Annotated in this window: 44 protein-coding genes and 1 pseudogene (1 of these 45 running past the window's edge); 9 read left to right on the top strand and 36 right to left on the bottom strand. The window is 41.1% G+C overall.

The annotated features are described in order from the left end of the window. Positions 1 to 5,369, bottom strand: the 5' portion of a protein-coding gene (locus tag HWQ36_RS29180) for an ATP-binding sensor histidine kinase (RefSeq protein ID WP_292709352.1). 325 nt of this gene lie to the left of the window's left edge; 5,369 of the gene's 5,694 nt are visible here — the first part of the coding sequence; its start codon is at positions 5,367 to 5,369; the stop codon falls past the left edge of the window. A gap of 240 nt (positions 5,370 to 5,609) precedes the next feature. After that, positions 5,610 to 5,783 carry a hypothetical protein gene (locus HWQ36_RS29175; protein WP_292709350.1) on the bottom strand — a complete coding sequence of 58 codons (174 nt, stop codon included), beginning with the start codon at positions 5,781 to 5,783 and terminating at the stop codon, positions 5,610 to 5,612. A gap of 558 nt (positions 5,784 to 6,341) precedes the next feature. Between HWQ36_RS29175 and HWQ36_RS29170 the strand changes: the two genes are divergently transcribed. Further along, positions 6,342 to 7,364, top strand: a complete 1,023-nt coding sequence (locus tag HWQ36_RS29170) for a molybdopterin-dependent oxidoreductase (RefSeq protein WP_292709348.1) — start codon at positions 6,342 to 6,344, stop codon at positions 7,362 to 7,364. Positions 7,365 to 7,735: 371 nt separating this feature from the next. Here the strand turns inward: HWQ36_RS29170 and HWQ36_RS29165 are convergent, their stop codons facing one another. The 27 genes and pseudogenes from HWQ36_RS29165 to HWQ36_RS29035 form a co-directional block, all read right to left on the bottom strand. After that, on the bottom strand, positions 7,736 to 8,479 hold the full coding sequence (locus HWQ36_RS29165; protein WP_292709346.1) for a hypothetical protein: 744 nt from the start codon (positions 8,477 to 8,479) through the stop codon (positions 7,736 to 7,738). An 897-nt stretch (positions 8,480 to 9,376) separates the two neighbouring features. After that, complete coding sequence (locus HWQ36_RS29160) at positions 9,377 to 10,705, bottom strand: DUF4910 domain-containing protein (RefSeq protein ID WP_292709344.1); 1,329 nt, start codon at positions 10,703 to 10,705, stop codon at positions 9,377 to 9,379. After that, the gene (gene rfbC / locus HWQ36_RS29155) at positions 10,692 to 11,270 is read right to left on the bottom strand and encodes a dTDP-4-dehydrorhamnose 3,5-epimerase (RefSeq protein ID WP_292709342.1); all 579 of its coding nucleotides are present in this window, start codon (positions 11,268 to 11,270) and stop codon (positions 10,692 to 10,694) included. The genes HWQ36_RS29160 and rfbC overlap by 14 nt, the downstream gene beginning before the upstream one ends. A gap of 38 nt (positions 11,271 to 11,308) precedes the next feature. After that, on the bottom strand, positions 11,309 to 11,962 hold the full coding sequence (locus HWQ36_RS29150; RefSeq protein WP_292709340.1) for a PIG-L deacetylase family protein: 654 nt from the start codon (positions 11,960 to 11,962) through the stop codon (positions 11,309 to 11,311). Continuing rightward, positions 11,959 to 12,756 (bottom strand): sugar phosphate nucleotidyltransferase, encoded by a 798-nt coding sequence (locus tag HWQ36_RS29145; protein WP_292709338.1) that lies wholly within the window; start codon positions 12,754 to 12,756, stop codon positions 11,959 to 11,961. The genes HWQ36_RS29150 and HWQ36_RS29145 overlap by 4 nt, the downstream gene beginning before the upstream one ends. Before the next feature lie 41 nt (positions 12,757 to 12,797). After that, positions 12,798 to 14,048 (bottom strand): class I SAM-dependent methyltransferase, encoded by a 1,251-nt coding sequence (locus HWQ36_RS29140; RefSeq protein ID WP_292709336.1) that lies wholly within the window; start codon positions 14,046 to 14,048, stop codon positions 12,798 to 12,800. 32 nt (positions 14,049 to 14,080) lie between these two features. Further along, positions 14,081 to 15,109, bottom strand: a complete 1,029-nt coding sequence (locus tag HWQ36_RS29135; RefSeq protein ID WP_292709334.1) for an NAD(P)-dependent oxidoreductase — start codon at positions 15,107 to 15,109, stop codon at positions 14,081 to 14,083. Positions 15,110 to 15,112: 3 nt separating this feature from the next. Beyond that, positions 15,113 to 16,666, bottom strand: a complete 1,554-nt coding sequence (locus HWQ36_RS29130; RefSeq protein ID WP_292709332.1) for a tetratricopeptide repeat protein — start codon at positions 16,664 to 16,666, stop codon at positions 15,113 to 15,115. A gap of 86 nt (positions 16,667 to 16,752) precedes the next feature. Further along, a complete protein-coding gene (locus tag HWQ36_RS29125) occupies positions 16,753 to 18,759 on the bottom strand; it encodes a tetratricopeptide repeat protein (protein WP_292709331.1) in 2,007 nt (668 codons plus the stop codon). Between the two features lie 291 nt (positions 18,760 to 19,050). Further along, positions 19,051 to 20,292: a calcium-binding protein gene (locus HWQ36_RS29120; protein WP_292709330.1), complete on the bottom strand. Its 1,242-nt coding sequence runs from the start codon at positions 20,290 to 20,292 to the stop codon at positions 19,051 to 19,053. A gap of 275 nt (positions 20,293 to 20,567) precedes the next feature. Continuing rightward, positions 20,568 to 21,836, bottom strand: coding sequence for a M10 family metallopeptidase C-terminal domain-containing protein (locus tag HWQ36_RS29115; protein ID WP_292709328.1), 1,269 nt, complete (start codon positions 21,834 to 21,836; stop codon positions 20,568 to 20,570). A gap of 328 nt (positions 21,837 to 22,164) precedes the next feature. Next, positions 22,165 to 22,317: a hypothetical protein gene (locus HWQ36_RS29110; RefSeq protein WP_292709326.1), complete on the bottom strand. Its 153-nt coding sequence runs from the start codon at positions 22,315 to 22,317 to the stop codon at positions 22,165 to 22,167. A 6-nt stretch (positions 22,318 to 22,323) separates the two neighbouring features. Beyond that, entirely contained in the window at positions 22,324 to 23,586 is a 1,263-nt protein-coding gene (locus HWQ36_RS29105; protein WP_292709324.1) for a nif11-class peptide radical SAM maturase 3, read from the bottom strand. 167 nt (positions 23,587 to 23,753) lie between these two features. After that, positions 23,754 to 24,203: a Nif11-like leader peptide family natural product precursor gene (locus tag HWQ36_RS29100; protein WP_292709322.1), complete on the bottom strand. Its 450-nt coding sequence runs from the start codon at positions 24,201 to 24,203 to the stop codon at positions 23,754 to 23,756. Positions 24,204 to 24,373: 170 nt separating this feature from the next. Further along, positions 24,374 to 24,823 carry a nitrogen fixation protein gene (locus HWQ36_RS29095; RefSeq protein ID WP_292709320.1) on the bottom strand — a complete coding sequence of 150 codons (450 nt, stop codon included), beginning with the start codon at positions 24,821 to 24,823 and terminating at the stop codon, positions 24,374 to 24,376. Between the two features lie 43 nt (positions 24,824 to 24,866). Beyond that, the gene (locus HWQ36_RS29090) at positions 24,867 to 25,151 is read right to left on the bottom strand and encodes a hypothetical protein (RefSeq protein ID WP_292709318.1); all 285 of its coding nucleotides are present in this window, start codon (positions 25,149 to 25,151) and stop codon (positions 24,867 to 24,869) included. A 181-nt stretch (positions 25,152 to 25,332) separates the two neighbouring features. Beyond that, on the bottom strand, positions 25,333 to 26,454 hold the full coding sequence (locus HWQ36_RS29085) for a calcium-binding protein (RefSeq protein ID WP_292709316.1): 1,122 nt from the start codon (positions 26,452 to 26,454) through the stop codon (positions 25,333 to 25,335). 66 nt (positions 26,455 to 26,520) lie between these two features. Further along, positions 26,521 to 29,619 (bottom strand): tetratricopeptide repeat protein, encoded by a 3,099-nt coding sequence (locus tag HWQ36_RS29080; RefSeq protein ID WP_292709314.1) that lies wholly within the window; start codon positions 29,617 to 29,619, stop codon positions 26,521 to 26,523. 436 nt (positions 29,620 to 30,055) lie between these two features. Beyond that, positions 30,056 to 30,346: a hypothetical protein gene (locus tag HWQ36_RS29075; protein WP_292709312.1), complete on the bottom strand. Its 291-nt coding sequence runs from the start codon at positions 30,344 to 30,346 to the stop codon at positions 30,056 to 30,058. A gap of 462 nt (positions 30,347 to 30,808) precedes the next feature. Beyond that, positions 30,809 to 31,588 carry a peptidylprolyl isomerase gene (locus HWQ36_RS29070; RefSeq protein WP_292709310.1) on the bottom strand — a complete coding sequence of 260 codons (780 nt, stop codon included), beginning with the start codon at positions 31,586 to 31,588 and terminating at the stop codon, positions 30,809 to 30,811. A gap of 93 nt (positions 31,589 to 31,681) precedes the next feature. Next, positions 31,682 to 33,229: an HlyD family efflux transporter periplasmic adaptor subunit gene (locus HWQ36_RS29065; protein ID WP_292709308.1), complete on the bottom strand. Its 1,548-nt coding sequence runs from the start codon at positions 33,227 to 33,229 to the stop codon at positions 31,682 to 31,684. Between the two features lie 178 nt (positions 33,230 to 33,407). After that, positions 33,408 to 36,464 carry a peptidase domain-containing ABC transporter gene (locus HWQ36_RS29060; protein ID WP_292709306.1) on the bottom strand — a complete coding sequence of 1,019 codons (3,057 nt, stop codon included), beginning with the start codon at positions 36,462 to 36,464 and terminating at the stop codon, positions 33,408 to 33,410. A gap of 356 nt (positions 36,465 to 36,820) precedes the next feature. After that, the gene (locus HWQ36_RS29055) at positions 36,821 to 37,012 is read right to left on the bottom strand and encodes a hypothetical protein (protein WP_292709304.1); all 192 of its coding nucleotides are present in this window, start codon (positions 37,010 to 37,012) and stop codon (positions 36,821 to 36,823) included. A gap of 1,330 nt (positions 37,013 to 38,342) precedes the next feature. Continuing rightward, on the bottom strand, positions 38,343 to 38,513 hold the full coding sequence (locus HWQ36_RS29050; protein ID WP_292709302.1) for a hypothetical protein: 171 nt from the start codon (positions 38,511 to 38,513) through the stop codon (positions 38,343 to 38,345). Between the two features lie 105 nt (positions 38,514 to 38,618). Next, on the bottom strand, positions 38,619 to 41,336 hold the full coding sequence (locus HWQ36_RS29045; protein ID WP_292709300.1) for a CHAT domain-containing protein: 2,718 nt from the start codon (positions 41,334 to 41,336) through the stop codon (positions 38,619 to 38,621). 555 nt (positions 41,337 to 41,891) lie between these two features. Continuing rightward, positions 41,892 to 42,605, bottom strand: coding sequence for a hypothetical protein (locus HWQ36_RS29040; RefSeq protein WP_292709298.1), 714 nt, complete (start codon positions 42,603 to 42,605; stop codon positions 41,892 to 41,894). A gap of 845 nt (positions 42,606 to 43,450) precedes the next feature. Next, positions 43,451 to 43,759 (bottom strand): annotated as a pseudogene (locus tag HWQ36_RS29035) (aldo/keto reductase); the annotation flags it as partial. Positions 43,760 to 43,857: 98 nt separating this feature from the next. Here HWQ36_RS29035 and HWQ36_RS29030 point away from each other — a divergent pair. Beyond that, entirely contained in the window at positions 43,858 to 44,484 is a 627-nt protein-coding gene (locus tag HWQ36_RS29030; RefSeq protein ID WP_292709296.1) for a DUF1802 family protein, read from the top strand. A gap of 406 nt (positions 44,485 to 44,890) precedes the next feature. Next, positions 44,891 to 45,154 carry a hypothetical protein gene (locus tag HWQ36_RS29025; protein ID WP_292709294.1) on the top strand — a complete coding sequence of 88 codons (264 nt, stop codon included), beginning with the start codon at positions 44,891 to 44,893 and terminating at the stop codon, positions 45,152 to 45,154. Between the two features lie 79 nt (positions 45,155 to 45,233). Here the strand turns inward: HWQ36_RS29025 and ggt are convergent, their stop codons facing one another. Next, a complete protein-coding gene (ggt, locus tag HWQ36_RS29020) occupies positions 45,234 to 47,045 on the bottom strand; it encodes a gamma-glutamyltransferase (protein WP_292709292.1) in 1,812 nt (603 codons plus the stop codon). A gap of 101 nt (positions 47,046 to 47,146) precedes the next feature. On the opposite strand from ggt, the gene HWQ36_RS29015 reads away from it, so the two are divergent. Together HWQ36_RS29015 and HWQ36_RS29010 are read left to right on the top strand one after the other, a co-directional pair. Beyond that, positions 47,147 to 47,878 (top strand): phytochelatin synthase family protein, encoded by a 732-nt coding sequence (locus tag HWQ36_RS29015; RefSeq protein ID WP_292709290.1) that lies wholly within the window; start codon positions 47,147 to 47,149, stop codon positions 47,876 to 47,878. 112 nt (positions 47,879 to 47,990) lie between these two features. Next, a complete protein-coding gene (locus HWQ36_RS29010) occupies positions 47,991 to 48,620 on the top strand; it encodes a Uma2 family endonuclease (protein WP_292709288.1) in 630 nt (209 codons plus the stop codon). Positions 48,621 to 49,066: 446 nt separating this feature from the next. Here HWQ36_RS29010 and HWQ36_RS29005 read toward each other — a convergent pair whose 3' ends face one another. From HWQ36_RS29005 to HWQ36_RS28985, 5 genes are all read right to left on the bottom strand, one after another. Then, complete coding sequence (locus tag HWQ36_RS29005; protein ID WP_292709286.1) at positions 49,067 to 49,969, bottom strand: glycine betaine ABC transporter substrate-binding protein; 903 nt, start codon at positions 49,967 to 49,969, stop codon at positions 49,067 to 49,069. Beyond that, entirely contained in the window at positions 49,969 to 50,601 is a 633-nt protein-coding gene (locus HWQ36_RS29000) for an ABC transporter permease (protein WP_163927431.1), read from the bottom strand. Before HWQ36_RS29000 ends, HWQ36_RS29005 begins: the two co-directional genes overlap by 1 nt. After that, entirely contained in the window at positions 50,598 to 51,356 is a 759-nt protein-coding gene (locus HWQ36_RS28995; protein ID WP_292709284.1) for an ATP-binding cassette domain-containing protein, read from the bottom strand. Before HWQ36_RS28995 ends, HWQ36_RS29000 begins: the two co-directional genes overlap by 4 nt. A gap of 242 nt (positions 51,357 to 51,598) precedes the next feature. Further along, positions 51,599 to 51,994, bottom strand: a complete 396-nt coding sequence (locus HWQ36_RS28990) for a hypothetical protein (RefSeq protein ID WP_292709282.1) — start codon at positions 51,992 to 51,994, stop codon at positions 51,599 to 51,601. Between the two features lie 143 nt (positions 51,995 to 52,137). Then, complete coding sequence (locus HWQ36_RS28985; RefSeq protein WP_292709280.1) at positions 52,138 to 52,380, bottom strand: hypothetical protein; 243 nt, start codon at positions 52,378 to 52,380, stop codon at positions 52,138 to 52,140. A gap of 199 nt (positions 52,381 to 52,579) precedes the next feature. On the opposite strand from HWQ36_RS28985, the gene HWQ36_RS28980 reads away from it, so the two are divergent. The 4 genes from HWQ36_RS28980 (at position 52,580) to HWQ36_RS28965 (ending at position 53,896) form a co-directional block, all read left to right on the top strand. Then, a complete protein-coding gene (locus HWQ36_RS28980) occupies positions 52,580 to 52,825 on the top strand; it encodes a hypothetical protein (protein ID WP_292709278.1) in 246 nt (81 codons plus the stop codon). Positions 52,826 to 52,951: 126 nt separating this feature from the next. Continuing rightward, a complete protein-coding gene (locus HWQ36_RS28975) occupies positions 52,952 to 53,245 on the top strand; it encodes a DUF433 domain-containing protein (RefSeq protein ID WP_292709276.1) in 294 nt (97 codons plus the stop codon). Further along, positions 53,242 to 53,610 (top strand): DUF5615 family PIN-like protein, encoded by a 369-nt coding sequence (locus tag HWQ36_RS28970; RefSeq protein ID WP_292709274.1) that lies wholly within the window; start codon positions 53,242 to 53,244, stop codon positions 53,608 to 53,610. The genes HWQ36_RS28975 and HWQ36_RS28970 overlap by 4 nt, the downstream gene beginning before the upstream one ends. Before the next feature lie 85 nt (positions 53,611 to 53,695). Then, positions 53,696 to 53,896: an AbrB/MazE/SpoVT family DNA-binding domain-containing protein gene (locus HWQ36_RS28965; protein WP_292709407.1), complete on the top strand. Its 201-nt coding sequence runs from the start codon at positions 53,696 to 53,698 to the stop codon at positions 53,894 to 53,896. A gap of 26 nt (positions 53,897 to 53,922) precedes the next feature. Here HWQ36_RS28965 and HWQ36_RS28960 read toward each other — a convergent pair whose 3' ends face one another. Then, a complete protein-coding gene (locus HWQ36_RS28960) occupies positions 53,923 to 57,579 on the bottom strand; it encodes an NB-ARC domain-containing protein (RefSeq protein WP_292709272.1) in 3,657 nt (1,218 codons plus the stop codon). Positions 57,580 to 57,671: the final 92 nt, after the last annotated feature.

Raw genomic sequence — 57,671 nt, 5'->3', positions numbered from 1 at the left:
AAGGCATCAATAGCATTGCTCAGAATATTCATAAATACTTGATTGATCTGACTGGCGTAGCAATTAACTTCTGGCAACTGTGCATATTCCTTAATCACATAGATTCCGGGGCGGTGTGCTTTCTCTTCTAGACGGTAGTGTAAAATTAACAGGGTGCTGTCAATGCCTTCATGAAGATTGACACTTTTCATTTCAGCCTCATCTAAACGCGAGAAATTGCGGAGAGAAAGGACTATTTGGCGGATGCGATCTGCCCCCAATTTCATTGATTTCAGCAATTTTTGTAAGTCTGATTTGAGGAAGTTTAAATCTATTACCTCTAGTTCTTCTTGAATCTCAGCAAATGGTTGAGGATAGTAGTGTTGATATCGTTCAAGTAGGTGCAGCAAATTTTGACAATATTCATTGGTATAGGTGAGGTTGCCATAGATAAAGTTAATTGGGTTATTAATTTCATGGGCAACACCTGCTACCATTTGTCCCAATGAAGACATTTTTTCAGTTTGAATCAGTTGACTTTGGGTGTGTTGCAGTTCTTCTAAAGTTTCCGAGAGATGCTGATTTTTCTCATTCAATTCCAAAGTTCTCTGCTCTACCTTTTCCTCTAAGGTGTGGTTGTAATCTTCTAGTTGGGCTTTTGCTACAGCTAGATTGTTATACAACATGGCATTTTGCAGCGAGATGGCAGCTTGTGCTGTGAGTAACCGCAAAACCTCAAGACGGTTTTGCGTAAAGGCTCCAGTTGTCAAACTGTTTTCTAGGTATAGGATGCCAATGAGTTGTCCACGATTGTGAATAGGTGTACATAGCAAGCTTTTGGGTTGCCATAGAATGATGTAGGGATCGTTGACGAAGGTGGTTTCTTGGCGGGCATCATCTAGCACTAGGGTTTCGGAGGTACGCGAGACATAATTCACAACCGCCTTGGGAACATCCTGACTGGCTGAAAGAGGAAGGGAGTGGAGGTTTATTATCCCCAAGTTTTCATGGGTAGGCGTAGGGCGTGGTAGAAATAGCTCTTCTTCAAAGATCGCTTGGCTAGTTTTTTGAGCCACAACTACCCAATTATCCTCTTGAAGCAGCAGAAGCACCGATTTGTCAGCCCCGGCATTTTCGATTACAACCTGCATCAGGGTTGTCAACAGCTTTTCTAACTCAATTTCTCCAGCCAGCGCATGAGAGGCTTTCATCACTGTTGCTAAATCTAATGCTTCAGTTCCACTGCAACTACTGTGGCTGAATCCGATTGTAGTGCTGAGGGTTGAAGAAGTAGTTTCATCCTGCTGAAACACCTTAAGCAATAATTGAGAATATTGGCGTTCCAATTGGTTAACTTTGGCGATCGCTCCCCAACTGAGGTAAGTATAATAGGCATTTTCTAGGTAAATTTGGGCGATACCTTCTTTGTTCCATTCTAAATAAAATCGGGCAGCCAATTCATTAGCTAGGGCTTCTTCCTGAATATATCTATTAGCTTTTGCCTGTGCGATCGCGCGATCGTAACGATCCACTGCCTGGGCCATCTGTCCCAACACTCGGCATTCTTCGGCTTTCACCAGTTCAAATTTGTGCAAATAATTCATGGGTGCGTGATACGCCCATGTCTGCATTTTTTCCTGGTTTTCTGTAACCCGCTCCAGTAATGTTTCTTGGCGAGAGGCCGTAGCTGTAGAATACTCTGCTAAAGCCGTCAAAGAATCATAAAAATAAAATATCGGCACAGTAGCATAGCCCGTTCCTGCAACTAGATATTCTCTGGCTTGAGTGGCTGTTTCCACTGCTTGAGAAAGGTTTTGAAACAGATAACAGAGAATCAATTTGTGAAGGAAGAAATAGTGAAGCCCAGTTAATTCATTGGCTTGAACCAGTTGATTCACAAATTCTGCTTCATTGAGTGCCTCGCCTGTTATAATACATGGGTTCTCAGCCAGCCCTTGCAAATTCAAAACTGTTTGCCAGAAGATACGGCAATAGTTTAGAGCCGTACCTTGCTTAAAATTTTCCAAAACATGACAGTAAGCCCGGATGTCTTGCTCTAACGAGTTCAATTCTCGACCCAAAAAATAGGAATATTGGCAAATGTCTTTGGTATTGAAGCCTACGTAGTATACATTTCCAGTTTCTAGAGCAATCTTGTAACCATCCAGCATTAACTGCAAAGATTTTTGCAGTGGAGACTTCAAATAGGTGATGAAAGCACCCACAACATAAAATACTGTGGGTTTGATGTCGCTAATATTAAATTTGTCAGTTAGTGCCAAGGCAAGGTTGCCAAATCGATCTGCTGTTTCAATATCCTGAATAATTCCACTCAACAGAATGCCATAACAGCCATAACAAAAGGCAGAAAATGGAGCATTGCCATACTCAATGGATGCTTGAACTTGGGACAAGACGAGTAGTGGAAACAGATTAGGATCGGCAATGTAAACGGCTGGAGCAACGTTTGCCACAATTCGGGTGACAGCTAGCTTATCTGCGGCTATCATCACAGGTAAGTCAAGCAATTCTGCAATATCACGACCGTTTATTAGAGTAGCAGTTTTTTGGAGGGCTTGCTGAATGTCTTGTGGGGTGGGTGTTTCTGGGAAAACCACGCCAAACAAACTCATTCCCTGACGGGCGATCGCGATCGCCCCCAGCACATCATTTTTAGCTGTATACGCCTGGATTTTGGTTTCGTAAATGCCGACTTGATCCAGTGGAGTTTTGGCTTGCTGGATGACTGTTCGAGCCAATTGTTCCATCTGTTCATACGCGCCACTAAGATAAGCAGCATCGGCGGCTGATTCGTGCAGCGCTAGAGCCAATTCATACTGACTTTGCCAACAGTCGCTTCTCAATAAACCAATCCCGGTAGTTAAATACTCAATTGCTACCTGGTAAGCTGTGGAAGATTTGGCTTTTTTTCCTGCCAGCAGGTTGAGTTGTGCGAGTCGATCGCGATCGGGTTGAGATGCGATCAGTTCTATGCCAATATTCAATTGATTGACAATTTCAAAAATCAGCAATTCTTGCTCAGTTTCCGGGATATTGCTCAACAAGAGGTAGGGAGCAGGGGGAAAAGGAGCAGAGGTCATTTCCCCCTGCTCCCCTGCTCCCCTGCTCCCCTGCTCCCTGCCCCCCTGCTCCCTGCCCCCCTGCCACTTGCTCAACAGCAATTGACCAATCTTGAGGTGAGTTGCTGGTTTCTGATAGGCTGGAATTAGTGAATAAGCGGCTTGTTGAATGCGATCGTGGAGAAATTTGTAGGTAATAGTTATTGATGTGTTGTCATTTGTCAAATCATCCATGACAACAGACTCATCCTGAAAGAATGTATACCCTTCCCCACTGGGTAAGATTAATTCATCCTTGAGGGCTGGCCACAAATCTGCTGCGGTTTGGGCTGGAGATTTTTCATAGACAAGCGATAGGGTTTCTAAATCAAACTGATTGCCGACACAAGCAGCCAGTTTGAGAACATCCTGAGTCTGCGGTGGTAATTTGTAAAGTTGCAACGCCACAAACTCGACAATATCTTCTGTAAAAGATAGCGCCCGAATTTGAGCCAGATTGCACTGCCAATCTCCTGTTCTGCCGGCAAAAGCAATCAGCCCATCTTCATGCAGCGACTTGAGAAACTGGTTAGTGAAAAATGGATTGCCTTTGGTCTTTTGATACACCAGATTAGCGATCGCAATTGCTTGTTCTGTTGAATATTTGAGGGTATCTGCAATCAGTTGATTTAGGTCGGTTTCGGTAAGGGCAGAAAGAACAATACTACTAACTGTAATCCCTTCTTGACGCATTTCCTCAATGGTCAAGATTAGGGGATGTGCAGAGGAAACCTCATTATCTCGATATGCTCCAATCACTAATAAATAAGAGTTGCTAGCTTCACTCATCAACAGATGCATCAGTTTTAAAGAAGCCGAGTCTGCCCACTGTAAATCATCGAGGAAAATAACCAGGGGATGCTCTTGGGTTGTGAATACTTGAATGAATTTCTGAAACAGCAAATTGAAGCGGCTTTGGACAGCAGTACTCGATAATTTGGGGAGGGAGGGCTGTTTTCCAATGATTCGTTCGAGTTCTGGAATCACCTCAATAATTACTTGACCACTTTCACCCAATGTAGATAAAATTTGAGTCTTCCACTGATCAATTTGAGCATCACTCTCTGTCAGCAGTTGTGCCATTAAGTCCCGAAACGCCTGTACCAACGCAAAAAAGGGAATATTCCGATTAAATTGATCGAATTTGCCCTTGATAAAGTATCCGCGCTGACGGGTGATTGGTTTGTGAACTTCGTTGACAATTGCTGTTTTCCCAATGCCAGAAGAACCTGCCACCAGCATCATTTCAGAAGTTCCCTGGCGCACCCGCTCAAAGGTTGCTAGCAGCATCGCCACTTCTACTTCCCGTCCATAGAGTTTTTCGGGAATCGCAAAGCGATCGCAAACGTCCCTATGCCCTAGCTGAAATGGGATAATATTTCCACTTGACTGCAATTGATCCAAACAAATTTGCAGATCGTGCTTTAGCCCTAATGCACTCTGATAGCGGTCTTCAGCATTCTTCGCCATCAGTTTCATCACGATATCACAAAGAATTTGGGGAATCTCTTCTCTATTCCCTAAAGGTGGTGGTTGTTTCGCTATGTGACAATGCACCAATTCCATCAAATCATCCGATTGAAATGGCAATTGCCCAGTTAAGAGTTCATAGAAAGTGACTCCGAGAGAATAGAAGTCAGTGCGATAATCAATTCCCCGATTCATTCGCCCGGTTTGTTCGGGGGAGAGATAGGCAAGGGTTCCTTCTAAAACAGCCGGGCTAGTTGAAACTTGGTTAACTCTCGGCAGCAGGGAAGCAATACTAAAGTCAATGAGTTTGACCTGCTTTGTGGTAGGATTTATGAGAATATTGGCGGGTTTGATATCCTTGTGGATAATTTCGTGATGGTAGAGATCGGCCAGAATATCGGCAAGTGCGATCGCAATCTGTAAAAACTCAGTCAAAAAATCAGGATGCAGAGATGAGGAATTTTCCTGATTTTCTGTCTCACCGAGTCCTTTCCTTCTAAAAGCACTGTACTCCTTCAAAGAAATTCCGCCAAAGTCTTCTAAAATCAGGGCGGGTCGATTTTGACAACTCTCCAGACTATAGATCCGAACAACCCCAGGAACATTTAAGATTTTTGTAATTATGTATTGATTCCTGAATTGAGCCAACTCAATCACACTGGGATAAGAACTTTTCAGAAGTTTGATCGCAACAGGAGTTTGATCGGACTCTCGCCAACCTCGGTAAACCAGGGTGCGAGTGCTAGTGTAAATTCTTTCACCAATCCCATAGCCGGGAACATCAACTCGATTCTCTACCATAAAACTTGCTACTGGATAACCTGAGTTCAGTTTTCCCTAATTAACTCGAAGTATCACAATTCATGATGTAATTTTCTGAAGGTAGAAAATTGAGAAATCCAGTTGATTTAGCTCAACCGGGTATAGTTCAATGAAGAGGTAGTTTTTGCTACAATACGGTTCGGTTAAGGTTTTTTGATGAAAATTATAGATCGCAAAGACTGATTATTGTAGAGACGGCGATTCATCGCGTCTCTTGTCTTAACCGAACAGTATTGGTTCTTGCTGGGGGCATGAAGAAGAGACAATGGAGACAAGGAAGAGGCGAGAGACTTGTTCAATAATTTCCCCTTGTCTCCCTTGTCCCCCTGCTCCCCCAGCAAGAACTGCCCCCGATACGCTTGGGTTAAGGCTAGCACTCTTTGTCAAAGTCATTTTTTTTACGAACCGCCAAGACGCAGAGAAGCCAGTGCGCCCTTGCGGTTCCCCGACTTGAAGCAACTGGCGCGACACAGAGAGAAGAAAGAAAAGGAAAAAATTGCTTAACTGAACTGTATTGGAACTGCCCCTGCCTCTTTTCAATAGGGGCAATACCCTGTGGGAATTTACGAGAGTTCAACGCCTGTAAAAATACGGTCTACTACATTTGTCCTATCTCTTCATTTTCTTTTTTTGGCGAAGTTATTGATCTACGAAATGGGTATGTTATGACAGTAAACTACAGTCCAGTCTTAGAGGTTGTTTTAAAAGTGTTTAGCTATGATTTTAGGTACTTATATTTATCCCCTGTAACCCCAAATTTTCTTGTGGCATGGGTGTCCGCACCCGTCACATATTCAGGGCGGGCAGGATGCCCACCCCACAAGATGGATAATTTATTTCTTGTCAGTCCCTTGTAGAGACGTTGCAATGCAATGTCTCTACACTAAGATTCATATATCTAATCAGCAATACCAAAAAATGTTGAAAAATTTTTAATAGGAGGTTGCTTAAATGAATGAGTTTAGCAAAACTTTAGAAGACAAGAGTATGAGCTACGTTGGAATGATTGCAAAGTTTCCAGTGGATGTTCACAATCTTAAGTCTTTTATTACTCCTGAAAACCATCTGTTCGTTCTCAGTCATCTGGGAATCCCAGCCATTGACATCAAGCAATGGAAGTTGAAAATTTCGGGATTAGTAGAGCAGAATCTTGAGTTGTCGTATGAGAATTTGCTGAGTCTGGAATATCGTGAATTAACTGTTTTTCACCAATGTTCAGGTAATCCACTTCAACCAAAAGTTCCCACAAGACTCATTAGTAATGTTACATGGGGTGGAGTTTCGCTGAGAGCAATTCTTAATCAATTGCAAGTTAAACCGGAAGCCCGTTATCTCTGGTTTATAGGAGATGATTATGGTGTTTATGAAGGAGTTTCTAGTGATTCATATATTAAAGATATTCCTATCGAAAAAGCATTGGATAATGATGTGCTGCTAGCGTATAAGCTTAACGGTGAGTTTCTGTCAGCAGAGCGGGGTTTTCCGTTGCGGCTGGTGGTTCCAGGTTACTATGGCACGAACTTTGTAAAGTGGCTCTCAGATATTTATGTCACAGATTGGCGATCGCCAGGGCCCTTTACAACAACTTTCTATAACGATAGAGTTGGAGGCGATGATGCAACTTTAAAACCCGTTTGGGAAGTTGCACCGGAGTCTGTAATTGTTTCTCCCTCTCAAAATGAGGTACTATACCTTCAACCTCAGACACATTGGGGCTGGGCCTGGGCTTCCACGGGTATCCAGTCGGTGGATGTCAGTACAGATGGTGGTATCACCTGGCAAACTGCTAAAGTTGAACCACGCCTGCAATATGCCTGGCAACGATTCACGTTTCAATGGACTCCACCAGCGCCAGGAAAATATACCTTGATGAGTCGAGCCACTGACTATGATGGAGCAATTCAACCAATTCAGCAAGAGCGCAATGCTATTTATACAGTAGCTGTCACCGTTGAAATAATTCGTAATTCGTAATTCGTAATTCGTAATTGAGCCTCCGGCACGCTACGCGTTAAGCGAAGCTATGCCGCAGGCTTTACGTAATTCGTAATATCATGTCCGCATAAATAGTTATGCTAACCACAGTCATTAAACCCCTCCCCGCTTGCGGGGAGGGGAGACAAAGCATAGCTTTGGCGGGGGTGGGGTTCTTCAGTTTCATTAAGCAATCAAGCAGACATTATATAATTCGTAATTAAGTTTTGTAATGGAGATTTTAACCCCACCGCAAAACTTGTCGCGCAATATAAGCGAGGGACTTAGACTTCTCAAAATGTTAAAAAAACGACGGTAAAAGGCTTTGACTCTTTTACCGTCGCCGAATGAATGAAAATTGAACAGATAGCTTAGGCAGATGTTAGCGATCGCTCTGGTTGATACACTTTAGAAAAGGGTTCTTGATAAGAATGGGTCTTAATATAGACCAAAAACTCATTGATCAAGTCTGTAAAATACACAAACGCCACATCAATCAATTCAAGTGCTTGTTGACGAATCTCTTCTGGCACCTCAATCTCTTTCATTATTTGCAAAGAAGCAGGAGTATGAAGAGTGTGGGTATTTTCGATATGGTTATGACGCATACCAAAGTAACGGAACTCTGTTTGAGTCATTTCTTGCAGTTGCAAGGCCGCAGACATGGTTGAACGGAAAAAGACATTCGCCGTCACCTCAGATACCTCAATGGCAACTAATCTGATGATGGGATCTGCTCCACGAGTATACCGCTCAAATATAGGAAACATGGAACGGGAAACCTTGGTATGATCGCTCCAAAGGAATCGCACCGCATCACTGAACCGCATAGGATAGTCAATCCCCATCTTCTCCATGTCTTCTAGTAACCATTGCCAGTGAAAATGTTCTTCGTGCGTGTGCAGATTCACCATCTCTTGAATGTAATTAGTCGTTGGCTCATCTCTGAGAACTCGTTTGCACAACTCACTGAACTCCAGTGCCAGTGGAGCAATCACAGGTGCAAAGGCTAGCCTCTGCCGTGGATCAATGGACTCGTCTTTCATATACTCAAAGAACGGCAACTTGGCATATTCCCGGTTCTTCTGCTCAATCAACTCAAGAATTGATTTCATTTCTATGTTCCTAATGATAGACAACGGGTTTGTAACCGACTTGGTTATCCAGTCAGCCATAGCACTGCTTAGGCAAAAACCTGAGAGAGTGCTTATTGAGAAAGTCAGAAAGTTTGTTAGCTTAAGATGCTGCCACAGTGATTGTAATCGCTATCAGAATAAACAATGTACCTCATAAACTGTGGCAGAAAACGTTCTGAAAACTCTCCTCACATTTGTGCAAAAAGCTAACAGAAACTCCAACTAAACTATTTTTCGATGATGCAATAAAGTACATACAAAAGTACTGTTACTTTTACCACCTTTGGTAAGATCGTAACTTTAAAGATTAGTCATTAAAAACCGTAAAATTACGACTTAAATAAATTATTTTTTTGAATTTTATTATTAAAAACTGCTGCAATCTCAGTAGTTGATTTTAATAAAATGTTTTTATAGCTTGACTTTGGGAGGTAAATATGAAAATTATCACTGTAAACTTTTAAGTATAGAACTTTACTTTAAACACCTGTAAAAAAAAGAACGTCAGTAATGGTCGAATTCCCAGTATGATCGTATGGAGAGTATGAAAAAGCAGGGGAGCATACTTCGACTACGCTCAGTAACCGGGGGAGCAAGGGAGCAGGGGGAAAAATCACGCCACTTGCGGGTGAGGTTTCAACCAACGGGGAAAAGGAGCAAGGGAGCTTTCACACGACTTGCGGGTGAGGTTTGTACCTTTAGTTCCCCCTGCCCCCTGCCTCTTATCAACATCACTATGTTTCTGTGGTGAATCAGTTTATTTGAGAATCATAAACGTATGCGATCGCGTATCGCAACCGATAATTATGAAAATTCCCTTACTTTTGGGCTAATGTTATGGCTGCTTGCAAAAGTGTAGTATTTCCCATGCCTTCATTAGCTTTTGAGAGAAGCCAGCAAATCATGTGCAAGTAATGTATCAGCAGCATGTTTAATCACATCAAATGACATTCCCGATCTTTCGGCAATATCTAGTAGAGTATACTGACCATCGGATAAATTCAAAACCCACAAAATCGCCATTTGATTTATCCTACTATTTTGATGACCATTATATAGACCCCTTTTCCCCAACTGTGGCTCACATTTGGGATTTTGATTGTAGTAAATTTTATTATTATTGAGGATATGTAATATTGAGATACATTGTAATAACGACTCTGCAAGATATTGGGGTTGAACAAAACTTAAATCATCTGCTGAGGTATGATATTCGGGAAAACTACCATGAGGCGATCGCATCAAGCAACCTACAGCTAAATTAAATCCAGGTGAGCAGTATTGTCGCTCATCGTAGCCGAATGGGAAGAAATCGATAATTTCGTAATCCTGCTTTAAATTTTTGAGTACGTAAGCAGCGACTTTATCAATTTCAGTGTCACCTCTACGGCTTTTTTTATACGTAAATTTTCCTGAATCGCCTAAACAACTTAATACCAAACCATGCTTAATATTACTGACTTTATCTTCGTTGAGAGCCAACCATGTAATTGAGCCAATGGTTCCTGGAATCCAGAGAAATCGATAGGAATACCTTGGTGTGGTTTGACTTAAATATTTAGCGATAAAAGTAGCGATCGCAATTCCCGAAAGATTATCATTACACAGTGAAGGATGGCAGGCATGGCAAGAAATTAAGACTTCATCAGTAGTTTCTCCTGGAATATAATACTCACCGTAAGTAAGATTGCCTGGTTCCAGAGACGAATCAATAAATACTTCATACTCTTCATCCTTGAGTTCCAAGTATTGATTGTGACTTATGCAGAAGCCCCAAGTTTCTTTATAGTAAGAAGTGTGGTAGGGAATCCAATTAGGATAATCGACAAGTGTAAATATATGTGATTTTAGTTCTTGAAGAGATAACTTTTGATGTTTAGGAATACTATAGTTGACAACATGTAGATTTGAGTTAGCAAAATCTACAATTTTCTTCCCTTGAGAGTTTTTAATGTAAGCATCTTTAATATTCCATTCTTTCGGAACTGTCCAATCAAATACTTCAGTTCCTGTCGGTACTTTGTGTACTGACAAAGGAATATACTCCTGGAGAATTTTCAGAGTTTCTCTAAAACCGCTACCTGTAATACTGCGACAGATAGGATATAGTTTAGTTATCAGTTGATAGATATCTTGACCAATATCACTTGTTGCAAAATTGGTTTGCATATTGTAATCAATTACAGATTGATTATTGTTTGTCATTTAAATTTTTATACCCCCCACTTATCCCAACATTTGTTTGTTCAAATAAAGCCCAAGCCATATCTTTCTCAGCTATTTCGCTTATTGGTAACGGCCATTCAATACCAAAAGCTGGGTCATCATAACGATAGCCAGATGAATATTCTGGGGCATAAAAGTCACCCATTTGATAACTGACTTCGGTTTCGTCAGTGAGTGTTTGGAACCCATGAGCGCAACTATCTGGAATATAAAGAGCAAGGTAATTTTTAGCTGTCAACTCTACCCCAATATGAGATAAATAGCTAGTAGACTCTGGGCGCAAATCGATAATCACATCATAAATTGCTCCCTGAACACAACGCACAAATTTTGTTTCCTGAGAAGGAGGCATTTGATAATGCATACCCCGCAACGTCCCTTTTTTATAGTTAAAAGATAAGTTGCATTGGGCAACATTAGATTTTAAACCACGAGCTTCAAACTCATGAATACAGAAAGTCCGAGCAAAAAATCCTCGCCGATCTCGTTGCAATTCTAAATCAACAATAAATGCCCCTTTGATTTTAGTTTCGGTAAATATCATAAATTTGCAAATGTGAAAAAAGCTAAATTGTTAATTTTTTAAAAAAATATTTTTCGACAATAAAATGCTTCTGCATAGTTACTCGGTGAATTTGATTCCATTCCCCTGATTCTCAAGATGGAACGGAAAGTTTCTTCTGTAAACCATTGCTTATTTTTTTGAGTGGGAAACGCATCCAAAATATATTTAATTTTCCGGCGGCAAATTGCCTCATTTAAATGAACGAAAAAATTAGGAATACCGAAATCGCCATCATATTTGGGAATCTCATATTCCAAAATTAAATGATTTCTAAAAGTATTCCAAGTTAGCTCAGAAATTAATCGGTGATCTTGGTGGCGATCCTCTCGGTAATGAGTGAATATTATATCAGGTGAAAATTCTTGCTTCAACTGTTCAAAGCATTCTTTAACCTCTATGCCTTGAAAAGGTAGAAATCCATCTCTAAAATTTTTAATAATAATTTTCTTTAAAGGGATTTCTGTTAAGAAAGTACTAGCACTCGCCGTTGCTTCCTTTGCTCTTAGCTCGTTGGAACTAAAAACAACCCAATAGATAATTACTTGCTGGTAATTCTCTATCAGCTTTAAGATTGTGCCTCCACAACCAATCTCGATATCATCACAATGAGAACCTAAACAAAGGATTTTGTACTCAGATTTTTCTGGTTTGTTAAAGCTGAGTTGGATCATATATAATTTACTTCTAGACGTTTATCTCTCCAGACTTCCCAAGGTCTTTCGCCTTGACCATACATATCATCCAACTGTTGCTTCTCTTTAAACGTGTCCATTACGCCGAAAAAGCCAGTGTATTTATACGCAAAAAGTTCTTCTTTGGCAATTAGTCTCTGAAAAGGCTCAATGACAAGTTCTTCACCATAATTAATGTAGTTAAAAATCTCTTTTTTAAAGATAAAATATCCTCCATTAATCCAAATATCACGTTGCTTTACATCTTTGATATCACTCACCAAACCATCCTCTTCTACGTCAACTAGGTGAAAACTTTGGCTTGGTCTGACACACAAAAAACTACCTATTTTATCACGCTGATAAAATTGCTGAATATGTGTCGGTAGATGTAAATCTGTCAACCCATCGCTGTAGTTAGCTAAAAATACTTCTTCTCCTTCTAGATACTTTTCTACCGCCTTGAATCTTTGACCAATGTTAGCAGTCAAACCTGTGTCTACAAATGTGATATTCCAATCTTGAATATCACGGTTAAACAACTGAATCTGGCTTCCATTGGAAAGGCTAAAATTATTAGAAAGCCATTCATTGTAATTTAAAAAATAGCTTTTAATTAGGTCAGATTTGTAACCAAGACACAAAATAAAATCTTTATGTCCATAGTGAGCGTAGTATTTCATGACATGCCATAATATCGGTCTATAACCAATATTCACCATTGGTTTAGGAATACTTTCTGAATATTCTCTCATTCTGGTTCCCAAACCGCCACAAAATAAAACTACTTTCATGTCAATTTCCCCCTTTTTGATTATGCAAAAATATCAAATACTTAAGAGTAGACATTAACTTCAGGAATTGGTACTACAAATTGACCTCCCCAATCCCGAATGTAAGCCATTTGTGTCATAATTTCATTTTTCAGATTCCAGGGTAAGATTAGTACGTAATCAGGCTTTGTTTCTGTAATTTTGTCTGGATGAAAAATTGGAATATGAGTCCCTGGTAAAAATAGACCTTGTTTGTAAGGACTACGGTCTACTGTGTAGTCAAGAAAATCTGTGCGGATACCACAATAGTTCAAGAGAGTATTTCCCTTACCTGGCGCACCATAACCGACAATGGATTTTCCCTCTCGTTTAACCTTGCTCAAGAAATCTAGTAACTTGCGTTTGGTTTCTTTAACTTGTTCACCAAAATCAAAATAGTGTTCTAAGCGTGTAAAGCCTTGTGCTTCTTCTCTATATTTCAGTTCTAAGACCTGCTGGGTAATAGGTTTAGAAGAGTCTTCAGTATGACGAGCATAAATTCTCAAAGAACCGCCATGAGTAGTTAATTCTTCTACATCAAAAATAGTCAGTCCGTGGGCGTTAAAAACTTTTTCTACTGTGATGAACGAAAAATAAGAGAAGTGTTCATGATAGATAGTGTCAAATTGATTTTCCGCCATTAACCGCATGAGGTGAGGAAATTCCATCGTTATTACCCCTTGTGGCTTGAGGATAATTTTCATCCCTTTGACAAAATCATTGAGATAGGGCGTATGGGCAAGGACGTTATTTCCTAGTAATAAATCTGCTTGTTTTCCTTGAATAACTTGTTCTTTAGCTGTCTCCTCCCCAAAGAATTTTACAACTGTGGGGATATCTTTTTTCATAGCTACCTCAGCGACATTTGCAGCCGGCTCGATTCCCATTGCGGGGATGCTGTTTGCTACAAAATATTGCAGTAAGTAACCATCGTTGCTAGCAATTTCTACGACTTGACTTTGCTGGTTTAATTGAAAACGATTTGTTATCATTTCAACATAGCTTTTAGCATGTTGTAACCAGCTATCAGAGTAAGAAGAAAAATAGGCGTAGTCACTAAATATATTTTCTGGGCTAATGTATTCTTGAAGTTGTACTAAAAAACATTGTTCGCAAACATAAACATGCAGTGGATAAAAAGGCTCCATTTCATTTCGCTGTTCTGGTTTGCGATAGCTTTCGCAGGGAGGGGACATTCCTAAATCTACGAAGGTATGGTGCAACTCTGTACCACAGAACAAACAATTACCAGTTGTTGGTTTTGTTAAATTCATATATATTTTTTGGAAAAAATCAGATTGATAATTTAAACAGTCCGCCAGAAGAAATCTCGATCAATCTGCTGAGTGCGGATGAGACATTCCAATTGTTTCAGGCGAGTAAATCCTCTAGACTCAAATGTTTCTCTATCCAGATCAATTTGCTGAAAGACATTATAGAGTTGTTGGGCACCATGCTGGACATCCCATTGACATTTGAATCCTGGTAAATTTTGGTTAATTTTATCAAATGAAACTCGATAGCTACGGTTGTCAGGATCGTGTTTACCAAAGCTCAATTGACAATCGGTAAAGACATCTGCAACTATCTGAGCAATTTGTTTGACTTGGTAGTTGCTATTTGTATCACCCACGTTAAAAATTTGGTTGTGAATTAAATCGCGTGGGGCTTCTAAGGTACAGATAATTGCTTTGCAGATATCCAACAGATGCACTAGAGGCCGCCAAGGTGTACCGTCGCTGCTCATCTTGATTTCTTTAATTGTCCATGCCCAACCTGCTAAGTTGTTCAAGACGATATCAAATCGCATTCTGGGCGAGGCTCCATAAGCTGTAGCATTTCGGAGAAAGGTGGGAGAAAAGCCATCATCAGCAAGGAGTTTGACATCTTGTTCGACAAGTGATTTGCATTTAGCATAAGCCGTTTGGGGATTGATAGCAGACTCTTCAGTAACGTAGTCTTCAGTAGCAAAGCCATAGACGCTGCATGATGAAGTATACACAAAGCGTCTGACTCCGGCTGCTTTTGCCAGCTTTGCTAAATTTATTGAGCCTTTGTGGTTGATATCGTAGGTGATATTAGGCGCTAACTGACCTAATGGGTCGTTAGAAAGTTCTGCCAGATGGACTACTGCTTCGACACCTTCTAGGTCTTCTGCTGTGATGTGGCGGATATCTTTGTTGAGGGTTTTGGCTGTTACTTTGGTGCCGTTATATAGCCAACCTACTTTATAAAAGCCAGTATCCAAACCGATAACTTCATGTCCTTGTTGAATTAAGAGGGGTGCTAATAACGAGCCGATATAACCTTCAGTTCCAGTTACAAGTACTTTCATATTTTATTTTGCGATCGCAGTTTGTGAGGGTTGTAATTCAGTAAGAATGCTTTGTTGTAGGGCAACACTTAGGTAATGGTGCGCTTCTACAAGATCAGGCTGAAGGACAATTGCCTGACGATAATAAGCGATCGCAGTCTGCCAGTCACCTATTTTGGAACGGCTCTCTCCCAATTGGCAGTTTAACATCCCATAGTGAATCTGCTGTTCCGGCAAGAGTTTTCCCTGAATATGGAGGGCATTACCCAAATTCACATCGGCTTCAATAAATTTAGGTTTTAGCTCTAAAGCCTTTTCGTAACAGGCGATCGCTTTATCCCACTCACCTTGTTGATAAAAAGTATAGCCCAAATTGTTATATATTGGGGCTGAATCTGGACGCAGTTTCAGTGCTTGGCGATATGCATCTATAGCTGCGGTAAATTGTCCTTGTGATTGCCGTAAATTAGCCAAACTAAACCAGGTTAGTACTGAATTTGGCTGGACTTGTAATGCCCTACTCAGCAACTCCTCAGCCTTCTGATAATTCCCCATTTGTTCAGTCAGAATACCTAATCTGTACAATGCTTCCGGGTGTTCGGGCTGAATATTTAAAACTTGATGGTAAGCTTGTTCAGCTTGAGTAAAGCGATTAGCTTGGTAATGTTGAAGAGCTTGTTGCAGGATTTCAATTACACTATCAACACCTACAACTTCAGGTAAAGATTCAAAATCAAAATAAAGTGAAAAACGTCGATAAGAAATATATTGAAACCCTTTGTTTTTTTGTTTAAATTGCAGAGACAATGGAACTAGTTTTGCTTCTCTTATTTTACTTTCCAAAAATTGGTTAAGGTTCTCTGAATACACGCCATAATTACCCTGTCCGTAATCTTTTTTTAAAAAACGTGTATGCCAGAAAATAAAACCTAGATAATAGTATTCCAGTCCCTGACATCTAACTATAGTAAGTAGGGGATTGTTTGAATTCTTCACAAATATATGATTTGGTGAAACAGTCCAATAGGCTAGGTCTCCATCACCTAGAGCAATATCTTTTAAACTAATGCAATACTGGCTATAATCTGGGTGTTTCCAAAGATTAAGTCCAGAAAAAAATAAAGCAGTATTTTGAAGCGGATTTGTCTTCAGGAAATTATAAATTTTCTTAAGATATTCAGGAATACCAACATGATCTCCATTGATCACGACACATATTTTGTATCGCGTTTGACTAAGGTTAAAGTTAGAGTAAAAAGTAAAAGAATTAATATTATTTACATCTAATTCTAATTGCTCTTTTGTGTTGGGTGAATATACCCGTTGCAAGTAATGAAAAGCTCGAATTTTAGGATAATATTTCCTTTCATATTCTTCAATAATTTCAGGAGAATTATCTGTGCAATCATTAAAAACAATAACTAATTCATCTACGGCATCAATCCAAGTGTCAATCACCTGGGCTAAAAATTCTGCTTCATTATGAATTAGCATCACACCACTAATACCATCTTGTCGGTTTTGTGGCTCAAAGGAAGATTCATTAATTACTGGATGCTCAACTTGGATAATTGCCATAGTTTTTATCCCTCTGTGTTTCAGTGATAATTAGAATGAAGTTTGTTTGTGTTATTTAAAATCAATTATTTCTGGATTGTTTTAACTTAACATTTAGTTGGTTGATTAACTAAAATTTCGGACTTATTCACAATCAAGAGCAATTTTGAGATAATTTCATCCCGCAGCAAACCCACTTCATACTGCTGCAACCAACTAAATAATTTTGCCACTGCTTCAGGGCTACAATCTATTTTCAGACCCTCTTCCAACACTCGCCAAGCTCCAGCCAGATTCCCAGCTTGGAGAGGAATTAAGGCCAATTGTAGACAATAATCAAAATGATAACTCCGGGATTGGGCCGTAATCTCTGCTGAGTATTCAGAGGGAAAATAACTCTCTGAGATTTCAATTGCCCGACGGATGGATATCATTTGCTTGCCAGTGACTAAAAGTTCGCTGGTCACGTTGTTAGGATGTTGGCGGTAACGAGCTAAAATTTCCGGTTCATACCACCAATCATAAACAGTCGCAATGCGTTTATAAACTTCCCAATCACTTGTATAAGTCAATTCGGGATGATACACGCCCAATTGTTCGTGCGCCTCTCGACGAATCACCACCGCAGGCATATTTAATGAATTACTCACTCCAATGTGTTGCAACCAATTTTTAGCAATCCCTCGCTGCTCCCCATACACTTGTTGGCGAAAAATTACTTCTTCTTTCTCGTTAATATTTTGATAACCCGTAAAAGCTGCTCCCACGGAATCTGAACACCTTTCTAGACTCTCTTGCAGCCGGGAATAAAAACCTGAGAGAATATAATCATCGTCGTGAAGTAAATGAACCCACCGACCGCGAGTCAGGGCAATTCCGGCATTCCAATTTCCTGGTAGTCCGAGGTTTTGCGGATTACGGTAGTAGTGAATTATTCCTTTTCCAATACTATTTACCAGTTCAAATACTGGCGTTTTACTAGCATCGTCCATGACGATGATTTCCATCTCCTCTTCTCCCTGCCATTGTGCCAACACACTGGCAAGGCATTCGAGGAGATAATCGATCCGGTTATATACAGTTACTACTACACTCCAGAAAGGACGTTTTACTGTATCATTTGCTATGGTTGTGATAGTAGGAAAACTGTATTTTCCGACAATTACCTCCTTTTGGGGAATTAGGGGTGTGACTGGTACTTGTTGAGGAATTTCAGCATCCTCGCTAGCTGCTGCTTTGGCATAGTGGGGATTAATTAGCTTTAACCCTTGTCGATAAGCCGAAACTGCTTTCTGGTATTGGTTCTGCTGTTGATAAATTTTGCCTAAGCTGAGGTAAGCTTCTCCATGATTGGGATTAAGTTGTAAGAGTTTGTGATAGGATGTGATCGCCTTTTCTAACTCCCCTTGTTCTTGCAGGGCACTGCCCAAGTTATAATGAGCTTCTAGAAGATCTGGCTTTAGTGCGATCGCTTGCTTGTAATAAGCAACAGCAGTTTTCAAATCCCCGGCATTTTTGCGACCACAACCCAATTTATAATTCAATTGGGCGTAATGGGCTTGTTTATCTGAAGGGAGTTTCCCTTGGGTGTGGAGAGCATTTCCTAAGTTTGCATCTGCTTCTGTGCAGTTAGGTTGAAGTTCCAAAGCTTTTTGATAGCAGACAACTGCTTCATCAAACTTACTCTGTTGTTCTAAGGTGTAGCCCAGGTTATTATAAATCGGCGCGGCATCTGGACGTAATGCGATCGCTTGTTTGTAAGCTGACTCTGCTTGTGCTAACTCTCCCTGAACTTGACGCAGATTACCCAAACTAAACCAAGTTTTCACAGAGTTGGGTTGAACTTGTACTCCCTGACTCAGGAATTTTTCAGCTTCTAGAAATTCTCCTGTTTGTTGCGCCAGCATCCCTAAACCATACAATGCCTCAGAAAAGTTTTGTGGCATTTGATATTTGCCTTTCAAGGAGTCTGACTCACCCCCGCATTCTGATTGTATTTGTAATACCTGTTTATACAGCAATTTCGCTTCATCCCATTGACCTAACTTATGCTTCTGAAGCGCCGTTTCAATGAGAGCTTTAATATCATATTCTGAAATATCTTTGTTATTCATAGCTATATTAATTTGATATTAAATTGTAAGTTGATATAAGTAGGTCGGCGCAATTAAAGCTAACTGGTAAAGGCTTTAAGCCTATTTATGTTTCGTAACATCCTTGGATTTTTTCGCGCCAATTTACTTAGTACACTTCAGAATTTTCACAACGGGCACAGGGTAAACTGTACCTAATTCATGAAACACTTACTGTACAAGATTTTTCTTTCATTAAATATGGAAATCTTTGTATCGAAAGTATCTACATACTTTAGATGCGTTTACCCTGTAATTATTCTTAAATAAGCACTAGGTAAACGTTATTGAGTCAGAGCTAATCTGGTTGAAAGTCACACCTGATAATAGTAATGTTCCTTGAGTTTGTCCTGTATTAAAATTGAAGAGAACACCATCATTGGTATCAGTTATGCTACCTTGAGAAAACATCTGATTTAAGCATTGATCGGTATCAATCTTACCCCAGCCATCAAATACAAGCTTATCGATGCCAACCTGAAAGTCTTGAATGACATCAGATTCATATTTTAACAAACTATCGTCACGCTTAAAAACAAATTTGTCATTGCCATCGCCACCAACCAAGAGATCACTACCAGTACCACCAATCAAAACATCATTGCCCGAACCACCATTCATTTTATCATTGCCCTTGCCCCCAAATAGCCAATCATTACCTTGACCCCCTTCGAGGATATCATTACCTTTTCCTCCCTTGAGCGTATCATCACCTAAGCTGCCATAAATTTTGTTATTACCGTAGCCTCCTATTAGGTAATCATTTCCAATCGTGCCGTATTTAACATCTTTACCCAAGTTGTTGATTAAAGTATCTCCTAAAAAGGTAACGGCACTGGCATTAACTTCTACTATCGTTATGTTGCTATTTTTATTAAACCTTTTTTCGTAAGTACCAATAACGTTTTCAGCGATAGAGTCCTGTTTATTATTACCATTAATATCAATAGCGTAATTGCTACTTTCTATAGTGACATTGCGACTACTACCAAGACTCAATTTGCTAATTCCCTTTGAGGAAATTAAGTTACCCCGGATGCCAAAATAATCTATGACTTTAGCTTTATTCGGATTTGTAGTATCTAGTACCAAGAAAGCCGTTTTTGACTTAGCTTGGTTATATTCAGCCCGAGGATTTTCAATTTCTTTAGCTGTCAGTGCTAAATCGGCAGAAAAATCGAAAGAAAAAGTTTGATTAGCGCCAACTGCAAAACTAGCAAGCACTTTTGTTTCACTGCTAGCACTACCACTATAAGTACCATCTAATCCAATGCCAGTGCTGTCAGAAAAAAGTGTTGAAAAAGTTGGGTCACTGTTAAAAAAAGTCGCCCTAGCTTCAGCAAGAGCTAGAGCTACACCATCTTTAACCAATGTGTTTGTCTGAGCATCAGTTGAAATTCCTAAAGCACTTTGACTGTAGTTATAGAAAAGGGCAGATCCTTGAGCATTTGCAAAATTAGGATTAGGATTAGGATTTGTAACAATTTGTTGTAAAAATATAGTTTCTGATGACATAAAAACCTCTTTTTACCTTGTTGTATGGGGTTTCCTGATACAGGATACTACGTTGTTGTATTATAAATATTCAGCTTCATCAAAATTTCACAGTGATGTTCGGTATTACTTAGCTAATCTAGAATTGAAAATCAATAATTCACATTTGCTTTATATAAGCATATGTATAACTTAACAAAAATTACCAAGGTGATAATACGCTTTGGATAAAAAGATTTTAGGTATTGAGAAACCTTGCATTACAATGTCTCTACCAAGGATTTCAGGCTGAACCTTTAGGTAAACTGTATTGATTGAGAGGTGTTAATCAGATTGCTACTCACACCTGAAATTAGTATTGTTTCTTGATTCAAGAAATAATTTAATGTGAAGACAGCACCATCTTTAGTATCCGTTATGTTTGTAATACCTAGCCTTCCCCAGTCATCTAGTACAATCTTATCAATACCAACCTGGAAATCTTGAATAACATCAAAGTCCTTTCTCAAAAAGGTATCGCCATATTTGAAAGTAAATGTATCATTACCATCGCCACCAACCAAGATATCATTACCACTACCACCAATCAGGACATCATTTCCTAAACCGCCATAAAGTGTATCATTTCCCTCGCCACCATCTAGCCAATCATTACCTTGGCCTGCGTCGAGGTTATCATTACCTTTGTTTCCATATAACTTGTCATCCCCCAAGCTGGCATAAAGTTTGTCCGCAGCGTTGGTTCCCGTTAGATTATCCCTCCAAATTGTGCCATAGATAACATCTTTACCCAAGTTGCCAATTAAAGTATCTCCTGCCAATTCAACAGCACTGACATTAATTTCAACTACAGTGATATTGGTATTGCGAGTAAAATTCCGTCGATAAGTCCCAACAGCACTACCATTGAGGAAATCAGTACCATTATCGCCATTAATATCAGAACTTTTATCACGACTGCTAATCGTAACATTGCCACTACGACCAAGGATTAGATTGCTAGTTTGATTAGAGGAAATTAAGTCACCCTGGAGACCAAAATAATCTAAAACTTTGGGTTTATTAGGATTTGTGGTGTCTAACACCAAAAAAGCAGTTTTAGACTGAGCTTTGTTATATTCAACGTTGGGATTTTCAATTTCTTTAGCTGCGAGTGCTAAATCTGCTGAGAACTCAAAAGAGAAATTTTGATAAGCACCAACCGTAAAACTAGCAAGTACCTTTGTTTCGCTATCAGAACTACCTGTAAACTGACCATCTAATCCAATGACGCTAGCATTAGTGAAAAGTGATGAAAAAGTTGGGTCATTGTTAAAAAAATTTGCTTGAGCCTCAGCAATGGCAATACCCACGCCACCTTTAACTAATGTGTCCGTCTGGGCATCAGTCAAAATTCCTGAAGCACTTTGACTATAGTTGAAATAAATGGTATTCCCTTGAGCGTTAACAAAATCAGGCTTAGGATTGGGCTTTAAATTGTTAATAGAATCGGTATTGTCTAAGAAATTTAAATTGATATTGGTCTTGGGAATACTTAATTCTGAAAGTGAAGCTTTTGATGACATAAAAACCTCTGTTCATTTTTTAGTTAATATTTTAATGAGTAATTATCTCGCAACTTACGAGCGAAATATAGGAATCTAGTTTGATTTATAAAAAGATATAGCGGTTCCCAGTTGAGTGAGGTACAAAAATCCCACCCCCAACCCCTCCCCGCTCTTCGATAGGGGGCTATGATGTATCTCATTTGATTAGGAAAAGCTATATGTAGTGCCGTGGCACAGCTAAATTAGTCCATTATAAAACTATGGGTGTTTCGCCCGTCCAGTGCGGGCAAGATGCCCACACCACAAGAAAATTTACCGATGGGTGTATGCTGTTTTGATAAAAATTTCAGCTTTTGTCTAAGACTTGCTTTGCTTTTAACAGCACTTTCAAGTAGGTTAATTGACTATTCCAAGCTGAACGGGGAAGCAAAGAGATTTTTTCTAATTCTTCAGATTGTAATGACTTAAAGTCTATTGTTTTTTCTGAATTTTCTGCCATGATGTATTACTCCGCTAGCGAATAAGAAACTTTAGGTTCTTGCTGCCAACTTTCCGGCCACTGAATGCTGTGAGCGCTAAATCGTAATGGGTCATTTACTGGCAAAGGAGTATCTGTAGGCTCCACAATTAGCTCAAACTCACCATTATCAAAGGGTAAACCTTTAGCTTTCACCTTGGGAATTACGCGCTCCCGCAGGTCTTGTGCTGCATGAACAAGGGCGCGATGATGACAGTAAGGATTATTACCTCTTTTGTCAAAGAAAACATGGGCAGTCCAACTGCAACCCCCACGACAAAGTTCAGCGTATTCGCAAGTTTTGCAGAAACCCCACAGGTGTTTTGTCCCTTCAGGTGTTCCTGCTCCCAGATTCAAGCGCAATTCTGCTGAGTTTTCAATGATGTCATGGAGCGATCGCTCTCTAATATTACCACCTGTGTAAGCGGTAGTCGGCAGCGAGGGACAACCTTTAATTGCTCCGTCAGCTTCAATTCCCAAAGTGGAGAGTCCGGCACCGCAACCTTGCCAAAATGAAAATTCATCCTCCTTTCCTCGTCCCCGCAACAGGCGTTCATAAGGGCCGTAGTAACCAATATTATTTCCCGCCTGAAGTTGCACACCTTCTTGATAAGCACGACGCGCTACCTGAGCAAGCATGGGGTAAATATCTAATAGTTCATAGGGTTGGAGGAGGATATCTGCATTGTCGGCTGCATTCCCCATTGGGACAGTGAGTTGAATTTGCCAAGCACGGGCACCTGCATCACGAATGCACTCATAGATGCGCGGAAACTCTGGTGCTGACAAGCGGTTAATCTGGGTATTGCAACCGAAGGAAATACCCACTTCTCGAAGATGGCTCATGGTTTTAAAGGCATATTTCCAAGAGCCTTTTTTTCCTCGGAGGCGGTCGTGAGTTGCTTCCAAACCATCAATAGAAACAGAGACAGTCTGAATTCCCGCTTCTTTCATTTTTTGGGCAGTTTCTAACGAAATGCCATAACCGCCGGTAGTCATACCACATAACATTCCTGCGTCGTTGATAGCTTTAGCAATTTCTAGCCAATCTGGACGCAGAAATGCTTCACCACCAATGAGAGTAACTTCTTTAATTCCAACTTCTGCCATCTGCTTGACAAGATTTAAAGCTTCCTCTGTGGAGAGTTCTTTAGAGCGCTCATGTCCAGCGCGGGAACCACAGTGACTACAAGCTAGATTGCACTTTAAGGTAATTTCCCAAACGGCGTAGCTTTTGCGGTGATATGTCATAGCTTAATTCTCAATCTCGGTTTTAGAAGTTGATTTTACTCAGTAGTGAATGAGGAGAAATACTCAGTTGGCGGTCTTTTATCTGACTTTTCACGGTATCTGGAAAACCTCTCTTCTATTTCTCTCTTCCTTTTAGGAGAGAGACATTCTGACTCCTGAATTCTTCTTCAATGTATTTCTGTCGGTACGACTACCCCGTATGACGCTTGTACAGGCGGATCGATTGCTATGACACCATACAGGGGTTGTGGTTGCGGCCATGGCTTGGGCCGTGGTCTAGGAATCCATTTAATAATTGGTGGTTTTTCCCATTCTTCAGGAGGTGGAAGTACAACACCATATAGGGGTTGAATGACTCGATTATTGGTGCTTGTAAGCCCACCAAAGGCTCCTACCAATTCTTCTTCACTTAGGTCGTCAAACTGACCTAATTCTTTTAATTCTAATATTTTAATCGAGGCTGTTTCAAATTCTTCTTGAGAAAAATCATAGCCACCTTCTTCCATGACTTTGATCGCGTCGTCGATTTTATCACTCATTAATTGAGTCAGAAAAGCTTCGTCTTTGACGAGTCTGATGACAAACTCTTTAACTTTCTCAAAAATTGATAAGGACATATTTTTACTGTCTCCTTTATTATCAGTTTTGGGGTGTAAAAATCAACCAATATTTACAGAAATATCTCAAGTCTGCAAATATCTAGTACCGCAAGGCGTAATTCGTAATTCGTAATTCGTAATTCGTAATTACCTATTTGCAAGGGTTTTAGACATTCCAAATGGGTGGCTTATTTACGCCGTGTTGTACTAGAAGGCTCTGCTGCTTGACGCAACTGCTCAGATGAAGAATAGTTATCTGTGATGATTTGCGGACATCGCATACAAGCTGCCTTGCCTTCTTGCTGCCACCAGCGACAATCTCGGCGGATAGAACAAGCTGGTAGTTGCTCTACTATTGCGGGCAATTTCTCAACAATTCCCATTGCTAGACGACAGTCTTTGCCATCAAAATGCTGACAACCCGATTCCGCACAAGATGCAGCTATGCGAAAAATTTCGGCAGGTGTAACTGGACTAGCTTTTGCTACCAGTTCATCTGTGATGGGCAGAGGTTGTTTAAGATAAGCTATCCGAGGTGCTGCTACCGTTCCACCAACTACGCCGAAGACAACAGCATCCACAGATTCGGGTCTAGCACTAGGGCAAAGGGTGGTCTGAACAGGGGTTATGTCTTTCATTAATGGGCCCTCCACCGAAAGAATATTCTTTAATACTTGAAGACTAGCTGGTAAGTTTAGCGTCATTTGGTAGTGCAATTAGCCCAACTATCAGTGGTGGACAAATTGGCTTAATCGGCTGAATTGGCTTAAAACCTGCGATGATAACATCCGGCTTAATGCTCAGTGCAACTTTTGTTGTTTCCGCAGTCAGACCACCTGTAACTCCTGCCGCTTCGTCGTCAGACAAAGTTTCTACTAATTCTCTGCGTGTTATTGCATTGACAATGGCATCATCAATAAGGTCATTGATTTCCATCTGATGGTTGTATTTTTTGTTTTCTGACATGTTTCAGTTCCTCTAAGATAAAATTTTTCCGAAATTCCGATTAGTTGTGAAGGGTTATAGAGATACGAAATTCGGCTGGGCTGGGCTACGCGCCCCTACAGGGTTTTGATCGCAAAGCAAATAATCAAAATTAATTAGAGGATGCGTGAAAAGTATTCTTTATGACTTTTCAAACAACCTCTTAAACAATCTGTATACTAGACGCGACTTCTGCTGCTGTTGCTCCAATCACTACCCCTACGATGTCTAGACCCAAGTTAGACGAAGTAAGATCAGCAGCAATTATGGTATCACTTACCCCACTCCCGAAAACATCCGCTTCGATTAGCTGATATCCAATCCCGTCTTGTAACTGGATGCGATCAACCGTCTGATCGAAGTCGCGTTGCAGCGCCCCGTTGTTCTCCACACCAATCACAGCCGCATCAAACAGGCTCAAGCCTTGATCTTGAGTAGAACCGCCGAGGTAGTAGTATTGTCCATTACCTCCGAGTACAAATAGGTCTGCCCCAGCCCCACCGGTTAAGAGATCGGTTTCCCCAAACCCTGGTGCTATTCCTCCAAAAACGTCTTGGCTACCACGACCGATACCTACGAGGACATCATTCCCTGAAGCACCAAGGAGGGTATCATCATTGCCACCTCCTTCGAGGATGTCATTACCGCTGTTGCCATTTACTGTATCTTGTCCGAGATCGCCGAACACAAAGTCATTTCCGACACCGCCATCAAGATTGTCGTTGCCATTGCCGCCTTCTAGCCGATCGTCTCCACCATCACCACTTAGGCTGTCATTGCCAGCTTCTCCGTAGAGGGAATCATTTTGACTTAGCCCGAATATCTGATCGTCGCCGTCACCTCCAAAAAGTGTATCTACACCTCCACCTGTGAAGCTACTACCACTTGCCCCTTGGATGAAGTCGTTGCCAGTTCCCCCCTCAATGCGATTACTGCCACTGACTCCCAGGAGGCGGTCATTACCGCTTCCGCCCAGAATGGTATCATCACCCTGGCCACCTTGAATAACGTCATCGCCATCACCACCATCTAGTCTGTCGTTACCTGAACCACCATCGAGTAGGTCATTGCCGAGGCCACCCAAGAGTGTATCATTGTCGTCTCCCCCAAAGAGGCGATCGTTACCATCGCCACCATCTAAAAAATCTCTACCCTGGTCGCCTTGAACTAAATCATCTCCCCCTAATCCAAATAGAGTATCGTTACCAAAACTTCCAAATAGCTGGTCTGTTACAGCAGTCCCTTGAATTAAGTCATTACTGCTAGTTCCTCGTTTTAAAGCCATAAACTTTATCTCCTTAATTTTACGATTTAGATTGATATGGTTTTGCCATCAGGTAAGACTACCCGTTTAACTACAAATCTTGAGTGAGTCAAGCTGTGCAATTTCTTTGGGCTGGGTGTGGTAGATTTGTGATAAGTTCATGTTGGCTTGTTGGTGTTGGAGATTCAACTCCAAAGTTTTTTGATAACAAGCGATCGCTGCTTCTATCTCTCCTTGTTCTTGCAGTACCACACCCAAGTTATAATGAGCCTCTACTAAATCAGGCTTTTGGGCGATCGCAGTTTGATAGTAAATACCAGCACTTTTCCAATCGGCTACTTGTTTGCGGCCCATGCCGAGCCGATAATTTAATTCACCATAGTAGGCTTGTTTCTCTGTTGATAGCTTGCCTTGGGCAAAAAGCACATTCCCTAAATTGACTTCTGCTTCTATGCAGTTGGGCTGAAATGCCAAAGCTTTTTGATAAGATGCGATCGCTTCTTCCCACTTACCTTGTTGCTGTAAGGTGTAGCCCAAATTGTTGTAAATTGTCGCGGCATCTGGTCGCAAAGTAATCGCTTTTTGATAAGCTAACTCAGCCTCTGATAATTGTCCTTGGGCTTGACGCAAATTACCTAAACTAAACCAAATTTTCACAACATTAGGCTGAAATTCCGAAGCTGCACTCAAAAATTTCTCTGCCTCTACCAAGGCACCTTTCTGCTGTGCCAACATCCCTAACCCATATAATGCTTCTGAATAGTCTGATTGTTTTTCTATTACCTGACGATATAGCTGTTCAGCTTCATCTAGGCGATTAGTTCGATGAGATTGAACTGCAAGTTGAAAGAGTTCAGCAACATCTTTAGCGTCAAATTGCCTTGGTTTATTAACCAATTGCAAAATAAAATCTTCCAGCGCTCTAACTGGTTTTAAATCACCATATAATTTATGTTTATTTTCTGCAACTTGCCGGGAGATATATTGACGATATGCAGCATCTTTCCCTAGCCGGATGGCGATTTGGATATATTCTCCTTTTCTTGAGGCGATGGTCTCTTCTATACCCATCATCTTTAAAATTGCCAAAGAATGCCGTCCCCGCATTAGTTCTCCTGGCAAGGTGACAACGGGAATATTATGGGCAATAGATTCGAGGGTAGAGTTACATCCAGACCAACCAATACTATCCAAGAAGACATCTGCTAAGGCTGTAGTCCCAGCAAATTTACTCTCATTCATGGAAGATAAAAATAAACAGTGATTTTCATAATCCAAGCCTAATGCTGCAAAAGCATGGTTTAAGCGCTGGCGAAATACTTCTGTAATATCTTCAATTTCGTGTTTAATAAATACAAATTTAGAATTGCCTAATTCTTTAGCTATTAGGGGAAAAACATCATCATGATTAGGCAAATATTTATATAATGACTGGCAACACCAAAAGAAAATTTCATCTTCTTTTAAACCAATATCTGCTTTCTTAAGCTCCTGTGGCTGAATTTCTAAAGGTGTATAATAAATAGATAGATTTGGTAATCTAACTAATTTTTCTGTATAGTGTTCTTGAGCATTTTCCGGTTCCATTAAGTCACTGCTCAAGTAATAGTCAATAGTCGGTAGTCCACTAGTATCAGGGTGTCCCCAAGAGGTCATTTGAATTGGCGCTAATCTGAGACAACCCAGTTTGATTGTCATTGAGTCCATTCCAAATTCTGGGAAAATCAGAATGTGTAATTTATCTTCTTTTATTGCCTCGCGCCATTGCTCGATTGAACGAACACCTTGAACAAACTTATCAAAAACCTTATTAGCGCTAATTGTGGAATAATCTTTTTTGACCGCAGTATAATAACCAAACAGTTCAAACTCATTTCGATCTAGATTTTCTACCCAACCCTTAATAGGGATTTTCCAATTAGAGTGATTACAGAAAAATCCAGAGACGATACCAATCCGAACCTTTTGATTTTTATCTAAATTGGGTAGAATAAGCGGCTCACAATCTTGGGGATAGCGACTCGACATAATCTGGTAAATCATTTCCCCATAAGTCTGCTGTAAATTGCGGTCATTTAAACCTTGATATGTCAAGTAAAAAGGCTGTAATGACCCAACAGCATCAGATGCTTTTGCCCGTTCTTCCTGATTAGTTAATTGATAACTCTGGGCTAAATTTTGTAAATGCTGTTGATATTGATTTCGTCTGAATTCAATTTCATCAACACTAGAATAGATGATTGGCAGTTGGCTGATACAAATACCAAATTTAGCCGGATTATAGTTTGGCGTAACTTTGACGGCTTGTTCAAATGTCTGTACTGCTTCTTCTATTTTGCTGCGATCTCTAAGTAGCGCTCCTAAGTTGTAATAGATATAATCAACATCAGGTCGAATTTTAATAGCTTGCTTATAAGATTCTATAGCGGCATCAAACCTATTTAGTGAGTTGAGAGTATTTGCCAAATTGTTATGGGTAATTGCCAAATCAGGTTTAATCGCTAAGGCTTTTTTGTAAGCTTCTACTGCTTCTTCCCGGTTGCCTGTTTGCTGTAAAATATGACCTAAGTTGTGATAGGCATAAGGATAGTCTGGTTTAATTTTTATTGCTTTTCGATAAGACTTCAGAGCATCATTTAATCGCCTTTGTTGTTGGAGAACCTCTCCTAAATTATTATGAGCCTGTACCAAGTCTGGCTGTAATGCAATAGCCTGCCGATAATATAACTCTGCAATCTTCAAATCTCCTGCCTGTTGCCTACCTAGACCAAACTGCTGATTTAAGTCTGCATAGTAGATTTGCTCATCTGGTGACAGCTTTCCTTGAATGTGGAGAACATTACCTAGATTGGCTTGCACTTCAATGGAATCGGGTAGAGTTTCCAATGCTTTTTGATAACAAGCGATCGCTTTATCCAATTTACCCTGTTGTTGCAGAGTAAACCCCAAGCTATTGTGTATTGCTCCTGCTTCTGCTTCTGGCTGTAATTGCAAAGCTGTTAAGAAAAATTGTTCTGCATTTTGATATTCTCCTCGTTCCTGCGCCAGCACCCCTAACCCATATAATGCCTCTAGCTGATTGGGACTTACCTCTATAATTTGATGATAAACCTCTTCTGCTTGGGTAAAGCGCTGCGCTCGATGATGTTGAACCGCGAGTTGGAGAGCCTCAATAACTGTGTTCATAACTTAATGTATATAAAAATACTTTGTTGAATATATTTCCTTGTTCCTATATCTGCGTTCCTAGTATTTGCCATCACAATTAATAGACATCTCCAGAAATTAAATATGCGTTATCCAGAACCCTTGTAGAGACGTAGCAGTGCTACGTCTCTACATTCTTTTTTGGAGATGTCTAATTAACCCGACATCATACGACTGTTAGCCCACAGCATCTTTTGATTCAGGGCGGGCAAACAGCACAAAGCTTTAGGATAGGTTGAGTACTAAATATTGTAAAAATTTATTGCGGAAACAGTTATTTGAAATTGAATGATGTAGCTTATGTAAAAGCTGAAGGCTCAAATGAGCAAAGAGCCTTCAGCTATTTATGAATCTAATAGGCTTTCGAGCCTAACTCTACTTGCAGGAGTTGCTACTCTTTGTGAGTAGAGTTTAATTATGGTTTTGCGGTAGCAGATACGGAGAAGGAGTTAGCCGAAGCATTATAAGCATCGGTATTGGTGAAGCTGTATACTTGAGCTACTGTACCGTTACCGGTTGCGTTAGCTTGGCCTTCAGCAGTAGCTGCGCTACCAGTAGCGATAACGTTAGAATTTATAGATTTAGAAATGTTGAGGCTTTCGTTGATGACAACTCCGATCAATACGGCCTTAGTAGCAGTAAAGAGGACACCACCAAGAATTTCTTCAGAGGTATTTTCCAAGTAGTTGAGGTCTGAAATAATCATTTGAGTTTCTCCTTAAGATTGTAACTTTTTTTGGGCGTTTTTGGTGTAACCAACTTGTTTCGGTTGGCTATGTAATTACTATAGTTTATTCCTCGGAAAAGTCAATACTTTTCTGGGGATTTTTTGATTAAAAAAACTAATATATTTCCCGCAAAGAATAATCATAAATAGTATTAATTTATCGTCGAAATAATTGCACTAAAAAACTAGGCAAAAATTTAAATTTTTGTTGCCCAGCAAGAACTACAGCGATTAATATTAATTTTTAATCACGCAAAACTAGCGCTTAATTAAATGTATTTACTAATGCCGCTAACACAAAAGTATTAATTTTTTAAACACAAAAATTCAGTGTTGTTAATATTTCTGAAACTAGAGCATCTACCCTAAATCAGGGGAGACAATTAGCTACAAAAACATTTGGATTTAATGAACTATTTAGTGTGGGTGAAAAACTCCGGCTTAAACCAGTTCTAGCAATTCCTCCTGCGATCGCATATTTGCATCCGAATCTATGTGAGTGACTATATTCATCGTGTTGATTTGTTGCTTTAACCAATCAGAAAATGATTCTGTAATGATTTTTTGGCGCAACTGCTCATCTAGTTGGGGTTGAATGACTTCTTCTACCCAAATTAAATGCACTCCCTTGGGAGTCGTAATCGGTTTGAGAGCTTCTGGTGGTGCAGCAGCAAATACAGCTGCTGCAATCTCGGGACGAAAATCTTTGCGGTATCTGAGTCCTTGATATCCATAAGTACGACGGAGTTCTGGGTCTGGGATATATAAACGAGCAATTTCAGGAAAATTGACCTCGCCTTCTTCTAGAGCATAAAAAAGCTCCAAAGCCAAATCGCGATCCTCGAAAATGACTTCGTAAGTAACGGCGGCAACATAATCTAGTTGGCGTTCATAAAAGTGCTTTTCGAGTTGAGCGGAAAATAAATGATTCGCTAACTTCCCCGAAAGGATGTTGTTGTAAGCTAATTCTTCAAACTCATTCACAGACAGGTGGTGTTTTTCTAGCCATGTCCAAGTGTCTTTAGCTCTAACAAGCTTCTTGGCGAACCGTAAGTCATCTCCTTCTTGTTGTAGTTCTTCTGGTGTGACTGTAATTCCTGCCTCTTTAGCTGCTTCGACAATAATGCTTTGGGATGCGATCGCTTCCACAACATCAGGGATCTGACAGGAAAGTTTAAGGCTGTGAATGATATCTGAAGTAGAAATGGTCAGATTTTGCATAACACGATATCTCCAATAATTAAGGGGATTGGGCATGGGGCATTGGGCATTGGGTTATTAATTCTTCTCCCTCATCTCCCCCGATCGCTCTGACTAAATCTCCAAACCGCCTTTTTGCAGCTTTTTGAATGGATCTAAAACAAAGTCAATCACGCGGCGCTGGCGAATGATGACTTCAGCATTTGCGGTCTGACCGGCACCTAATGGAATACGTTTGTTGCCAGTTTGGACATATTGCTGATCTAAAGTGATTTCTAACTCATAGATTTCAATGTTCCCTTGGGGTGTTTGGCTAACTTTCGAGTCAGGAGAGATCCAAGTAACTTTCCCTTGGACGATGCCATACTCTTGGAAAGGATAGGCATCAAACTTAACCTTGACTGGCATTCCTACCTTCAAGAAACCACTATCTTGATTAGGTATATTTGCTTTGAGTACGAAGTCTGTATTTTGGGGTGCGATTTGGGCTATCCTTTGACCAGGTTGCACTACTGCTCCTGGCTTAGTGGTGGGTAATTCAAAAATCACTCCATTAATGGGCGATCGCACCACTCGTTGCTGCATCTGCACTCTTATAGATGTAATCTGGCTTTTAGTCTGAGCAACTTCTGATTGCGCGGCTGTGATTTGTGCCTGGATGTCTTTTAGTTGTTCCTGATTTTTCATCACAGCCAGTTTTCCGGCTTGGATCAAACTTTCATAACTACTTTGTTCCTCTTGCAATCTAAGTTTTGCTTGTTTAATATCAGACTCCAACGTATTGATAGTTACTTGATAACGATTTAGCTCTCCTGTTAACTGCAATTGGGCTTGTTTGATATCTGATACAGCCCTGCGATAGAGTCGTTTGCTTTCTTGTTCTTCTTTTTTGAGTTGATCAACTTGAGTTGCCGAAACTGCACCATCCTGAACAAGTTTGCTAAAGCGTTGAACTTGCCGAGAATCTATACTCAACCGAGCTTGGGCTGATTGCTGATCGTTGTTAGTGGTGTAAATCTGCTGCTGTGCTTGTTCAACTAATGCTTGTTTTTCTAACTTTTGCAGGTTCTGGCTACTCAATTTGGCCTCAAGGTTTTGCTTGGCCTGGTTAACTTGAGCCATTTTTTCTAATTCTTGAGATTTATTTTGTTGCTCTAAAAGGCTAGTTGACATGAGGAGTTGATTTTTGAGCAATTCCAACTGCGACTGCCGATTTTGCAGCCCTTGCAATTTGCTCTGAGTCTGTTGCAGTTCTGTTTGCAGCAAATCAGACTCTAGTTCTACTAAAACCTGTCCGGCTCTAACTGTATCTCCTTCTTTGACCATAACTGTTTTGACACTCCCACCAGCTTGAGCGTCTAATTTTTGCGTTGCGCCTTTAGGTTCTATCCGGCCTCTAGCGCTACCTGTCTCATCTACTTTTGAGAGAGTTGCCCAAGGCAAGAACAGACCAGCAAAGGCAATGAGTACATACAACAAACCACGAGTCCAAAGTCGAGGTAAGGCATTGAGCAGTCCTTCGGTACCATAGTGCAAGTCAAGACTTGTACTTTCTGTCTCTGTCTGCTGGTTAACTTCTCCAGATTCTTCTTCTGATGTGTAACTTTGGTACTCATCTCGTTCATCTTGGGGAAGTGGGGATGATCTATTGGGAGATGGCATAGTTTTATTTCCGATAACAGTAGGGAATGGGGAGTGGGGAATGGGGAGATGGGGGAGTGAGGGGGATGAGGGAGACAAGGAGGACAAGGAGGACAAGGGGGGAATTATTGAATAGTCTCTTCCTTGTCTCCCCCCTCTTCCTTGTCTCCTTTGTCTCTTCTTCATGCCCCATTCCCCATCAACTAACTTGAGCCAGTTGTTGTTGATTCAGGTAGTAATAATGACCTTTTTTCGCGATTAATTCGTCGTGAGTGCCGCTTTCGACCAAAACGCCTTGGTCTAAAACTAGAATCAAGTCAGCGTTGCGGACTGTAGAGAGGCGATGGGCAATAATTACACTTGTGCGCCCTTGGAGAATTGTTTTGAGGTTGTTTTGAATAATTCGTTCTGATTCGGAATCTAGGTGGCTAGTAGCTTCATCAAAGAGTAATAAGCGAGGATTTCCGAGCAAAGCGCGAGCGATCGCTAGACGTTGGCGCTGTCCGCCAGAGAGCATACCGCCGCCTTCACCAATTTCAGATTCGTAACCCATTGGTAGTTTTTGAATAAAATCATCGGCTCCGGCATATTTTGCGGCTTGGATAATTTCTTCTAAAGAGGCATTTGGATGAGCGATCGCAATGTTTTCTCGAATAGTCCCACCAAATAGAAAAGTATCTTGGTCTACAACGCCAATTTGAGAACGGAGCGATCGCAACGAAATACCACTAATATCACGACCATCAATCAGTACTTTGCCATTTGTCGGAGGATATAAACCCAAAATCAACTTACTGAGGGTTGTTTTTCCAGAACCACTGCGCCCCACCACTGCAACCATCTGTTCTGGTTTGATTTCAAAGTTAAGATTTTCTAAGACGTTAGTCTGACTTTCTGAGTGATAGCGAAAGGTGACATTTTCAAAGCTAATGTTACCGCGTAGCTTACCCAACGACTTCCGGGGTTTCGTTTCTAAGTCTTCTTCTGGTTCCGCCTCCAACACATCATTGATGCGTTCGGTGGAAATTACAATTTCCTGCAATTGATTCCACAGCATAGCCAACCTCTGGAAAGGACTCAAGACGTTACCCACCAACATATTGAAAGCAACTAATTGTCCAATAGTCAGTTCGCCATTAATTACCTGGATCGCCCCATACCACAACAATGCAGTATTGACAAACGTTTGGATCACACCACTGATAATTTGCAGGCGATTGCCGATTATCTGGGCATTAAAGGCTTTTTTAACCAAATCATTCAGCAATTCTTCCCAGCGCCAGCGCACAGTCTGTTCAATAGACAATGACCGGACGGTACGAATTCCGCTTAGGGATTCGATGAGATAGCTTTGTTCTTTAGCGCCTGCATCAAAAATCTCTCTGGAGATGCGGCGCAAAATACTTGTGCTAGCCAGTGCCAGGATAAAAAAGGGCGGGACAGTACATAGCACAAATAATGACATCCGCCAGCTATAAGAGAACATCAAGGCCAGATAAACCACTAATGTCAGCATATCCAGCACAATGGAGAGTGTCTGACCAGTGAGAAACTGTTGAATTTTCTGGTTTTCTTGGATGCGTGAGACTATATCCCCCACAAAACGCGATTCAAAATAGGAAAGGGGCAAACGGAAGGTATGTTTGATAAACCCTACGAGTAGGGAGACACTAACGCGGTTAGCAGTATGAAATAGCAGATATTGCCGTACAGCGTTGACCGCGACACCAAACAACCCAAAAATAATCATCCCCAAACCAATGGCGTTTAAGGTTGTAACGCTGCGTTGCACAAGGACTCTATCGAGCAACAACTGAGTGAATACCGGCGTTACCAGTCCAAATAATTGGATTAATATCGAAGCTACAAAGATTTCTAATAGTGTCCGATAGTGAGGCTTGATTAACTCAAAAAATTTCCAGAAGCTTGTACTTTCGTTTTTAGTATTTTTTAATAGGGCTGTAGGTTGCAGCAACAAGGCATAACCACTCCAACCTGCTTGAAATTCAGCTTTTGTCAAGCTGCGTTGACCAAGAGCAGGGTCACATACAATCACTCGCTTTTTCGTGATTTCATAGACAACGATGAAGTGCTTACCTTCCCAGTGGACAATTGCAGGTAAAGGTTGTTCTGCCAATTTATCAAGAGTAGCTTTCACCGGACGGGTGGAAAAACCCAGGTTTTCTGCTGCTGCTGCCATAGCTTTCAGAGATGCACCACTGCGGCTGACGTTGGTCATATCCCGCAGGCGATTGATACTAAAATGCTTACCCCAATAGTTACCAATCATTACTAAGCAAGCAGAGCCGCAATCAGCAGTGCTTTGTTGGGCATAGAAGGGATAGCTCTTGGTGATGCGTCTCCACCAATGCCCTACTTGCACTTTCGGACTAGGAAAGTAAAAACGTGACTTTTTTGGTTGTTGTTCTGACTGCTGCTCTCGTTGAGGAAAAGGAATAATTTTGGATTTTGGAGATTGAGAAGTTTTTTCCCTAGTCCTCAATACCGAGTCGCCAGTTCCTAATCCCCATTCCCCTAATTCTGGGAAGTATTCTAGTGCTGTTTGCAGATGTGAGTTTTTCAGAATGTAAGCAATCGTTGGTTGTGTTGCTTGCCAATCACCTTGTTTTGGTTTTGCAGAGATTGTGCCTGGTGTCAAAAAATGGTCTTGAGAATGCCGCAGTTGGCCTCTATACAATAGCCACAACTGGGAATCTTGGGATATTTGTGGACTTATAGAACCAGTTTCTAGTTGATGCCGTTCAAAGAGAGATAAGGCTTTGAGCATCCCTGGAATTTGTGATGTATGGCAGGGGAATTGTGAGGTTTGGCGACATAACAGCAGTAAATCCCATAGTTCTGCATGGGTGTATAGGCGATCGCTAATGTTAGGATACTTGTCTATTAATATTTGCAGTACATCTTGGCTGAAATAGCCAAGTTTTAAGTTTGTCGAAGCTCTAACTACATAAGGACTAAACTTGGCTTCGGGAAACAGAGTCACTTCGCCGAAAATAGACCATGCACCAAAGGTAGTGATTAAATTCTCAGAGCTATCTAATAGTCGAACTTTACCTGTAAGGATAATGTAGATACCAGGATTAGTCTGTGCAGATTGCCAAAACTGCTTTGCTACTGGCGGCTCCACAATCTCCATTGCTGCCAATAGGTTTTGTAATTCTTTTTCTGAAAGCTTTGCACCCAAGGTGTACAAAAGCCTTTCGCCTATATGTTGCTCAGAAAGCACTGATGGCATTTTCTAATCTCCAACTAAATAAAAGTATGGTTTTATACTGCTATGTCTGCAAGGAAACTTTAAGCCTCCTGAGAGGAAATAGCTTTGTCTTATACATAAAAGGTATTTTTGCCTGGTAAGCAGCCCCCTTGATATGACAAGGGAGCAGGGAAGCAGGGAGCAGGGGAGAAAAACACCAGGGATTGCCCACTACAAATTGCAGTCCGCTAAATCACCGCCAGCCCTCAGTTTCCAGCACTTTTTTCATGCTTAGTACTGTTACACAGTTCATCTAGACTGTCTTTACTGAATAAGCTGTGTTCGTAGTTTGTGATTAAAAGGAATTATTTTCAGATCAAAATTTGGTGAATCGATCGCTATGAGAATTCTCCTAGATCGCAATCACCAGCCCCCGGTATTTTTTCCAGATATTGATTGTGAGAAAAATTTCCTGGCTGAAAATTAGCTTCCATGCCGTTGCATACCTGACGTGCAAAAAGCGTTAAAAGCTTGATTTTACATATCCCTAGCTTTTCAACAGCCTTGTCGTTAGTAAAATGGTGTGACATAATTGTTATTAATTGCACTAAGTCGTAAATTATGGGCAAACGTAATCCATCGTAGTTGTGTGATCAAAGCCTGACAGCAAAAACACTGCAACTACGCTGCTGACTAATCTTATAGGGTTAATCAGAGGTTTACAAAATGTGCATTTGTGAACCGGTGTTTTTACCCTAGAATTTCCCGATTCTAGGGTATTACCTCCGGGAGCAGCTTCAGTCTACAGCCCATAACCTCCAACATTATAAAGCTGGTTTCGGGCAGGCTACAGTCAATAGACAAGAAAAGCCATAACGCACATCAAAATTTCTTGAGATTTTTCTAGTGACGAAAATCTCACTTAAATATCACTTTGGTTTGCTTGAAAGATACTAAAGTCAGTCTTTTTCAAGCCGTCTTTAGAGTCCTGGAGCGTACACTTAAGACAATATGTAGTTTTTACTACACCTCCTATAGAATAATTAGTGCTAGTGCTTAAATAATTTTGCAAAAAGCATATTTACATAATTAGCTTACACTGATTAATCTAAAATTTGAATAGTTTATGCATTTTTTAGTGTAAATTTTCTGAAATATTACGTACTAGATAACTTTTAGCCAAAAAAATACAGTTAGAAAGCATCTATACATTAAATCTTTAAACATTTGAGAGACACAGTATGGTGCAAGTCATAATACCTTATATTCTAACCTCACTCATTTCAGAAAAACGCTCATCATATTTGTTCAAACGACAATATTGCTTAATCCTCCTCTAATACTTTTACACAAGAAACACCCAAAAGCGCGATGTTCTATCCGCGTTATAAATAAAGGGTAATTTCGGTTCAGGAACGATAACCAACACGAATAATCCTTGATTTGCTTGGCTTTTATGACTTTTGCCCAATCTATCAAGACTTTTATGCCTTTCGATAGAGGCGAACACAAAAACCCTGCCATATACGGAAGTCGATAATTTTAGCGTTATTAAAGTTCAGTCATTGTTATTCCACAGTAAGGGGTCAAACTTTTCATAAATGAGAGTTGTAAAAGCTTTGAACTTTTATTATTTTTAAACTTTTATACTAAGTTGTTTAAATTAGCAGTGAGTTTAAACATATTAATTATGTGATCAAGCTCACAGACTAATAAATTAAAGATAGCTGGGAAATTAACGAACTAGAATACAAATTAGCAGTAAGTAGGTTGGTGCAATTAAAGCTAACTCGCTAAGGCTGTCGTTTGTCCTTTGTCACTTGTACTGAGCGTAGTCGAAGTATTAGTCATTAGTAAGGGTATTAAGCCTATTTACGTTTCGTAACATACTTGGTTTTTTCTTCGCGCTAACTTACTTCATTAGACGTAGGTTGGGTGAAGCGGAGCGCAACCCAACCCAACATATATCAGAATGTTGGCTTTGGCAAAGCCTCCAACGCCACTTGCTACAACGCTCTTAGCCCGCGCAACGCAGTGGCTCCCCAACCTACGATTATCTTTAACTAGCCCTTTCAAGGTGGGTAAAACCATACTCGGTATGGAAATGCATTCATTGAGTTAGAGCCTCAATGTATCACTGGAGGCAGCAGCCTTTAATCAGCCATTCTCATGCTCTGTATGGGCCATGTGCCCAAGTTACAACCAATTGCCAATCAACACATAGGCAGACCAGAAGCTTGGTGCTTTGTAGTTAGGGTGTTGCAACAGTTGTAGCTGGGCAAGGTGGACAGCTTTGGCTTTGGTGATTTTGCCACTCTTGAGTTCTCGATAGAAGGCACTAACAAACATTGCCGTTGATTCATCATCAATCTGCCACAGTGAGGCTATGGTACTGCGTGCGCCAGCCCGGACAGCTGCTCCTGCAAGACCCAGTGCTGCACGGCTGTCTCCTGCTGCTGTTTGGCAAGCACTTAAAACTAGTAGCTCTACTATGGTTTTACCCTGACTGCGAAAAAGAGTATCAAAATCTTTGACATTGATCTGACCATCGAAATCCAAAATAAAAGTCTCTTCAAGGCGGGAACTAAACTGACCGTGGGTTGCTAAATGCACTATGTTGAATGAAGCAGCACTAATTTCACCCTCTAAATTCTTTTTCTTAAAATCTCCATCTAGTAGGCTAGTTGTCGAGACTCCTGCTTTGGTAATGCCGTCGAATTCAGATTTGATTGCAAGCAACGGTGCAAACTTGGAAAAACCTGGTGGCGGCTGAGTCAGTCCTGCGGTTAGCGCTCTTAGCTGCTGTTTTACCAGTGGTTTAGGATCGAGGAGTTGCAGACCCACGCTCAGAGCAATTGCATATTTCTCTACCAAGTATTGCTTACCATCGTATAAAGCTGCCATTGGTAAATTGCGTAAGGAACCATCCAGGATGAACACTAGGGTATCTACCCCACTTTTTTGCAATTTTGACTCAATGGGTTGAATCAGCCAGTTGTAGACTTGATGCGCCTGGGTTTGGACGACTTTGGTAGCGGTGGGATCGACAAGATTTTTTCGCAGTTTTACTAAGAGTTTCTCTACTTCTGTATGGGAAATCGGAGTAGTGTAGCTTTGCAGGGGTTGTTTGGGAATTTTGACAATAACCTGGAGTTCGTCAGGAAGAATAATCGGATAAAGGATGGCAGCTGTGGGATTATCTTTATCCACCATTTGATCGAGGGCTACTCTCTGTCCTTGTAGGCAAGTTTCTCGAAAGAAGTCGTCTAATTCTGCTATTTGCAGTGCTTCAATGCGTTGGCGTGCTTTCTCCAATATTTTTTGATCTGGTTTTCCTCCTTGAGATTTTAGCAGTAACTCTACTGACTCTCGGTAGATGGGTTCTACGCTGTCACGAAAGTTGAATTGTACATCTTGGTTAACTACGTCTTTATTGACTACTAAATCTCTGCGAAGGGACTGGAGAGTTTCCACAGCTGCATCATAGGCCGCGATCGCACCATTCATGTCTTTTTGTGCCCGCAGCAATCTACCTAACTGCCATTCTAAGGTGTAGGTGATTTCTGGTGCATTGCTGCTCTGTGCTAAAGCTAATCCTTGCCGGGTAAGCTCTTGCGCGGATGACAACTGTCCGGTTTGTTCATATAAGCCGCCTAAACTCTTTAGTGAGTATGCTTCTGCCCGCTTGTCCCCTAAACTGCGGGATTGCTCAATGGCGCTGGCGAGTAATACTGCTGAGTCTTTGGTGCTGAATCCTGGGTAGTAATGCTGACTGGATGCTTGCAATATACCACCCTTGACTTTTGCCAAACTTTGGGAAAAGTTAACGTGAGCATAAATGTTAGCCCGGCTGGGAGGAAGTTGAGCGAGTTCGGACTCAATCAACGGTAAGAGAGTTTGAACCTCTGCCCATCGTTGATCTTCAATCAGTAGGCTCAGGTAATTGAGGTGGGCTTGGACTTTTATTAAGGTTGGGGGAGATGCTGCAACTGTTTGTTGATAATAGGCGATCGCCAGTAGGTTGTCTTTTTGTTTACGGGCATTATTCCCCAGGCTGAACAGACTGGCTGCAATATCTGCGCTTGATTGCAGATGTCGAGCAATCGTCAGACTTTCTTCTAGCGCCTGACGTGACTTTTGCAAATCGCCCACTACTAAAAGAGCATCACCGAGCGATCGCAAACTCACTGTCTTTTCTATAGAATCTGGTTGAGATTTTAACGTCTGACTTACCCGATCGAGTGTTTTGACAGCGCGGGGGTAAAATCCTTGGGTTCGCCACGCCTGTGCTTCATTGATTAGCGATCGCACCACGCCACTTTGATTATCCGCTTGCCTGTAAATTGATTCTGTCTGCTGCCAAGTTACCAAAGCTGCCTCGGCTTGTCCCATTCTCAGTTGGAGACGACCTTGAATATCCAGTGATTGGGCCAAGATTTGGAGATTTTGGCTTTCATCTTGTCCTTTGAGTAAGTTTAAGCTCTCTGTAATTGCCTGCTGTGCTTGACTCCATAAACCAAGTTGCTGATAAGCTAGAGAAAGATTACTCAGTGTCGCTGCCAGTCTAAGGCTTTCTCCTTGCTGCTTATATGCTTGGACAGCCTGTTGTAAAACTTCTACCGCCTTAGCAAAGTTACCAGAATTGTATAAAAATTTGCCCTGTTGAAGTAGCGAGTCTGGTTCATTCACCACACCCAGCGATGTCAAATTGTTAATTTGTATTTGGGACGAGGAATTAATTGAGCCAGGAACTTTGGCTAGCACAGGTGAACCCAAGATGCATAGCAAAGCTATCAGGAAGTACAAAGGTAAACGCAACAAGTAAGCCAGTGTGGTTTTATGCCAACGCCCTGGCTGCTTCTGTATTTTAACTTTTACAGAATTCGCGCCAAAAATCCTAGTTGTTTTAACCATAAGCATGACAAGAAATAATTGATAACCAGGAACCCACAGGATTTACTGTAAGTGTTTGGGCTATCAGGGTAATGTTACCATTCACATCCATGACTCATGCCTGAGCTTCCACAATCTTATTTATCATGGCTGGGATGATTAAACTGTATTGTCACAGATTCCATATAATTAGACATCTCCATGAAGAAGAATTCAGCTATTCTGAATGGGCTAAACGCCCCGCTATTGCTAACAGGAGCGGAGCCGGAGACGTTTCAGTTGCTCCAGTCAGAATTAACAAGCTCGCAGACTCGCTCATAGCGAAGACATATTGTTCGCCCAGCGTGCAGGAGGCTTTATTCTGAACGGTAGTTGCTCTACTTGGGGAGAACTCCAAGACCGCACTACCTCCTCCTGTTAGCGGATAGCTAGTACAGTACGGCGGAAATAAACAGACCATTTAAAATGTCTAAAACCGTTACGCAACGGTAATTACGAATTACGAATTACGAATTACGAATTACGCGAAGCGGTACTAGGGTTTAGCCCGTCCTGAATTCTGTTCGATAAACCTAATCATTTTAGAACGGATGACTTAATTTCTTGCTCTATCTGATTACTAATAATCTCAGATCCCATAGTAGGTTTATCTAGGTTAACCCTAATAAAATTAGTTTTATCTTTTCCTGTAAATTTTTTATCATTATCTGAGTCTTTGATAATTTTTAGAAAAATTGCATTTTGACTTGGAACAACAACCCAATTGATGATTTGAGTATTGTTTGGGGTAATTTGCTGAAGATTCTTACCTGATAAATCAGAAAGATAGCCAATAGTAGCATCTTCGCTGTTAATTTTTGTATCTATATTTGTATCTTTATCAAGGATTTTATACAACCAAACTCTTGTAGGCGGCTTCTCTACGGCTTTTATCTCTAATAAATCAAAAGAGGCGATAATGGCTTTTTTATCTAATAAAATATGAGCTTCACCATCTTGCTTACGATAAAATATGATGTTAGATAATTGGTTATTTCTCTCATAAGAACGTGAAAAGCTTAAATCAATTTGTTTATCTTCGTTCTGCTCTGGAAGAACAACGGGAATCATTAAATAATCTGATTGCTCTTTAATAATTAAATTTCCATAGACAAGATTCGCTTCGGGTTTCGATTTATCTGTTACTTGTGCCTTTTCTGTTTTTGTGCTAGTAGAAGACTTACAAGAAAAAGAAAGGATTGTGATAATAATAACTGTAGTAATTTTATTTAAAAATCTATTGTATTTCATCAAATTTTCCTAACAGGATACATTACTATTCTATTTTCTTCGCTGCTTTAAAATTATTTATAGTCTTAATTTAAGTTTATATTCCAATTCGCTTGGGTTAGCGCCAAAACCCTTAGAGGATGTTTGAAAAGTCCTCTTCTCGGTAGCAAAACGTTTTAGATCCCCCTAAATCCACGCCACTTGCTTCACTTAGGGAGACCACGCCAGATGCTCCACTTGGGGAGACCCCAAGACCGCACTGGCTCCCCAAGACCGCAGTGGCTCCCCTTAAAAAGGGGGACTTTAAGAAGTTTTCCCCCCTTTTTAAGGGGGGCTAGGGGGGATCAATAAGTACCTAAAATCACAGCCAACCACTTTTCAAACAACCTCTTAAATTGCGTATTAGTTTATATTCATAAAATGCCAAAAACCTGGTCAAGGTTGACCAGGTTTTATCGAGTTTACAGGGTTTCAAATTGTTAAACTAATTAAGTAATTGAAAGTTAATAACTAGGGTGGACTAAACAATTAACAAACTCAGCATTCTTGCGTTTTTCTGCTTTGGGATTTGGCTTTGCCTTCTACATTAGGCTTTTGCCACTTTTGTAATCTTGATATGCTGAAATTTGCTTGGGTTTATGACAGGGGACACTAAGTCATTTCCCCATTTAATTTGCTTTTATTTTGTTTGGTGTCCTACTATTTAAAGTATCACTTAGTTTGTAAGTTGCAACTCTTCGTTTACTAAAGTTGATGTTTTGTTAAATTTTGCAATCTAGCACCAGATATTTGATCCCTGACTATCTTTTTAAGATATTTGAGGGGATCTTCGAGAGATCAGCATAGCTAATCAAACTGCATTGTCATCAAGTCCTCATAATTTGACTCTCATCCAAACAATTGCTGAGAATACGTCCAATTGCATCAATTTTTACTAATTGGGTAGGATAAAGCTTAATATGGGCGGCTAATGCCTTATCTAGTGCTTGTTGGGGATAACGCGCCCTGCAATAGCATTGATTTGGGGTTGGGCAATTAACCACGGCAAAGCTAACTGAGCAAGGGTACAATTATGAACAAAGGGCTATGGAACGTAATTTTTGTAGCCTTTGTTGAGCATATTCAAAGTTTTCGCGTTGAAACAGTTTATTTTTAGCACGATTATCTGCTGGGTTGCTAGCGATCGCTTTTTTATAACTGCTTTCTAATTCATTCCCTTGGACAGTTTCACACTTTATCGATCTTAGCTTGAATTAAATCAGAGTTACAGTAGATGCTGATGGAATTGACTACAACTTTTCATGCTCTCAAAGAATGGGCAGTCGCCGTAAATGCTTTGGAAAGTGGTAAAACAATTATGTTGCTCCGCAAAGGGGGTATCCATGAACGAAATGGAAATTTCCAAATTGCCCAAAAGCAAATTTTGCTTTACCCTACTTATGAACATCAACAAGCTTTCATGCTCAAAGCTGAGTATGCCGATCGTGTTTATCCAGTAACATCAGGTTGGCATCCAGAGACAGTTCGCATCGGCAGTTGGGCTGAAATTACAGATATTTTGCCAGTTAGTGACGAATTTCTTGTCAACGCCTTGCTTCCATTCCATATTTGGAACGAGCATTTTATTAGCGATCGCCTTAAATGGAAACCACGTCAACCCCTTTATATTATCCTCCTGCGGACATATAAACTACCCCAAGAGCAAGAAATTCCTTATCATCCTAAATACGGCGGCTGCAAGTCATGGATTGATTTAGATCAACCAATTGACTTGCAAGAAACAACACCAGCTTTGTCTGACTTTGCATACACCCAATTAGTACAGACAATTCGCGGCATTGTCGGCGACAAAATGGCCAGAAAGATTGATATGCTCAATCACAACTCGACCTTTGGCTAAACCTCGATTGTATTGCTGTTAAGTTGTTCAATTTGAGATGTGTAACACAAGAAATAACACGTTCTTACTTTAGAGCAAATACATTTTTTATGTATGGAGATTTCCCCCTGCTCCCTGCTTCCCTTCCCCCCTGCCTCTTCAGTCAGGAGTCAGAATTCTGGCTCCTGACTTCTGTTTGTTAGAAATACAGCAGATTGCAAATTCCCGACCCACGCTGAAAACAGTAGTTATTGTTACACACGATCGCAAAAAACGCGGATAACATGAGAAAAATCTCACCCTAATAGATAAGGTGAGGCAAATCTGTTTATCTGCGTGTCCAAAAATAGCTCACAAGGGTGAGAAGTAACTTGACAAAAGTCTGATATTATGCGTTAGTTGTTAGCTAAAAGCAAAGGAGTTTGCAATGCATCGACAAATGTGCTGGTTATCTAAGTCTGGTGGCGACGGAGAGAAAATTTTGTATTTGCAGACAGAACCCAATCAGCCTTGGCGGCCCTACACGGCTTTTGGACATTTGACAGTCCCAGATTATCAAATACCAGGTGGTTCTAAAGGTTGGGCAACTTATCAAAAACTTCTCAAAGCAGGTTGGACACTAGTACCTAGCGCACGCGCAAATGAGTTTGGCAGCAGTAGCTACGCAGAGTCAACAATCCAAAATCAATAGTCATTTGTTATTTGTCATTGGTCATTTGTCATTGGTTATTTGTCATTGGTCATTCGCGTCTTTCCAGTCCCTGACTTGCTCACAAACCTCTGGGGGAACCTTCACCGCGAGGATCTGCCGCGCCTTCTAGAGTTCCATCAGATGTAACCGCGATCGCGTTACCATTACCCCAAGGAGTAGTTTCCTTAATTTTATGCCCCCGACGGCGTAAGTCTTGTATAGTCAGAGCATCCAAACTCCAAGGTTCTACGCGCAACTCATCTGGAAGCCATTGATGATGTATGCGTGGAACAGAAACAGCTGCGCCAACATCCATGTTGTATTCCAGCACATTCAGGATAACTTGCAAAACCTGGGTGATGATGGTGCTACCACCAGGCGCACCTGCTGCCATCCGAAAATGACCATTTTCTGTGACAATTGTGGGAGTCATGCTGGATACAGGAGTTTTGCGGGGTGCAATGTTGTTGGCATCGTTACCAACTAAACCAAAGGCGTTAGGCACTCCTGGCGCAGCAGCAAAATCATCCATCTCATTGTTGAGGACAATTCCAGTTCCCGGTGTCACCACACCAGCACCAAAAATTAGGTTAACTGTGAAAGTCAGACTTACAGCGTTGCGTTCTTCATCCACAACAGTAAGATGACTGGTTTGGGGAGATTCATACCGCATCGCGTGCAGTTTAAGAGACTGATGAGATAACGGAATGGTATTTTCTCCTAAACTCCGATTATTAGCTTGACTAAAACGTTGTAGTGTCTTTCTATCTACTGGCTTGACCTTGGTCGAGGGTCTAGCCACTTCCATATTAATTTCTTGACGGCGTTGTTTGGCGTAAGCTGGACTGAGTAGTTCTTGCACAGGAACTTTGACAAAATCAGGATCGCCTAAATATTCTGAGCGATCGCTGTAAGCAATCTTCATTGCCTCTACCATTAAGTGGATAGCATCGGGATGATGCCATCCTAAAGATTTCAAATCAGTGTCACCGATAATATTTAAAATCTGCAATAGGTGAACACCTCCCGATGATGGGGGTGGCATTGAGCAAACTTTAGCTTTGCGGAAATTCCCACAAATAGGAGTCCGCCAGATTGGTTTGTAGGCTTTCAGGTCTTCTAGAGTAACTAAACCACCATTTTTTACCATATCAGAAGCGATCGCTCCAGCTATACTTCCGGTGTAAAAACTTTGGGGATTTTGAGCAATTGCGCCTAAAGTGCGTGCTAAATCACGCTGCACCAGCTTGTCCCCTGGTTTATAAAATTCACCGTTGCGAGTGAAAATTTCCCGTGCGGCTGGATTGTTGAGAACCGCTTGCTTACGAGAATCGTTTGCTTGCAGAGAATGCCAAGTTACCATATCGCTAACCATAAAGCCGTCTTTAGCGAGTGCGATCGCAGGCTTCATCACCTCTTGCCAAGAGAGTTTACCATAGCGACGATGCACTTCATAAAGTCCCGCCACCGTTCCTGGTGTCGCCACTGCCAAATAACCATTAATACTTGCATTCGGGCGCACCTTTCCTTTTGCATCCAGATACATATTTCTTGTAGCTTTCAGGGGTGCGCGTTCGCGGAAATCTAGCGCTTTCATGTCGCCAGTTTTCTCAGAGTGCATCAGCAAAAATCCGCCGCCGCCGATTCCTGCTGAAAAAGGCTCAACTACAGAGATTGCAAAAGTTGTGGCTACGGCTGCATCTACTGCATTACCACCTTTGCGTAACATCAAAATTCCCGCCTCACTCGCTAAGGGATGCGCTGAAACCACCATTCCCTTTTTGCTGCGTAGGGGTAAAGTTAAGGCGGCTGATGCAACTTGGCTGTAAACAACCAGGGTGAAAGAAAAGATTGCAAGCGTAACCTGCTTGGATTTAGCAACAGTAAGCATTTTTATGTCATTTCTCCTAAAATTTTATAGTTGTTTAGCAATCTTGGTGTGAGATTATTAATATGATGTGATTTGAAAATTTTACAGTACTTATAAATGTTATGTTACTAAAAATCAGTAAAACATTTGTCAAAGCTTTAACTATTGGCTTATGTATCTCTACTGGAAGCGTTCTCTCTCAAACATTACCACTTTCCTCTAACTTAGTAGGTTTTAGTACACCTGAAGGTGAAAAATTATTATTTGAAAGTAAAGCAAAAGAAGACTTTTTCCCACTGAGTATGCAATTCACTACTCAAAATAATCAGGCATATTGTGGTGTTGCTAGTATGGTTATGGTACTGAATGGTCTACAAATTCCAGCACCAGAAGCATCCCAATACAAACCATATCGAGTATTTACTCAAGAAAACTTTTTTAGCAACGATAATACAAAAAAAGTGCTAACTGCTGAAGCTGTATCTCGTCAAGGTATGACTTTAGACCAGTTAGGGCAATTACTAGCCAGCTATGGCGTTAAAGTAAATGTTTACCATGCTGCCGACACTAGCTTAGAGCAGTTCCGCAAACAAGCGGCAGAAAATTTAAAACAACCGCAAAATTTCATTTTAGTAAACTATCTACGCAAAGAAATAGGTCAAGAGAAAGGAGGACATATTTCCCCTGTAGCAGCATATAATGAGCAAACAGATAGATTTTTAATTATGGATGTTTCTCGTTATAAATATCCACCAGTTTGGGTAAAAACAGCAGATTTATGGAAAGCAATGCTCACTAATGATCCCTCATCAAATAAGAGCCGTGGCTTTGTATTTGTAAGTAAAAGCCTTTGATATAATCTGTTCATTGAATTCATTAATCCTCTAATCGCACATCCTCCATGTAATGCGATGTCTTGCGACAAGCCGCTTTGCGTCTACGGCAATATCTACAATGTGAGTTAATATGGATACCGTAATTACACCACAAAGAATCGAGTTACCACCTGGCGCAGTGTTAAAGCTTTTGGGAGACTGGCAAGACTATCAAGTATTGAGTCAGCAACTAGGCGATCGCTCCTCACCTCGTATTAAATATCGACCTGGAGAAATTTTACTGATGGCACCGCTACCAGAACATGGAAGAGATGCGAGTTTGTTGGCATTGATAGTAATAGCTCTACTTGACCATTTAAACCGCATATACGAGTCATTTACGCCCATCACCATGAGCTTGCCAGAGATTAGTGGTATTGAACCAGACTTTTGCTTTTACATTGAGAATTGTAGAGCAGTAGTAGGCAAAAAAAGAATTAATTGGGAGTCAGATCCACCACCAGATTTAGCAATTGAAATAGATGTGACAAGCTACACTGACATTAATGATTTCTTGCCTTATCGAGTGCCAGAAGTCTGGATATTAAAGAGTAATCGGCTATTAATTTATAGATTACGGGAAGAAAGTTATGTGCTTACAGAAAGCAGCTACTTTCCTAACGTCAGAGAAATTGTACAGCAATGTCTCCAAATGGCCAACGAGCAAACAACAAGTGAAGTCATGAGGTGGTTAAAAAACTTTTTACATGGACAACAGTAGGGTGTGTTACGGCTTCCATAAGAGGATGTTTGAAAAGTCCTCTTATCGGTAGCAAAACGTTTTAGATCCCCCTAAATCCACGCCACTTGCTTCATTTGGGGAGACCCCTGTTCCCGCAGTGGCTCCCCTAAAAAAGGGGGATTTTGATTCCGGTTCCCCCTTTTTTAAGGGGGGTTAGGGGAGATCAATAAGTGCAAAGATACAGCCAACCACTTTTCAAACATCCTCTAAGGGACTTCCAAATAAAAAAACATCCAAAATTTGCTTGTGGGATGGGTGTCCGCACTACGTGCCGCTACGCTAACACCCGTCCCATATTCAGGGCGGTCAGGATGCCCACCCCACAAGATGGAATAATTTATTTCTTGGAAGTCCCTAATACACCCGACTGTTTTCTGGGCGTTAAGCTAACCCTTAATTACGAATTACGAATTACGAATTACGAATTATTTTAATCCCTTCAATTTGCGAAACTCCTGGACAACATCTTTAATATCACGTAATTCCCCCTCAACTAAATAGTTTAATTGCCGCATTTCATCTGCCGAAATCTTTCCGGTAAGTGAAGCGATCGCAGTTTTTAATTCGGGATATTTTTTTAATATTTCTTGCCGAACAATTGGCACAGTTTCGTAAGGCGGAAAATAATGTTTATCATCTTTTAAGACAACTAAACCCAACCGAGAAATCTGCCCATCAGTGGAATTTCCCGCCACCATATCTACTTGTTTTTGAATCAAAGCACGATATATTAAACCCAAGTCCATGATTTGAGGAGGTTTGGCAAAGCGTAAAGCGTAAGTTTTAGCTAATCCAGGAAAACCATCTTCTCGTTCTAAAAACTCGTAACCAAAACCACCGCGCCACTGCGGTGTATATTGAGTAGCTTGAGAGAGAGTTTGAATATTGTAGCGTTTGGCATCATTACCCCGGACAATCATCGCAAAAGTGTTTTCAAAACCCAAGCTTGGCATCACTTCCAAATTGAATTGCTGGGAGTATGCTTGTTTTAACCTTTCATAAACTTCTTTAGGGTCATTAACTGCTTTTTGCTTTAAAATTCCCGTAAAAGCTGTACCTGTATACTCAATATAAGCATCAATTTTGCCAGTAGTAATCGCGCTATGACAAACAAAAGAACCACCTAAGCGGGGGCGACGGGAAACTTTTAAATTAGTTGTTGCTTCTATTTGCTGTGCTAAAAGTTCACCTAAAATATCTTGCTCGGTAAAATCTTTGGAAGCAACAATAATATTGCCATCACTGCTACTATTTACATTTGGTGTGCAGCTAGTAATTACTAATAACAAAGTAAAAGTTAAAAAGCACGATGCTAAAAATCTTTTCATTAATTTTTAATTTTTAATTTATTCTCCAACCAGCCAATTGCAAAGTCAGCCAATAGTGCAATTACCGCCGCCGGAACTGCACCAGCTAAAATTAACTGATCGTTCACTACTGATATGCCGCGAAAAATAAAGACTCCCAAGCCACCAGCACCAATCGCTGCGGCAATGGTTGCAATGCCAATAGCAATTACCGTTGCTACTCGCACACCTGCTAAAATTACTCCCATTGCTAAGGGAATCTCAACTTGCAATAACAATTGTCTATCTGTCATTCCCATACCTCTCCCAGCCTCTCGAATCGCTGGATCTACACCAGTAATACCAGTGTAAGTGTTCCGAATTATCGGCAGCAAGGAATATACAGTCAGAGCAACAATTGCTGGTACAGCCCCAATTCCGCCAATTATCGGAACAGGAATGAGTAAACCAAATAGTGCCAAACTAGGAATAGTTTGGAGAATATTTGCTATGCCGAGAATTGGTTGGCGAAGATAAGTTTTACGTGTAATTAAAATACCTAATGGAATGCCTATAAGTATGGCAATTCCAATAGCGATGCCTACTAAAAACAAGTGTTCAAGAGTATGCTGAAGAATTTCTGGGGCATACTTAACAAGGAAGAAATTTTTCATAAATTGTCTTGGAAGGAACGCAGACATTTAAGAAAGGCTAGGCTTTCTGGGTGTTGCGATCGCATAAATTCATCTGTTGTCCCCAATACTACCAATTCTCCGCCATACATTAAACCAATTCTTGATGCCAAAACCAAGGCTTCTTGAATATCGTGGGTGACAAACACAACTGTTTTACCTAACTCTTGCTGCAAACGCCGAAACTCTTGTTGCAGTTCTAAGCGCGTAATTGGATCGAGTGCGCCAAAGGGTTCATCCATCAACAACACAGGCGGATCTGCTGCTAAAGCCCTAGCTACACCGACTCTTTGCCTTTGTCCTCCTGAAAGTTCGTGCGGGTAACGCCCAGCAAATTGTGCTGGTTCTAAACCCACTAATTGCAATAACTCATAAACCCGCATTTTAATTTGTTTAGATTGCCAACCTTCCAAAGCCGGGACTAAACCCACATTGCGTTCAACTGTAAAATGGGGAAATAAACCAATTTCTTGAATAACGTAACCAATTTTTTGCCGCAGTTTAATTTCATCCCATTGAGTTGTGGGAATATCATCAAATAAAACTTCGCCTTGTGTAGGTGTAAATAGGCGATTAATTAACTTCATTGTGGTGGTTTTGCCGCTACCACTGCGCCCAAGTAATACCAGTGCTTCTCCTTGACGGATGGTGAAATTGAGATTTGACACCAAGGGGCGATGATTGCGGCTAAAGGTGACATCGCGAAATTCGACAGCAGTTTGGTTATTTTGCGGCATTAGTAGCTTTTGGTGGACGCTAGCTCGTTATTGACTATATGTATTATGTGCTGATTTTGCTACCGTGCTAACGTCCAATTTATCAGACAAGTTGCTCAAGAAACTTGTTAGGGATTGTGAACAAATAAATTATTTAATCTTGTGGGGTGGGCATCTTGCCCGCCTTTGGCTATGGGCGGGCAAGATGCCCGCCCCACAAGAAGTAGTTGAGTATTTTTTTACTTGGAAGTTTTTAAGCCCTTCTATGCAGTTTTAGCATTCTCATCTGATGCTTGTTCTGCAACATTTTTCAAGCGGCTTGATCTGATTTTGCGGATGCGATCGCTATAGCGAACACCACCTGCCATCTCATATTCGCGGCTGTCTTTGCCGTATTTGATTGCAAGTACCATCAGCATCTTCTCAGAAAGCTGACTCAAGTTTTTTTCCATCTCTTCAATTTCAGTTTTAGAAGAGTCAACTACAGACAGAGCAGTATTATAAACATCAATTTTGTTGCGTAACTGGTCGATTGACTCAACTAATTTTTCTAGACTATAATCTTCATCAAATTTGACGCTTGGAACAATTGATTTTAGTCCAGCCGATCTTAACTGAGCTTTTTCTAGAATGCGGGATGTGCGTTTTTTTCGAGACATAAAATTACTCCTTTAAGATGCTACTAGAGCTAGCTTGCCTCAATTAAACTACGTTCCGGTTCAGTAAAACTCGCAATTTTTTTTACTAAAATTTTTGATTGATAACAGTAATTTTTCGTAACTTAATTACTAGAGGTTGGTATTTATAAAGATAATTGTCTCAGCTTTATCAAAACTTTAAGGGAGACTGCTCCCGTAAGTTGCGAACCTGCTTCCGTAAGTTGCGAACCTGCTTCCGTAAGTTGCGAACCTGCTCCCATAAGTTGCGAACCTGCTCCCATAAGTTGCGAACCTGCTCCCGTAAGTTGCGAAGCTGCTCCCATAAGTTGCGAAACTGCTCCTATAAGTTGCGAAACTGCTCCCATAAGTTGCGAAACTGCTCCCATAAGTTGCGAAACTGCTCCTATAAGAGACTAAAGAAAAATTGAGGCTTTAAACCCACGGAGGTGGGTTTTGTCTGTGTAGCCGCGACTTCTAGTCGCCCAGCAAGTAATAAATTTAGACCTAGGGCTTGACAAAAATATAACTGTTAAAATCAGCATAATGGTGTCAAAGTGCTAAAAAAACACACTCAAAAGCAGAAAAATGCCAGCCATTGTTAAATTACAACTTTCCTTAGAAACTTTAGCAGAAGCAATATCTTCTCTTGATTTAACAGAAAAACGTCAACTTCAAGAGCTAATTGAGCAACAAATTTTTGAAGACGAAGAAGCATTGTACGAAGACGATGCAGAAACACTGACAGAAATTCAAGCAGTTCGCGCTGAGTATAGCGATGGTGAGTCAGTGACTATAGATGAATATCTTGCTAACCGCTCAGAGCAGAGATAATGAGTTATGCGATCGTTATTTCAAAGTCGCGCAACATCCAGGCTTTGCCTGTGTAGCCAAGCAAGTGCAAAGTAATGAATCTTATAGAGAATAATATTTAGTGTGAGACATTTAGGAGAACAAGTTTTGACAACTATTACTGATATTGGTACACTGATTAACCATCATTCGGAAATACACGGCGGTTGTCCAATTATTGCTGGTACAGGCGTGACAGTCAGGCGCATAGCCATCTGGTACAAACAAGGTTATAGTGCAGAAGAGATTGCAGATCAAATTAGTCATTTGACCTTAGCGCAGGTTTATGCAGCTTTAGCTTATTATCATGCTAACCGCGACCAAATTGATGCTGACATTGCAGCAGAAGAGGCAGAGGGAGACAGATTAGAGAAACTGCATAAAATTCAAAAACTTTCATGAGCCGAATTCGCTTGTATATGGATGAGGATTCTACGGCACGTTCTCTAGTTCTGGCTCTACAAAACCGTGGTGTAGATGTGTTTACAAGTCTAAATTTGAATAGGCTGGGATATACCGATGAAGAACAGCTAACGTGGGCAACTGAGCAAGGTTTTGTTTTATATAGTTCTAATATCAGAGATTTCTATCGTTTGCACGCTGATTTTTTAAGCAAAGAACAATCTCATGCAGGAATGATTTTGGTACAGCAGCAACGTTACTCAGTGGGAGAACTAATGCGCGGTATTTTGAGATTAATTGCAGCTAAGTCAGCAGAAGAAATGCAGAATCAGGTAGAATTTTTGAGTAATTGGATTGATGAATAGTATCCAATACGCTTGGGTTAGAGCTAAAGACTGGGAAAGGCTACAGTTTAACGATGAGCAACTGCAACAGAAGAAAAGTAATATCATGAACCCTGTCAAACTCAGCACTGATGGCATTCACCAAGTTGTTATTTTGCCCGAAGATTTTCAACTCACTGGCACAGAAGTTTATATTAAAAAAATCGGTAATGCTATTGTTCTCATTGCCAAAGATAATCCCTGGCGATCGCTCATTGAGAGTCTAAACAATTTCTTTGATGATTTTATGACTAATGTAAATAGGTGATGTGTAACGAACTGATAACTGTTAAATCACCGCCACCATCTTGCCACATCTTGAATAGCATGAGCAATTTCTGCCGTTGCTGCTTGACCACCTAATGCAAAGATAACTGGAAACAATGCCTTGATATCTTGTAGCAAGTTAGGGCGAGTGCGAAGAGAGAGTTGATGAAGTGTATCTTGCCAAAGAGGGAAAAGTTCGGCAGCTGGCATTTGTGACAAACCAGAAGCTAAAGCACTCAAGGCATTAGCGTGAGGCTCCTGATTTTGAATCTCCCTAGCTGCTATTAGGGCTTGTGGCAACAACTCTGGTGGTAGTTTTTCAGCTAAGGCACTCAAAGCATTAGCCCGATAATTTTCATCTTGAATTTCCCTGGCAGCAGCAAGGGCTTGTGGCAACAACACTGGTGGCAGTTTCTTAGCTAAGGCACTCAAGGCATTGGTGCGATTCTTCTCATTCTGAATCTCCCTGGCAGCAGCAAGGGCTTCTGGGAATAACTCTGGTGGCAGTTTTTCAGCTAAGGCACTCAAGGCATCGGCGCGATCGCTCTCATTTTCAATCTCCTTAGCAGCAGCAAGGGCTTCTGTCAACAACTCTGGTGGCAGTTTTTTAGCTAAGGCACTTAAAGCATTGGCACGAGAATAGTCATTCTGAATCTTCCTGACAGCAGCAAGGGCTTCTGGCAAAACTTCTGGCCGTTTTTTAGCTAAGGCACTCAAAGTATTGGCGCGATATTCCTCATACTGAATCTCCCTAGCAGCAGCAAGGGCTTGTGGCAACAACTCTCGTGGTAGTTTCTCTGCTAAGGCACTCAAGGCATTAGCGCGATACCGCTCATCTTGAATTTTTCTTGCAGCAGCAAGGGCTTCTGGCAACAACTCTGGTGGTAGTTTCTTAGCTAAGGCACTCAAAGCATTGGCGCGATACTCTTCATACTGAATTTCTCTGGCAGCAGTGAGGGCTTCTGGCAAAACTTCTGGCAGTTTCTCTACTAGGGAACTCAAAGCATCGGCACGATATCTCTCATTTTGAATTTCCCTGACAGCAGCGAGAGCTTCTGGTAACAAATCTGGTGGCAGTTTCTCGGCTAAGGCACTCAAAGCATTAGCACGAAAATACTCATCCTGAATTGACCTGACAGCAGCAAGGGCTTCTGGTAACAACTCTGGTGGCAGTTTCTCTGCTAAAGCTTTTAAGGCATCAGTGCGAGAATACTCATGCAGAATTTCTCTGGCAGCAGCAAGGGCTTGTGGCAATACTTGTGGCAGTTTCTCTGCTAAAGCTCTCAAGGTATAGGCGCGATACTCCTGATTCTGAATCTCCATAGTAGCAGCGAGGGCTTGTGGCAATAAGTGTGGTGGCAGTTTCTCCGCTAAAGCACTCAAAGCATTGGTGCGACCACTCTCATCCTCAATTTCTCTGGTAACAGCAAGGGCTTCTGGCAACAACTCTGGTGGCAATTTTTTAGCTAAGAGACTCAAAGCATTGGCACGAAAATACTCATTCTGAATCTCCCTGACAGTAGCGAGAGCCTCTGGGAACAACACTGGTGGCAGTTTCTCAGCTAAGAGACTCAAAGCATTGGCACGAGAATACTCCTGAATCTCCCTAGCAGCAGCGAGGGCTTCTGGCCAAACTTCTGGCAGTTTCTCAGCTAAAGCTCTAAAAGCCTTGGCGCGATACTCCTCATTCTGAATTTCCCTAACAGCAGCGAGGGCTTTTGACAACAACTCTGGTGGGAGTTTTTCAGCTAAGGCACTCAAAACATTGGTGCGATACTCTTCATTCTGAATTTCGCTGGCAGCAGCGAGGGCTTCTGGCAAAAGTTCTGGCAGTTTTTCAGCTAAGGCACTCAAAGCATTGGCGCGATAATTCTCATCCTGAATTTTCTTGGTGGTGGCAGCAAGAGCTTCTGGCAATAACTCTGGTGGCAGTTTCTCAGCTAAAGCTCTAAAGGCATTGGTGCGATATTCCTCATTCTGAATTGACCTGACAGCAGCGAGGGCTTCTGGCAATAACTCTGGTGGCAGTTTTTTAGCTAAGAGACTTAAAGCATTGGCGCGAGGATACTCAGACTGAATTGACCTGGCAGCAGCGAGGGCTTCTGGCAAAAGTTCTGGCAGTTTCTCAGCTAAGGCACTCAAGGCATTGGCGCGAGGATACTCATCCTGAATTTCTCTGGCAGCAGTTAGCGCTTTTTGCAGCGCTAAGTCTTGAAGATTTGGTGGCAAATAGTTGACTAACTCTGTAACCGATCTCGCTTTCTGTTCTAGATTGGGGTTTTGTAGAGCGTAAGCTAGTCCTTGCTCAGGAGTCCACACCTTGTTTTTGACTAGTGCAACCAGCAGTTCTACTAGTACATTACCTGCCAAACTATTAAGGGAAGCCGTAATCAAAGCATAGCGACATTGCAAACCTACCATTTGCGGCAAAGTTGCTTCACTCCCATTCGCTTCTGCTAATTCCCAAGCACGAAAAATATCTGTGATGTAACCCGCAGTTTGTGCCAACTTTTCACGCACTTCATACCAGCCATTGTTCCCAGTTGCAGACTCCTCCCGCAATAACTGGTGAATTTCTTCTATCTGTCCAGCCTTCTCTAAATGCCAAACTAAATTTTGATGAATATAACCATCATTGGGTAGTGTATGCCAAAGGTTTTTTTGAGTCTTTTGCCGATATTGCTGTAAAAAGTTGACTTGAGCAGTAGCAAAACTCAAACCTAGCCCTGGCAAATCACCCCTCCGTTTCGGTGTTATAGAAGCAGTTAACAAATTACGTGCCAAGTCATGCAATAGATCGTGTAACCTATAGGTCAGTGTTCCATCGGCTAGAGGAATACTAGGTAATAGTAGTGCTTTACTCCCCAGGTATCGCAATCTATCAAAAGCATCACGCTCATCCATATCCCAAAGCGTTGCCGTCATCATCTGAGTAATGTTTACATCCTCTGGTAAGACTCCCAACCAGGTGAAATCTAGTCGGTTTTCTTCTGGCAATCGCTGTATACTCAGATTTAATGATGCAGTTAAGCTAAAACGTTTTAAGCTTGCCTCGTCAATAAAGTCTCTAGCTTCAGGGTCGTCAAATGTTTTTAAGCGTGCAACCTCTTGCTGAAGATCCTGCAACAGAACTGCCCAGCGAGTCCCATCCTTGACTTGAGCAGCTGCCAGTTCTAATGCTAGGGGAAGATAACCAACTGCTTTAGTTAAAGCTTCAGCCTCCTGACGCTCCAAATCTATCAAATTACGTCCTAGCAATTTGGTCAAGAGTTCCATCGCCTGTTCTGGCTTCATCACATCTAAACTATAAATGCTGGCTCCAAGTACTTTAGCGATCGCACTCTCACGGGTTGTAACCAGTATCTTACAGCGAGATCCGCCTACCTTAAAAGGTTGAACATCTACTGTATTCCAGGCATCGTCTACTATCAGCAGCATTGCCTTATCTTGAAGCAAATCTCCAAGATGCTTAGATGTTACCTCTACATTGATGGCACGGTGATTGTAGTCGCCCAAAGCCTGCACCCAACCACCCAGCAGTTCGAGAACTTTGGGTTGCTGACCTAAAGTTACCCAAAGAATGCCATCACAGAAGTGTTTTTTCACCTCTGGGTCATGTGCAAGTCCTGCTACCAAAGTAGATTTACCTACAGAACCCATGCCATGAATGGCAATAACTACCAAAGTGCCACAGGGTTAGCGCGTCTCAAACCCTATTGACAGAGGGATTATGGCAGAGGGTCTGAGTTTGGGAGAGCCGCAGCCAAAACAGAAAC

Source organism: Nostoc sp. NMS2 (assembly GCF_017115105.1).
Lineage (GTDB): Bacteria > Cyanobacteriota > Cyanobacteriia > Cyanobacteriales > Nostocaceae > Nostoc.
The sequence above is the reverse complement of the archived record's forward strand: the minus strand, read 5'-3'. Positions and strand labels throughout refer to the sequence as shown.

What these genes read in the sequence shown, in the direction of transcription:
- HWQ36_RS28995 (WP_292709284.1), bottom strand. Translation starts at nt 51,356, where the DNA reads ATGCCGCAAAATAACCAAACTGCTGTCGAATTTCGCGATGTCACCTTT.
- HWQ36_RS29140 (WP_292709336.1), bottom strand. Translation starts at nt 14,048, where the DNA reads ATGAATTTAACAAAACCAACAACTGGTAATTGTTTGTTCTGTGGTACA.
- HWQ36_RS29075 (WP_292709312.1), bottom strand. Translation starts at nt 30,346, where the DNA reads ATGATTATTTCAGACCTCAACTACTTGGAAAATACCTCTGAAGAAATT.
- HWQ36_RS29100 (WP_292709322.1), bottom strand. Translation starts at nt 24,203, where the DNA reads ATGTCCTTATCAATTTTTGAGAAAGTTAAAGAGTTTGTCATCAGACTC.
- HWQ36_RS29160 (WP_292709344.1), bottom strand. Translation starts at nt 10,705, where the DNA reads ATGACAAACAATAATCAATCTGTAATTGATTACAATATGCAAACCAAT.
- HWQ36_RS29145 (WP_292709338.1), bottom strand. Translation starts at nt 12,756, where the DNA reads ATGAAAGTAGTTTTATTTTGTGGCGGTTTGGGAACCAGAATGAGAGAA.
- HWQ36_RS29070 (WP_292709310.1), bottom strand. Translation starts at nt 31,588, where the DNA reads ATGCAAAATCTGACCATTTCTACTTCAGATATCATTCACAGCCTTAAA.
- HWQ36_RS29170 (WP_292709348.1), top strand. Translation starts at nt 6,342, where the DNA reads ATGAATGAGTTTAGCAAAACTTTAGAAGACAAGAGTATGAGCTACGTT.
- HWQ36_RS29005 (WP_292709286.1), bottom strand. Translation starts at nt 49,969, where the DNA reads ATGAAAAGATTTTTAGCATCGTGCTTTTTAACTTTTACTTTGTTATTA.
- HWQ36_RS29015 (WP_292709290.1), top strand. Translation starts at nt 47,147, where the DNA reads ATGTTACTAAAAATCAGTAAAACATTTGTCAAAGCTTTAACTATTGGC.
- HWQ36_RS28970 (WP_292709274.1), top strand. Translation starts at nt 53,242, where the DNA reads ATGAGCCGAATTCGCTTGTATATGGATGAGGATTCTACGGCACGTTCT.
- HWQ36_RS28985 (WP_292709280.1), bottom strand. Translation starts at nt 52,380, where the DNA reads ATGGGAGCAGTTTCGCAACTTATGGGAGCAGTTTCGCAACTTATAGGA.
- rfbC (WP_292709342.1), bottom strand. Translation starts at nt 11,270, where the DNA reads ATGATATTTACCGAAACTAAAATCAAAGGGGCATTTATTGTTGATTTA.
- HWQ36_RS29065 (WP_292709308.1), bottom strand. Translation starts at nt 33,229, where the DNA reads ATGCCATCTCCCAATAGATCATCCCCACTTCCCCAAGATGAACGAGAT.
- HWQ36_RS29135 (WP_292709334.1), bottom strand. Translation starts at nt 15,109, where the DNA reads ATGAAAGTACTTGTAACTGGAACTGAAGGTTATATCGGCTCGTTATTA.
- HWQ36_RS29125 (WP_292709331.1), bottom strand. Translation starts at nt 18,759, where the DNA reads ATGAATAACAAAGATATTTCAGAATATGATATTAAAGCTCTCATTGAA.
- HWQ36_RS29025 (WP_292709294.1), top strand. Translation starts at nt 44,891, where the DNA reads ATGCATCGACAAATGTGCTGGTTATCTAAGTCTGGTGGCGACGGAGAG.
- HWQ36_RS29080 (WP_292709314.1), bottom strand. Translation starts at nt 29,619, where the DNA reads ATGAACACAGTTATTGAGGCTCTCCAACTCGCGGTTCAACATCATCGA.
- HWQ36_RS29050 (WP_292709302.1), bottom strand. Translation starts at nt 38,513, where the DNA reads ATGGTTTTACCCACCTTGAAAGGGCTAGTTAAAGATAATCGTAGGTTG.
- HWQ36_RS28990 (WP_292709282.1), bottom strand. Translation starts at nt 51,994, where the DNA reads ATGTCTCGAAAAAAACGCACATCCCGCATTCTAGAAAAAGCTCAGTTA.
- HWQ36_RS29010 (WP_292709288.1), top strand. Translation starts at nt 47,991, where the DNA reads ATGGATACCGTAATTACACCACAAAGAATCGAGTTACCACCTGGCGCA.
- HWQ36_RS29165 (WP_292709346.1), bottom strand. Translation starts at nt 8,479, where the DNA reads ATGAAATCAATTCTTGAGTTGATTGAGCAGAAGAACCGGGAATATGCC.
- HWQ36_RS29150 (WP_292709340.1), bottom strand. Translation starts at nt 11,962, where the DNA reads ATGATCCAACTCAGCTTTAACAAACCAGAAAAATCTGAGTACAAAATC.
- HWQ36_RS29175 (WP_292709350.1), bottom strand. Translation starts at nt 5,783, where the DNA reads ATGACTTTGACAAAGAGTGCTAGCCTTAACCCAAGCGTATCGGGGGCA.
- ggt (WP_292709292.1), bottom strand. Translation starts at nt 47,045, where the DNA reads ATGCTTACTGTTGCTAAATCCAAGCAGGTTACGCTTGCAATCTTTTCT.
- HWQ36_RS28980 (WP_292709278.1), top strand. Translation starts at nt 52,580, where the DNA reads ATGCCAGCCATTGTTAAATTACAACTTTCCTTAGAAACTTTAGCAGAA.
- HWQ36_RS29120 (WP_292709330.1), bottom strand. Translation starts at nt 20,292, where the DNA reads ATGTCATCAGAAACTATATTTTTACAACAAATTGTTACAAATCCTAAT.
- HWQ36_RS29055 (WP_292709304.1), bottom strand. Translation starts at nt 37,012, where the DNA reads ATGTCACACCATTTTACTAACGACAAGGCTGTTGAAAAGCTAGGGATA.
- HWQ36_RS29085 (WP_292709316.1), bottom strand. Translation starts at nt 26,454, where the DNA reads ATGGCTTTAAAACGAGGAACTAGCAGTAATGACTTAATTCAAGGGACT.
- HWQ36_RS29000 (WP_163927431.1), bottom strand. Translation starts at nt 50,601, where the DNA reads ATGAAAAATTTCTTCCTTGTTAAGTATGCCCCAGAAATTCTTCAGCAT.
- HWQ36_RS29045 (WP_292709300.1), bottom strand. Translation starts at nt 41,336, where the DNA reads ATGGTTAAAACAACTAGGATTTTTGGCGCGAATTCTGTAAAAGTTAAA.
- HWQ36_RS29110 (WP_292709326.1), bottom strand. Translation starts at nt 22,317, where the DNA reads ATGGCAGAAAATTCAGAAAAAACAATAGACTTTAAGTCATTACAATCT.
- HWQ36_RS29130 (WP_292709332.1), bottom strand. Translation starts at nt 16,666, where the DNA reads ATGGCAATTATCCAAGTTGAGCATCCAGTAATTAATGAATCTTCCTTT.
- HWQ36_RS29095 (WP_292709320.1), bottom strand. Translation starts at nt 24,823, where the DNA reads ATGAAAGACATAACCCCTGTTCAGACCACCCTTTGCCCTAGTGCTAGA.
- HWQ36_RS29105 (WP_292709324.1), bottom strand. Translation starts at nt 23,586, where the DNA reads ATGACATATCACCGCAAAAGCTACGCCGTTTGGGAAATTACCTTAAAG.
- HWQ36_RS29030 (WP_292709296.1), top strand. Translation starts at nt 43,858, where the DNA reads ATGCTGATGGAATTGACTACAACTTTTCATGCTCTCAAAGAATGGGCA.
- HWQ36_RS29090 (WP_292709318.1), bottom strand. Translation starts at nt 25,151, where the DNA reads ATGTCAGAAAACAAAAAATACAACCATCAGATGGAAATCAATGACCTT.
- HWQ36_RS29060 (WP_292709306.1), bottom strand. Translation starts at nt 36,464, where the DNA reads ATGCCATCAGTGCTTTCTGAGCAACATATAGGCGAAAGGCTTTTGTAC.
- HWQ36_RS29115 (WP_292709328.1), bottom strand. Translation starts at nt 21,836, where the DNA reads ATGTCATCAAAAGCTTCACTTTCAGAATTAAGTATTCCCAAGACCAAT.
- HWQ36_RS29040 (WP_292709298.1), bottom strand. Translation starts at nt 42,605, where the DNA reads ATGAAATACAATAGATTTTTAAATAAAATTACTACAGTTATTATTATC.
- HWQ36_RS28965 (WP_292709407.1), top strand. Translation starts at nt 53,696, where the DNA reads ATGAACCCTGTCAAACTCAGCACTGATGGCATTCACCAAGTTGTTATT.